We start from the raw sequence: 56890 nt of genomic DNA, 5'->3' as shown, positions 1-56890 counted from the left end.
GACCAGGCTGGCTGGTCGGCCTCGGGGTCTGTCGCGCCAGGCCACCGAGGTTGAGCGGGCTGTGACGGTCGCGTCGGTGATGCGCCCTGTCGTAGGCGGTCGTGCGGGTGAGGCTCGCACGGTTCGCACTTCACGATTGCGGCTGGATCCGGAGCTCGACGGCGGCGACGTGGGGGCGTCCGAAGGGTGAAGGATTCTGGTCGTTGGGACGACCAGAATCCTTCCTTCTTGCGGATCGCCAGGCGGCCCGCGCCCCTTTTGCGCTTTTTGTTGTGAATTATGCCGAGTGCGAGCATGGGGCGGGAGTGTGAACTCCGTCGGGCGCGAACAGCGCTTCCATCGAACGCGAAGGAGATTTCCGCTGCACGTAAACGGGCCCCCGGGGTGAACGTGGAGCCTCCGGCTTCCCCTTCCGGAGGCGCCCCGCATGCCCGAGGGCCCGCGACGTCAAGCTACGACCGATTCGCCATGCAGGTCAATTCGTGTGGCCTCGTGGCGGCTCACGGTGTCCAGTGGGCGGGTCAGGATCCGGCGTCGTCGGAGGTTGGTGGCGTGCCGCCCTCCGGAGATCCTCCGTTGAGTTTCTCGATCTCGGCCATGATGTCGACCTCGGACCCGGGCGTGGTGCCGGCGACGAAAGCGGCGGGGTCGGTGAGGTCGGCGGCGCTCGGCAGCAGGTCCGGGTGGGCCCAGACGGCATCCCGCCCGTCGTGGCCGCGAGCCTCGCCCAGCGCCTCCCAGAGCGCCGCGGCCTCGCGCAGCCGGCGGGGCCGCAGCGAAAGCCCGACCAGGGTGGCGAAGATCTGCTCGCCGGGGCCACCCTCGGCCCGACGCCTGCGGACCATCTCGCGCAGCTTCACCGCGGCGGGCAGGTGCTCCCGCGCGGCGGTGTCCGCGATGTGGTCCACCCAGCCCTCGATGAGCGCGAGGATGAGCTCCAGCCGCGCCAGCGCCGCCTTCTGCTCCGGCGTGTCGGCGTCGGCGAAGACGTCCTCACCGAGTGCCTCGGTGAGCCGTTCGGGGTTCATCAGCGTGGTCGGGTCGATCATCCGCATCACCCGGCCGACGGCTTCGGGGTCGACGGCGATACCGCGCGCGTACTCCTCGACGGCACCGAGCACGTGCGAGCGCAGCCACGGGACGTGCGCGTACAGCCGGTTCGAGGCCGCCTCGCGCAGCGCGAGGTAGATGCGGACCTCCTCGTCCGACACGCCGAGGCCCTGCCCGAAGGCCGCCACGTTCGCCGGCAGCAGCGCCGCCGTGCCCGCCGGGCCGAGTGGCAGGCCGACCTCGGTGGAGCTGACCACCTCGGTGGCCAGCGAGCCGATGGCCTGGCCCACCTGGGCACCGAAGAGCATTCCGCCAACCTGGTTCATCATCTGCATGACCGGCCCGCCGGCACCCATCAGCCGGCCGAGGTCGACGCCGGGCGGCAGGGCGCCCGCGAGCTCGGGTGGCAGGTCGCCGCCGCCGAGCTGGCTCAGGCCGGACGAGATCCCGGTGCGCATGGCCTCGACGACCTTGCTCGCGACCGGGTCGCACAGCGTCTGCCAGACCGGCATGGTTGCCTCGATCCACTTCTCACGCGACCACGCGGCGGCCGTGGTGGCGCCGGAGGGAAGCGTGGTCACCGGGTCGAGCCACACGTCGGCGATGCGCAGAGCGTTCTCCACCTCGCCGACCTCGGCGGGGCGCACAGCCCGGTCGGTGCTGCCCAGGGTCCGCACCGCGACCTGGCGCGCGAGCTCCCAGTTGACCGGACCGCCCTGCCACGAAAGAAGGCGTTCGAGCTCGGCGAAGAACGGGGCGCCGCTGCCGGAGGGGCGGTTCGGGTCACCGCCCGGCGTCGGACCGAAGCCGAAGGGGAGGCCGCCGCTCATCGCGGGGACCCGTGGACGTTCCGTGGGGACATGAACCCACGGTAGTGCGTTTTCCCGCCGCCCGGTGAAACGGAGCCGGTGGGACGTTACCGTCGGGGGGTGGATGTTACCTTCTCGGATCCAGTTCCCGTTGTCGACGGTGCGTCATCCGGCGTCGTGGTTCTCGCCGAGATGCGGGAAAACCCACTGTCTGTGGATGAATGTCTCGCCGCGGTGCGGCTGCCGGAGGTCGGCGGAATCGGGCTGTTCATCGGCACGGTGCGAGATCACGACCATGGCCGCTCGGTGGGCGACCTGGAGTACAGCGCACATCCCACCGCGGCCCGGGAGCTCGCTCGGGTCGCCGCCGAAGTGGGCGCTGACCTCGGAGTTCGGGCGATCGCGGTGCTGCACCGGACGGGTCGCCTCGAGATCGGGGACATCGCCGTCGTCGTCGCGGCGGGCGCCGCGCACCGGGCTGAGGCCCTCAGCGCCTGCCGGCGCCTCATCGACGATGTGAAGGAACAGGTGCCGATCTGGAAGCGGCAGGGATTCGCGGATGGCTCGTCCGAATGGGTGGGCGCCTGCTGAGTGGGCACCTAGGATAGATGTAGGTCATCTACCTTCCCCGTCTCGACGTCGAGGCCGCCATGTGGTTCTTGCTGATCCCACCAGTCGCGGTGCTCCTGGCTCTGGCCTGGTTCACGCTGCGCAGCCGACCTGATCGCACCTCCGAAGCCATGATCACCATCGAGGGCTACCGCCGCAGCCTGGCGGCCCTCGCCCGTCCCATCCCCGCTGCCCGCGAGATCTCCACCACCTCTGGGTCGTCCTCGGTGACCACTCTGCCTGTCACGGTTCCGGTCCCCGCCGCGCGTCCCGCGGATCGTGGCCCGGTCGAGGCTGTCGGGGCCGTCGCCGAGGGTGAAACAGGAGGAACTGCCTGAGCTCGGGCAGGTTGCCGGCTCTGCGCGTCCTGGTTGAGGGGCGGTCACCCCCGTGTTTGCGGGGGTGACCGCCCCTTGCCGTCTCCGCGGGTGTCCCCACCGGCCGGGGTAGGGGCCTGCCTGCGGGTACGGCTGGCCGGGCCGCGGGAACGGTGGTCTCGTGGGCGCGGCCCGGCGGTCGGAGACCGGATTTCGAACCGGTGCCGGCGATCTACGTAGACTGCGGGAATGGGCCGCCGCACGCAGACACTCTTCGTTGCGTCGGTGCTGACGCTGATCCTCGCGGTGGTCGGCCTGTGGTTGCCGGTCCCGTACGTGACCTTCGCGCCGGGGCCGGTGACGGACACGCTCGGCAAGGTCGACGGCGCTCCGCTGATCGAGATCGATGGCCGGGAGACCTACCCGACCTCGGGGAGCCTCGACCTGACGACCGTCGAGGAGACCCCCCGCCTCAACCTGCTGGGAGCGTTGCAGGACTGGGTCTCCTCCGACCGCGCGGTCGTTCCGAGCGAACTGGTGCGCCCGCCGGGTACCAGCCAGGAGGAGATCCGCCAGGAGAACACCCAGGCGATGCTCGACTCCCAGGACCAGGCCACCGCGGCGGCGCTCAGCGAGCTCGGCATCAAGCCGACCGGGCGGGAGGTCGTGGTGAACGACGTGCCGTCCGGCTCGCCGGCCTCCGGCCTGCTGCGTTCCGGAGACGTCATCACCGCTGTCGGTGGAGAGAAGGTCACCGACCAGGAGAGCCTGAAGGCGCTGGTCGGCCGGAGCAAGCCTGGCGACGTCGTCGAGGTGACCTACCGCCGGGACGGCCGGACGGAGACCACGAAGATCACGACGAGGCCCGCCACCGACGACGCCAGGCGCCCGATGATCGGGGTGACGACGAACCTGAAGCTCTCCTACCCGTTCACGGTGCGCATCCGGATCTCCGACATCGGCGGTCCCAGCGCGGGCCTGATGTTCGCCCTCGGCATCGTGGACCTGCTCACGCCGGGCGAGCTGACCGGCGGGAAGACGATCGCGGGTACCGGCACCATCGAGAGCACCGGTGAGGTCGGCGCCATCGGCGGCATCCAGCAGAAGATCCTCGGTGCCGAGCAGGCAGGAGCCTCCGTCTTCCTGGTGCCGAAGGAGAACTGTGTGGACGCGGTCCGGATGAAGCCGGACCTGCGGCTCGTCCAGGTGGCAAGCCTGTCCGACGCGCTCGACGCGCTGAAGACCCTGCAGAAGGACCCCGACTCGACCGCGGTGGCCTCCTGCCCGGCCGAGCGGTAGGCGAGAAGCCGGGCGGACGGGAAACGAGTGGCCGGGCGGCCGAGTGGCCGAGGGCAGGCTGGCGGGCGGGCGCGAGGAGCAGGCAGATGGGCGGGAACGCCGCGCGCACCCGCCCTGCCGCCCCGTCCGGCCGCGCCCCCGCGCGCGTCGTCTACCGGAAGGTGTCCAGCAGCCCGTCGACGAGGTTGTCGGCCAGATCGGGGTCGATGACCAGCTCGTCGTCCCCGCGTACCCGCAGGCAGGAGGCGTGCATCCCCGCCCTGGTGACACCGACCGCGAGGCGGACGTCCTGGCGCTCCGGGTGGTTGGCGGCCCAGTGCTCGATGTCGCGCTCGTCGTAGGGAACTTCGGCCTCCGCGCTCGGCGGCAGCACGACGAGCTCGGTGACGAGGACGCAGCCGAGGACCTCCGGCGGCCAGCCGATGCCAGCCAGGACTTCGTCAAGCCGCCCCTGGGGGAGCGGTTCCTGCTCCACCGGCGTTAGTGAACCTGGTGGAGCGTCGCCGATATGGGGGGCCAGGCCAGGTTCACGCATGAGCAGCTCGGAAGTGTCCGCGAGTGCGTAGACCTGGCTCGGCTGGTCCCACCCCAGCTCGGCGACGTGTCGTTCGACCTCCAGGACGACGGAGGTCAACTCGGTGATGCTCGGAGTGGTCACCGACCCATCCTCTCGGATCTAGCCGAACACGGCTGGCGTAGGTTGCCCTGGTAGGCCGGGCAGCAGTGCCAGGAACGGACGGAGGAGCTCGTGCCAGGAACCAGTCGCAGGCCGCCACTGACACGGATGCGTGTGCTCGTGCCGGTACTGGTCGTCCTGGTCCTGATCATCGTGGCCGGTGTTTCGACCCGCCTCTACACCGACCTTCTGTTCTACCGTTCGGTGGACTTCAGTAACGTCTTCAAGACCGTGGTATTCACGCGAATACTTCTGTTCGGGCTCTTCGGCGCGGTGATGGCCATTGCCGTGGGAACGAACATAGTACTCGCCTACAGGTTGCGTCCGCCGAGTGACCTGTCGGCCGAGCAGCAGAGCCTTGAGCGCTACCGGGTGGCGATCGAGCCGTACATGCTCCCCGTTCTGCTGGCCGTCTCGGCGGTGTTCGGCCTCCTCGCCGGGCTGTCCGCGTCCAGCCGATGGCGAACCTGGCTGCTGTGGATCAACCGCGAGCCGTTCGGCGAGGTCGACGCGCAGTTCCACCGGGACATCAGCTACTACACGTTCACCTATCCGTTCCAGCGTTTCCTGCTCGCGTTCCTCCTCACCGCGGTGCTGCTTTCGCTGCTGGTCGCCGTACTGACGCACTACCTGTTCGGCGGCATTCGGCTGCAGTCCCCCCGGGACCGGGTCGCCCCGGCGGCGAAGGCGCACATCTCGGTGCTGCTCGGGCTGCTCGCCCTGCTCAAGGCGTGGGCCTACTACCTGGACCGTTTCGGCCTCGTGTTCTCGTCCCGCGGTGTGGCCACCGGTGCGTCCTACACCGACGTCCACGCGGTGCTGCCGGCGAAGCTGATCCTGCTGTTCATCTCGCTGGCCTGCGCCGTGCTGTTCATCTACAACATCTTCCAACGGGGCTGGACGCTTCCCCTGCTCGGCGCGGGCATCCTCGTGCTCTCCTCGGTGGTCATCGGCGGGATCTACCCGGCGATCGTGCAGCAGTTCCAGGTCAAGCCGAACGAGGCCTCCCGCGAGGAGCCGTACATCACCCGCAACATCGGCGCGACCAGATCCGCCTACGGCATCCAGGACGTCGAACCGGTCTCCTATCCGGCCAGTACGGACGCCAAGGCGAAGGAGATCGCCGCCGACACCGGAACGGTGCCGAACATCCGGCTGCTGGACCCGAGCAAGATGTCGCCCACGTTCCAGCAGCTCCAGCAGATGCGCAGCTACTACGGCTTCCCGCAGACGCTCGACGTCGACCGTTACACGACGACGGAGAACGGGAAACCCAAGACTCAGGACTACGTCGTCTCGGTCCGGGAGCTGAACCAGGCCGGTCTGAGTGACGACCAGCGCAACTGGATCAACGAGCATCTGACGTACACGCATGGCCGGGGCTTCGTCACGGCGCCGTCCAACACCGCCGACGGCGGGCGCCCCGACTTCAACCAGTCGGACCTGCCGGAGAGGGGCGACCTCGGCGTCAAGGAGAGCCGGATCTACTTCGGCGAGATGTCGCCGGAGTACTCGATCGTCGGCACCCGCCAGGCGGAGATCGACGGCCCGGGCCCGGGGGACACCCAGCTCACGACCAGCTACGACGGCGACGGCGGCGTCTCGATCGGTTCGAGCTTCCGACGTGCGCTGTTCGCGCTCCGCTTCGGGGAGCCGAACATCGTTCTCTCCAGCGACATCACCAGCGACTCGCGCATCCTCTACGAGCGCAACCCGCGGGACCGGGTCAGCAAGGTGGCACCCTGGCTCACCCTCGACGGCGACCCCTACCCGGCGGTCGTCGACGGGCGGGTCACCTGGATCCTCGACGGCTACACGACGTCCGACGCCTACCCCTACTCGGCCCGGGTGACCTTCGGCGACGTGACGGCCGACTCGGTGACGGCGCAGAGCCGCAACCGCACCCAGCAGCCGGAAAACAAGGTGAACTACATCCGGAACTCGGTGAAGGCGACGGTGGACGCCTACAACGGGACGGTCACCCTGTACGCCTGGGACGAGCAGGACCCGGTGCTGCGGACCTGGATGAAGGCCTTCCCCGACACGGTGCGCCCGAAGAGCCAGATCTCCGACTCCCTGAAGGAGCACCTGCGCTACCCGGAGGACCTCTTCAAGGTCCAACGGGACCTGATCGGCAGTTACCACGTGGACAACGCGCGGGACTTCTACTCCCAGGAGGACTTCTGGGAGGTGTCGAAGTCCCCGGACGACACCGGCAAACCGCAGCCGCCGTTCTACGTCTACAGCCAGCTACCCGGCCGGGCCGAGCCGTCGTACAACCTGACCTCGCCGTTGATCTCGGCCCGGTCGTCCAAGCTCGCCGCGTATATGGCGGTGTCGATGGACCCGGACAACTACGGGCAGTTCACGTTGCTGCAACTACCACGGGGCGCCACCATCAACGGGCCGGTGCAGGTGCATGACGCCATCGAGGCCAATGCCGACGTCGCCAGCAAGCTGACCCTCTGGCGCGGCCAGGGCTCGCAGACGATCGAGGGCAACCTTCTGACGCTGCCGGTGGCGAACGGCCTGCTGTACGTGGAGCCCTACTACGTGCAGGCCCGGGGCTCGACCGGCTACCCGACCCTGCAGGGCGTCGCGGCGGCCTTCGGCGACGGCATCGGCTTCGGCTCGACGCTCGCCGACGCGCTGAACGACCTCTTCGGCGCCGGCGCCGGCGACTCCGCTGCGGGCGCGGGCACCTCGGCGGCGCCGCCGACGACCGGGGAGTCCGGAACGGGTTCCGGGGCGGGGGCGGGAACCGGGACGACCACGCCCGGCGGCGGTGATCTGGCGAGCGCCGTCGCCGCCGCCGAAAGCGCCTACCAGGCCGGTGAGGACGCGCTGGCGAAGAGCCCGCCGGACTTCGCCGCCTACGGCAAGGCCCAGCAGGACCTGCAGGCCGCGCTCGACCGGCTGCGGGCACTGACCCCGTCAACCACCGCCCCGCCCACGTCGGCCCCGCCCACGGCGGCACCGTCGGCGGGGGCGACGGGCGGGGCAGCCACGCCGGGAGCGAGCGCCCCGCCAGGCACGGGTGCCGCGTCGTCGCCGCCAGCCGCGGTGTCGCCCTCACCTTCGCCCGGCTAGAGCCGCCGCGGTCCCTTGGTCGCCGTGGCCCCCGTGGCCATGGCGACGTCGGTGGAGCCCGTCGCCGTTGTGGTCACGCCGACGATCCGTCCGGCTGCGGTCCGGGTCGGCGACCGCGGCTGACCGCCCGGGGCCCACGGACACAGGGGGAGCACGGACACAGGGGGAGCACGGAGCGCCGAGTCTCCTCTGCTGCAGGCGGAAAAACTGGTGGGGCCACCGATTTGACATCCGGCCTCAGCGTCCCTGTATAGTAAAGACACACCGACGCGGGGTGGAGCAGCTCGGTAGCTCGCTGGGCTCATAACCCAGAGGTCGCAGGTTCAAATCCTGCCCCCGCTACAAAGCGAAATCTCCCCTCAGAGAGAAAGTTCTCTGAGGGGAGATTTCATTTGTGGGTTGTTTGTCGGTTTTGCCTAACTGGTTCTGTAGGTGATAGAGAACCGATCAGCCCGCCGCTCTGCCGGCACCACAGGTGGTTGTACAGCCCGCCGGCTGCGAGCAGCTCGTCGTGGGTGCCCTGCTCCGCGATCCGCCCGCCGTCCAGGACCACGATCCGGTCCATCGTCAGCAGGGTCGACAGCCGATGGGCGATGGCGATCACCGTCCGGGTGGCCCACAGGTCCTCCAGCGCGTCCTGGACGAGCCGCTCGCTCTCGCTGTCCAGCGCGCTGGTCGCCTCGTCGAGCACGAGGATCGGCGCCGGGTTGAGGAACGCCCGGGCCAGGGCGATGCGCTGTCGCTGCCCGGTGGACAGCCGGATGCCCCGTTCGCCCACCAGGGTCTCGTACCCCTCCCTGGTGGCGACGATGAACTCGTGGGCGTGGGCCCGACGTGCCGCCGCCACCACCTCGTCGGGGCTCGCCGTGGCGGCGGTGCCGTAGATGATGTTCTCCCGGATCGAGCGGTGGAACAGGGTGACGTCCTGCGGCACGTAGGAGATGAGCCGGGCGAGCTGGCGGTCGTCGATCGGTGATCCGTCCAGGAGCAGGGCGCCGGTCGGCAGCGGGTAGTAGCCGAGCAGCAGCTTCAGCAGGGTCGACTTGCCGCTGCCGCTCTGGCCGACCACCCCGATCTTCTCGTTGCGGGCGATATCGAGGGTGATGCCCCGCAGGACCGGCCGGTCGGGGTCGTCCGGGTAGGCGAAGCACAGGTTGTCGAGGCGCAGCACGCGGGTGTACGTGGCGACCGGCGCCGCCGGCCGCTGCGGCTCGTCGTGGTCTTCCCGGTGCTTGTGGTCTTCCAGGTCTTCCTTGTCTTCGCGGCCGGCGCGGCCGGTGGGGCCGGCGTGGCCGACGGGGTCCTCGTGATCCTCGCGGTGCTCGCGGACGATGTCGCGGTCGCCGAAGAGATATCGGTAGGCCTCCTCGACCCGGGCGAACTGCAGGTTCATCTGGGAGACGATCCACACCGTCGCCCAGATGTAGTCGGAGAACGCCATCAGCGCGGCCAGGAAGGTCGCGAACTGGCCGAGGGTCAGCTCGCCGTCGAGGTACAGGTGCAGGTTGAAAAGCACCGTCGCCGGCCAGAGCACATACCGGACCACAACACTCATCGACGCGAAGTAGACGAGGTTCCACCGGTAGGAGGACGCCGCGGCCCGGGCCACCCCGCGCCGTCTGGTGCGCACCCCGTGGTGCTCGGCGCGTTCCCGCCCGAACGACTTCACCGCGACGAAGTTCGCGATGACGTCGATGACGTGGCCCTCGAGGTCGGAGGAGGTGTCGGCGGACGTCCGCTCGCGGGCCGCCACCTGCGCCACCATCGCCCGGCCGAGGAAGATCATCAACAGCAGGCCGCCGGCGAAAACGCAGCCGGTGGGGAGATTGACGGTGAACATGATCGCGACGAGTACCGGGACCCGGACGATCTCCTCGCAGTACTGCCAGTACACCGCGTCCAGGAACTGGCGGTACTCCCGGCCGAGGGTCGTGACGTAGCTGCTGATCTTGCCGGTGAACGTGCCGACGAAGTAGGGATACGGCTGGTTGATCACCTTGGTGAAGACGAGGTCCTCGGACTCGTAGCCGCGGGGGAGAAGCAGCCGAACCCACAGCAGCTCGCCGCCGCGGTAGAGCAGGTCGTGGCCCACGCTGGCGCCGATCAGCACGGCGGCCCAGCCGAACGCCGTCGAGTGGTCGACCGACGTCTCGGTAAGGGCCGCGACAAACCTGCCGACAACGGCCGGTACCACGGCGAGCAGCGCGTTCGACAGAACGAACACGAGCAGAACCGCCGCCGCGCGCCAGCGATAACCGTGGATATGGGCGAAGAACGAATGCAGCCCGGGATGGCGACGACGAGACGCGGTGGGTGATGGTCCGTTCGTCGACGCCGACGGACGGACGGTGCCCGCCGCGCCCGTCGAATCGACCGCGCCGGCGGGCGGGGGTGTGGACGTGACGGCCATTCCGAAACAGTGGCGCGGGTACCGGTTCTCCGCATCTGAATAATTACCGGGACGACATTCCGCGAGGTCCGCGTGCTGGCGCTGATGCCCGGTCAAGATCGACAGTCGGGTCGTGCGGGCGAGGTTCGCGCTCCAGGAACGAACGCGGCTGCCATCTGACGGTGGCCGGTCGCCCCGCTCGGCTCAGCTTGCCCGCGACGACCGGCGCGAGCACCTGGGCGAGGACATCGCCTCGCTCATCCTCAACGCCACGATCGACGGCCGGCCGCTGCCGATCGAGAACGTCGAGAGCCGCGGCAGGTCGCGTCCATCGTGGCCGGCGGGCTTAGCCATCCGCCAATCCGCTACCAGTTCGGCTGACGCTGGACCGCTGGACCGCTGACCGCTCCGCTGGATCGCTGGCCGCGTCCGACAGGCGCGCCGGTCCCGCCCGCGCCTGTCACGGTCGTGGGGGCGTCCGCCAGGGGCTTGCCGGGCGCAGCTGGTCGGCCGCCCACAGCAGTGATCGGGCCAGGGCGCGGGCCTCGTCGGGGTCGAGATAGGCCGCGGCCAGGCTGTCGAGCATCGGGGCGTCGACCCGCAGCAGGACGACGGGTGCCGCGCCTGTGCTGGCGGGAGGCTCAGGCCGGACAGTGATCTCCGCCTGCCCGATCTTCGTGATCAGGATGCCGTCCCGCGGGTCATGGTGGACGAGCGCCATGGTCTCCTCTTCGATCGAGCCGGAAGCAACCAGTTCTCGTGAAGGGTTGGACTCCCGTTGGCTCTTCATGGTTGCTCGCGGGTGGTTCTTGTCGTTTTGTCGACGCCCCGCCGTCAGCGGGCGCCCCAGGAGTAGGTCTGCTTGACCAGGCGCAGGTAGACGAACGTCTCCGTCTCCCTGACCTGCGGCAGCGCCCGGATCTGATCGTTGATCAGGGACAGCAGGTGCTCGTCGTCCTCGGCCACCAGCTCGACCAGGATGTCGAAGGTGCCCGCGGTGAGCACGACGTAGTCGACCTCGGGCAGCTGGGCGAGCGCGTCGGCGACCTCGCGGGTGTCGCCGGAGACCCGGACGCCGACCATGGCCTCGCGGCGGAAGCCGACACGCAGTGGATCGGTTACCGCGACGATCTGCATGACGCCGGCGTCGAGGAGGCGCTGGACGCGTTGGCGCACCGCCGCCTCCGACAGACCGACGCTGGCGGCCATCGAGGCGTAGGAGCGCCGCCCGTCCTGCTGGAGCTGCTCGATGATCGCCTTGTTGATGTCATCCAGCAGCGGCTCGGCTGCCTGGCGCTGACCGGGCGACCGGCGTGGCTGCACGCGACATCCTCCTGGATGGTTCGTCCGACGGACGTCGATTGTGGGGTGGTTACTCGCTGTGTGTCATCGTATTGCGGTCGTGGCACCAATAGGGATGCGGTCTTCACAACCCTTGCTTTCCACCGATTCCATTGTAAACGCCATCCTGGGTCTACGATTTCAGTAGGCGACAGCAGAGGAGGGCGCGGTGATGGTTCCGGACGCGACGACCCTGGCTTCTCGTCCCGACGTTTCCGCCGAGACGATCGCCGGCCTGATGGCGCGCGAGGAGCGTGCGCTGGAGAGCCGTACGCAGGGGTCGCGGGCCCTGCACGCCCGGGCGGCGCGGACGATGACCGGCGGGGTCCCGTCGTCCTACCAGGCCCGCGAGCCCTGGCCGATCTATCTCACCCGCGGCAGTGGCTCGCGGGTGTGGGACGTCGACGGCAACGAGTACTCCGACTTCCACAACGGGTACGGCTCGATGGTGCAGGGCCACGCGCACCCGGCGATCGTGCGGGCCGTGAGTGAACGGATCCCGCTCGGATCACACTTCGCCATGCCGACCGAGGACTCCGTGGTCGTCAGCGAGGAACTGGCCCGCCGCTTCGGCCTGCCGCAGTGGCGTTTCGTCAACTCCGGCTCAGAGGCGACCATGGACGCGATCCGGATCGCCCGCGGGGCGACCGGCCGCGACCCCATCGTGAAGATCTTCGGCTCGTACCACGGGCACCACGACTACGTGATGGTCTCCATCGGTGCGCCGTACGACGACATCGGCCCGCCCGACCGGATGAACTCCCTCAGCTACGGCGCGGGAATCCCCCAGGCCGTCGTCGACCTCACCGTGGCGGTGCCCTTCAACGACGCCGCCGCGATGGAACGACGAATCGAGGCGCTCGAGGCCGAGGGCCGCAAGCCCGCCTGTGTGATCATGGAAGCGGCCATGATGAACCTGGGAGTCGTGCTGCCCGAGCCCGGGTATCTGCAGGCCGTCCGTGAGATCACCCGCAGGCACGGCATCGTGCTCATCTTCGACGAGGTCAAGACCGGCCTGTGCGTCGCCGCCGGCGGCGCGGTCGAGCGGTTCGGCGTGCTCCCGGACATGGTGACCCTCGCCAAGGCGCTCGGCGGCGGGCTGCCGACCGGCGCCATCGGCGCCACCGAGGAGCTGATGGCGGTGGTCGCCTCGGACAAGGTGAAGCAGGTCGGTACCTACAACGGGAACCCCCTGGCGATGGCGGCGGCGCGCGCGAACCTGCTGGAGGTGCTGACCCCCGAGGCGTACACCCACCTGGACCGGCTCAACGACCGGCTGATGGCGGGCTGCCGCGACATCCTGGCCCGGCACGGCCTGGCTGGTTACCCGGTCGGGATCAGCTCCAAGGGCTGCGTCCACTTCACCGACGCCCCGATCCGCGACTACACCTCGTTCATGGCGCACCAGAACGCGGCCCTCCCGGAGCTCGCCTGGCTCTACAACGCGAACCGGGCGGTGCTGATGGCTCCCGGCCGCGAGGAGGAGTGGACGTTGTCCGTGCAGCACACCGACGCGGACGTCGACCGCTACCTGGACAGCCTGGACGTGATGGCGGGGGACCTCGCCCGCCGCTGACAGTGCCGCTGGCTGCGGGCCGCTGACAGTGCCGCTGGCGGCCGCTGTCACTGGCAGCCGCTGTCGGCAGCGCGCCGCGTCGCATGCAGCGGCCCGTTCGGTGTCCCGCGGTCAGTGGCCCCCGGTGAGCGCCGCCAGGACGGAACCGAGCCGGGACGGCCGACCGGTGCGGTTCTCCCTGGCGTCGACCGCGCGGGCCAGCCGGGTGCCGCCGGTGATGCCGAGCCATCGCAGCGGCTCCGGCTCCCAGCGCCGCCGTTCGCCGCGCACCCAGGGCAGGCCGGTCCGCTCCGAGCTGCGCCCCGTGATCAGCTCGGCCAGGGTCTGGCCGGCCAGCGCGCTCGCCGCCACCCCGTCCCCGACGTAGCCGCCGGCGTGTGCCAGCCCCGTCGCGCGGTCCAGGTGGACCGATGGTGTCCAGTCGCGGGGCACGCCCAGCGGCCCGCCCCAGCGGTGTGTGATCCGAGCCGTCGCCGCGGCTGGGAACAACGTGGCGAGGGTCTGCCGCAGCTGGTCGAAGATGGCCGGCTCGACGTCGAAGGACGGGTTGATCCGGGAGCCGAAGTGGTACGGCGTGCCCTCGCCGCCGAGCACGATCCGCCCGTCGGCGGTGCGCTGCGCATAGATGATCATGTGCCGGTCGTCGGTCACCGCCACCCTGCGCTCCCAGCCGATCTCGTCCCATGTCGCGGGGCCCAGCGGCTCGGTCGCCACGACCAGGGAGTAGATCGGCACGACCTCGCGGCGCAGCCCCGGCAACGTGGCGGTGTAGCCCTCGGTGGCGCGCACGATGACGTCGGCGCGCACGACCCCGCCGTCGAGGACCACCCGCCCCGGAACGATGCGGCGGGCTGGGCTGCGTTCGAACACCGTTACCCCGCGGCGCTCGGCGGCGGCCGCGAGCCCGCGCACGAGGCGGCCCGGATGCAGCACCGCGCAGTCAGGGTCGAGCACCCCGCCCTCGGCCCCGGCGACCCGGACGATCCCGGCGACCTCGTTCGCGTCCAGCCACTCGGTGCCCGCGGTGCGGCGCAGGCGGGTCGCCTGGGCCGGCGTCGTGGCCACGCGCAGCGTCCCGGCCTTGACGAAGTCGCAGTCGATGCCCTCCTCGAGGGCGATCGCCCCGATCTCGTCGATGGTCGCCGCCAGCGCGGGACGCATCTGCGCGGCGAGCGCGGCGGTCGGGAACAGCGCCGAGCACCAGCCCCCGTTGCGCCCGGACGCGCCGAAGCCGACGGTCTCCTTCTCGACGACGACCACCCGCAGCGCCGGATGGGTGCGGGCGAGGTGGTAGGCGGTCCAGAGGCCGGTATAGCCAGCACCCACCACGCAGACGTCGGCGGTGAGGGCGCCGCGGGCGCGGGGACCGAGCGGGCGGCCCGACTCGTCCGGGGCACCGGCCCACAGCGACCAGCCGGTCGGGCTCACCAATGCGCGGTCCGCGCCGCTGTCGCCTGGTCGGGCGTCGTCCGATCCGGTCTCGTCCGGCCCGGTCTCGCCTGGTCCGGTCTCGATCGGTCCGGTCTCGATCGGTCGGGTGTCGCTGTCGCTCACGGTGTCCGTGCCTCCGCTGGGACGTGCCGGTCGTCGTGGCTGCCGGTCCAGGCGCGCGACCGCAACCACCGCGGTCCCCGGTCCCCGGGCCCCGCATCCGTCCCGGGACCCGCATCAGGGTCGCATCCCCGCGATGCCGGGGCCGACAGCGGGTTTCTGAGCGACTTCCAAAACGCCCATTAACGAAGGTTTCGATTGTCCAGGAGTCGGCCCGGCACGCTATCCGCGCCGAAAGGTTCGTGGAACCATCGGGTCCGATGGGTAGGGGCCTTGGACCCGAGGAAGCGCGCACTGAACGCCAGCAGAGGGAGAAGGCGGATGGACCGGACGCTGAACAACTTCGTCGGCGGGAAGTCGGTGCCGTCGCGGGATGGCCGGACAATGCCGGTACTGGATCCCTCCACCGGTGAGATCCTCGCCCACGCGCCGATCTCCGCGGAGGCGGACGTCGACACGGCCGTACGCGCCGCGGCGGAGGCCTTCGAGGAATGGCGGTACACCACCCCGGGCGAGCGGTCCCGTGCGTTGCTGCGGCTGGCGGACGCCGTCGAGAGCCGGGCGGACCAGATCGCCGCGATGGAGTGCGCGAACACCGGGAAACCGCTTCAGCTCACCCTGGATGAGGAGATCGCGCCGTCGGCCGACCAGATCCGGTTCTTCGCCGGAGCCGCCCGGCTGCTGGAGGGACGTGCCGCCGGGGAGTACCTGGCGGACCACACCAGTTACGTCCGGCGTGAGCCGGTGGGGGTCTGTGCTCAGGTCACGCCGTGGAACTACCCGTTGATGATGGCGGTCTGGAAGGTCGCGCCCGCACTGGCCGCCGGGAACACGGTCGTGCTCAAACCGGCGGAGACCACGCCGGCCAGCTCGCTGCTACTGGCCGAGATCGCCGCGGAGTTCCTGCCACCGGGTGTGCTCAATGTGGTCTGTGGTGACCGTGACACCGGGCGTGCGATGGTCGCCCATCCCGGTCCCGCGATGGCTTCGGTGACCGGCAGCGTCCGGGCCGGGATGGAGGTCGCCCGGGCGGCGGCGGACTCCCTCAAGCGGGTGCATCTGGAGCTCGGCGGCAAGGCGCCGGTGATCGTCTTCGACGACGTCGACCCGGCGGAGGTGGCACCCGCCATCGCCGGTGCCGCGTACTTCAACGCGGGGCAGGACTGCACGGCGGCCACCCGGGTACTGGCCGGGCCAGGCATAGCCGACGAGTTGGCGAACGCGCTCGCCGAGGCCGCGCGCGTGACCGTCACCGGCCCGCCCCGCCGGCCGGGAGCGCCCGCCGCAGCCGGCTCAGGCGCTGGCTCAGGCGCCGACGCCGATTTCGGGCCCCTCAACAGCGCCGGCCAGCTCGAGCGGGTCAGCGGGTTCGTCGAGCGCAGGCCGGAGCACGCCCGCCTGCTCGCCGGCGGCACGACCGATGACCGGCCCGGGTACTTCTACCCGGCCACCGTCATCGCGGGGCTGCGCCAGGAGGACGAGCTGGTCCAGCAGGAGGTGTTCGGCCCCGTGGTGACAGTCCAGACGTTCTCGTCCGAGGACGAGGCTGTGACCTGGGCGAACGGCGTGGAGTACGGACTTGCGTCCAGCGTCTGGACAACTGACCACTCGCGCGCGATGCGTGTCACCCGGCGGCTCGACTTCGGCTGCGTGTGGGTGAACACGCACATTCCGATCGTCGCGGAGATGCCGCATGGAGGGTTCAAGAAGAGTGGATATGGAAAGGATCTGTCCGTCTACGGGCTCGAGGACTACACCCGTATCAAGCACGTCATGCACAACTTCGCATTCCAGGGCGGGCGGCGGTGACGGTCGGTGGCCGGAAGTCGGGAAGAGCGGCGTGTGGTCACGCGGAGCCCAGGAGCCGGGAAGGATCTACGCAGCCGCTTCGTGACCGTGCACGGATATCGGCGCGCCTATCTGCGGGCGGGCCGGGGCCCGGCACTCCTGCTGATCCACGGTATCGGGGACAACTCGGGAACCTGGCGTGACCTGATCCCGGAGCTGGCACGGAGCCACACGGTGATAGCCCCGGACCTGCTCGGGCACGGCCTTTCGGACAAGCCTCGGGGCGACTACTCGGTCGCGGGCTATGCGTGCGGGATGCGGGACCTGCTCACCGTCCTGGGCATCGAGCGCGTGACCGTCGTCGGCCATTCGCTGGGCGGGGGAGTGGCGATGCAGTTCGCCTACCAGTTCCCGGCCCGCTGCGAACGGCTTGTCCTGGTCTCGGCCGGAGGTGTCGGGCCGGACCTGCACCCGCTCCTGCGGGCCGCGACGGTCCCGGGCTCGGGCCATGTGCTGTCGCTGTTGGCCAGTGCGCCGGTCCGTGGTGTCAGCCCGATGGTCGTGGGCGCGCTGCGGCTGCTGCACACCGATGTGGGCCGGGACGCGGACGATCTGATGCGGGTCTTCGCCTCGTTGCAGGCGTCGACGGCCCGGCAGGCGTTCCTGCGCACCCTGCGTTCCGCCGTGGACGGCAGAGGACAGGCGATCACCATGCTCGACCGGTGCTATCTCGCCGCGGGTATGCCCTCGCTGATCGTGTGGGGTGAGCACGACGGTGTCATCCCGGTGGAACATGCCAGGATCGCGCACGTGGCCATGCCGGGAAGCCGCCTGGAGATCTTTCCAGACGCCGGACATTATCCGCACCACTCGGATCCGGTCCGATTTCAGGCTGTTCTGGAGGATTTTCTGGCCACCACCCGGCCGGCCAGTCACTCGGATCGACAGTGGCGCGCGTTGCTGCGCTCCCACGGCGCGGGTGGCGAGCGCGGTGAGGGCGAGCGCGGTGGGGGCGAGCGCGATGAAGGTAAGCGCGGTGGGGGCGAGCGCGATGAGGGTAAGCGCGCTGAAGACAGGCGTGGTGAGGGCGGGGGCCGTGGTGAGGGCGTCGGCCGCCGCGGTGCGGGCCGGTCGCAGCCGTTGGCACCCCCGCCAGGGGTGCCAACGGCTCCCGCTGGCGGAGGAACCGCTGTCGGCGGCGGATGACCTTCGGCGCCGCCGGGCGCCGTTCGCAGCGGGGTACGGTGCGATGGGCGCTCATGCCGCGACAGCGGGATCTGGGCGCGAGATGCCACGGCGAAGCAACGTGCCGGGTGTACTTGTCCTCATCTGTCTCAGGTGAGCCGTGGACATTACCGGACAACAACTCGCCCGACAAGTACCGGCCGGGCAAGTTAAGTGGACATGTCCAACCGACATCCCGCCACGCCGACCTCGGCCGAAGTAACGCGGCTGCTTCGGTGCCGACGGGTGGCTCCGTCCGGCGACCAGATGATGGTGTGGAGGTGGTGGGGGACACGGGGGTGTCCCCGCGACGGTTGCGCATTACTCTGGCGTGGCCGCTATCGCGAAGTTCATGGAGCGGGAAGGCGCGTTTCTGGCTTATCCTTGGCTGGTAACGCTAATGCCCGTCAAAACCTCGGAGGTCGACCGTTGGCACGCCGTGCGCGACTGAGCTGGCCGCAGGAACATCATCAGGCGAGTGAGGTGGTCGTCCGTCGGGTCGACCCCGGTCGGGGCTGGACCCTCGAACAGGCTCGTGACCTCGTCGAGCAGGGGTACTCCATCGAGAACGTCGCGGAACGGACAGGTTTTCCCGCGAAGATGCTCGACGTCGCCGTCAAAGACTGACTAGTCCTTCATCCCGGCGTTCGTGGAGTCGCGGGCCCGGTGCTGTGGGCGTGCTTCCGGGTGTTCGGAGTCGTCGAGATCCTTCGAGTCGGGCGGGGCCTGTGGTTCCGGTCGCCGACCGTGTCAACAAAGCGTCCGAGCGTGTCTGCTGTCGGCGCCTCATCGCGTACGTCTTGGCCACGTTGTGTGGTCTTCCGCTCTGGCTGACTCTGAGAACTTCACTGAATTGGGGCGGTCAGGTCAATCGTCCTAGTAGTGGTACGGTCACATTCAGCCTGTGAGTCACCCCCAATCGGGTGACTCTTTGTTCTCGTGTGTGTCACTTATTGCGGGCGGGCGGTTCCGGATGATCGGATTCCCGTTAGGTATCCGTGCCCGGTGGCTGTCCGGAACCGGGCAGCCCTCAGGATCGGCCGTCAGCCGTCCGAGGTAAGCGGTCGCCGCGGCCTCGGCGTGGCGGTCACCTCGACCAGCCGGTGCAGATGGTCCGAGTAGAGGCCGTCGAGACCGTAGCCGAGCAACCGCCGCAGCGTCGCCGCGGACTGTGCGTCCCACCCGAATGCAAGGATTCCGGCCGCGTGCAGGTCGGCCACGATGCCGGCCCGGGCCGGCGTCCACTCCCGCGTGCGCAGATTCAGGGTGTCCACGCCGGCGTCCCGCAGGACGCGGGCATACGCGGCGGCGCCGCCGTTCGCGGCCACCTCCGCGGCCGAGGTGGAGTTCACCAACCTGACATCGCCGTCGAGCTGTCGCCACGCCCGTAGGTCGGACAGCGGGCCACACAGCCACAGCCGCCGCAGGGCGGCCTGGCCGCCCTCGGCCCGGACGACGCTGAGAACCGCTTCGGCGGCCGCCGTCGCGGACATCCCCGCGGGGCGGCCCTTCAGGTCCAGGCTGAGCTCGAAGGGCCGGCCGGCGTCCTGGTAGAGCTCGGCGAGGGTGGGCATCCACCTCGGCAGGTCGGCCCGGCGCAGCTCCGCCACCCGCCGCCGCCACGGGAGCCAGGCCGGGCCCAGCGTCGCATCGTGCCGCAGCACCGGGACGCCGTCGGCGGTCAGCCAGACGTCCGACTCCAGGCCGTTCGCACCCGCCGCCAGCGCGCGCCGGAAAGCCGGCAGGGCGTTCTCCCGCTGGCAGAGAGCCGGCGCGCCGCGGTGCGCGAAGCCGATCACCATGGTGGTGCCGGCCACGTGCCGACCACCCGGAGCCGCACCGGGCGGGCCGAGGTCCGGGTGGGTCGCGTCAGGTGCGTCGGGCGCGTCACCGGCGGCTCAGCTGGTGAAGTGCTTCAGGGCGAGGTCATGCAGGTGGCCGTTCGTGGTGAGGATCGTGCCGTGGGACGGCCCGCGCTGCCCACTCAGGTCGGTGAAGCGCCCGCCGGCCTCCTCGACGATGATCTGGAGGGCGGCGAGATCCCACAGCGAGACCTCCGGCTCGCAGGCGAGGTCGACGGCGCCCTCGGCGACCATCATGTGCGACCAGAAGTCGCCGTAGGCCCGGCTGCGCCAGACCTGCTCGGCGAGGCTGAGGAACTCCGGCAGCCGGTCGGCCGTCCGCCACCCCTCGATCGAGGCGAACGAGAGGAACGCGTCGGACAACCGGGTGACGGAGGAGACCCGCAGGGCGCGGGTGTCACCGGTGGCGTTGCGGGTGAAGGCGCCCATGCCCTGGGCGGCCCACCAGCGCCGGCTCATCGCCGGTGCGCTCGCGACACCGACGACCATCTCGCCGTCGACCTCGAGACCGAGCAGCGTGCCCCACACGGGCACCCCGCGGACGAAGTTCTTGGTGCCGTCGACGGGGTCGAGAATCCAGCGCCGGCGCGCGTTCTCACCGACGAGGCCCTCCTCCTCGCCGAGCACGCCGTCGCCGGGCCGCGCGACGGCGAGGCGCTCACGGATCATGGACTCGACGGCGGTGTCCGCGTCGGAGACCGGGGTGTTGTCGGGCTTCGACTCGACGTGGAGGTCCACCGCCTGGAAACGGGAGAGGGTGATCCGGTCGGCGGCGTCGGCGAGGCTCAGGGCGAGCGCGAGGTCGTCGGCCAGCCAGCCGGTGGGGTCGACCGCCCCGGCCGGGTTGGCGCTGACGGGGCTCGGGTTTGACGGAGTCACGAGGGAAGACTACGAGTTTCGACGTCGCGGGATCAGCCCTGCGCCCACCGGGCGTGCGGCCTCGATCCGGCCGTCTCGGGCCGCGGGCACATCGTCAGGGGCCGCTGGCCCGCTGTTATCTGGTGTCGCCGTGCGGGTCGGCGGCTCCGCCGGGTCGGCGGGTGTCCGCCCGTAGAGGGCCTGGGACCACACCAGCGTGAGCGTTCTCACTACGACGGCGGGATCCGCCCGCGGATGGCGGCCGAGCGTTTCGCGCAGATATGTATCGGTCATCGCCATCAGCGCCCGTGGGCTCTGCGGGTGCTGGTCGCCGGGAACCGTGCCGCGGTTGCGTTCCCGGTCGACCCGCTCGGCCACGGCGGCGGCGAATCCGTCCACCGTCGCCTGCTGGTAGCGGGCCGCGAGGTCGGGGTCCGCCGCGGCGGCGTCCGCGATGGCGCTGAGGATGAGCCCGTGCCGCTGGTAGACGTCGACCAGGGTCTGCGCGGAACGCCGGCAGTCCTCGGCCGGGTCGCCGTTGCCGTCGAACCAGGCGGACGACGTCGCCGAGAGCTCGCCCTCTATCTCGTGGAGCAGCCGGCGCAGCAGATCGGGAAGGTCGCGGAAGTAGGCATAGAACGCCGACCGCCCCAGCCCCGTCCGTGCCATCAGCGCGGCCACGGTGATCGGCACGTTGGTCTCGGAGGATCCGATCATCTCCGTCGCGGCCCGCAGGATCTCGCGTTCGGCCTCCACCGGCTGCCGGCGCCGGCGGCGGGCTACGCGGGCGAACTCGCTCGCGCGCGGCACCGTCCCTTGATCAATCACAGCCCGAGACTAGGTGCCCCGTTAGCATGATCACCCGATCGGGATCAGGGTTTGTTGATCACATGGTTGAAGCTAGCCCTGCGCGACCGCGCGCAGTTCTGGGACGCCAGTGGTTGTGCGGCACCGTTGCCTCGGTTGTCCGGGCCGGCAGCCCCGGAACCGGTGCCGGCGCGGGCGTCGGCACCAGCACCAGTGCCGACCCCGGGTCAGCCGGGCGTGACGCGGGTGGCGAGCAGCCGCCGCAGGCTGGCCACCCGTACGGGGTCGACCCGACCGGCCTGGACGGCCGCGTCGAGCCCGCAGTCCGGAGCGGTCAGGTGGTCGCATCCGGGCTCACAGTCGACCGTCGCGGCGGACAGATCGTCGAAGGCCAGCAGGACCCGTTCGGGCTGGACGGCACCCAGCCCGAACGAGCGGATCCCGGGAGTGTCGACCACCGTCCCCCCGGCGGGCAGGGCGAGCGCCACCGCGGCCGAGGAGGTGTGGCGGCCGCGGCCGGTGACCGCGTTGACCACGCCGATGGCCCGGTCGGCGTTCGGGACGAGTCGGTTCACCAGTGTCGACTTCCCGACTCCGCTGTGGCCGAAGAAGACGCTGGTGGCCTCGTGCAGGAGGACGAGCAGCGGGTCCAGGTCACCGCCTGGACGGGTGGTGACCACCGGTAGCCCGAGCGGCTCATAGGACTCCCGCACCGGGCCGGGATCCGCGAGGTCCGTCTTGGTCAGGCACAGCACCGGTGTCAACCCGCCGTCGTACGCGGCCACCAGGCACCGGTCGATCAGACCGGTGCGGGGCGGCGGGTCGGTCAGAGCACAGACGATGACAAGCAGATCCGCGTTCGCGACGATGGGCCGCTCGACGGGGTCGGCGTCGTCCGCGGTCCGGCGCAGCAGGCTGCTCCGTTCCTCGCGGCGCACGATGCGGGCCAGGGAACCGGGCCGCCCTGACAGATCACCGACGAGCTCGACCTGGTCGCCGACGACGACGGAGGTCCGGCGCATCGACCCGCCGCGCACGGCGGCGACCAGCTCGGCGCCCGCCCCGTCCGCCTCGCCTGCACCGGCCCGCCCGCCCGGCCGGCCGGCCTTGCCACGTGACGCCCCCGACGCGCCTGCGCTGCCCGGCCGGCAGGTGTAGCGCCCACGATCGACCGCGACCACGACGGCCCGGGTCGCGTCGGCGTGCTCGGGCCGGATCCGGGTCCGCGGCCGGGAACCCCGGCCGGGTCGGGTGCGGACGTCGTCCTCGTCCAGTTCGCGTGCCACGGTGTCAGCCGGCCAGCATCGAGGTCCACATCCGGGCGAAGTCGGGGACTGTCTTGCCGGTCGTGGCGATGTCGTCGATGGTGACCCCGGGCACCGCGAGGCCGACGACGGCGAAGGTCATCGCCAGCCGGTGGTCGGCGTGCGGGTCGAGGCGCGCACCGCGCAGCGGCACCGGATCGATCCGCAGGCCGTCGTCGGTGACGGCGATCCGTGCGCCGAGCTTGCCCAGCTCGCTGGCCAGCGCGGCGAGCCGGTCCGTCTCCTGCAGGCGCAGGTGGGCGATGCCACGCAGCCGGGACGGGGTATCCGCGAGCACCGCGAGGCCCGTCAGCACCGGCGCGGCCTCCCCGAAGTCGGAGAGGTCGGCGTCGATGCCGGTGATCCGCCCGCCGCCGGTGACCCGCAGCCCTTCCGGGCGCAACTCCGCCTCGGCGCCCATGGCCACCAGCAGCTCGGGCAACAGACGCCCGGGCTGCTCGGTGTGGGCGGGCCAGCCCGGGATGGTGACCTGGCCGCCGGTGGCGACCGCGGCGGCGAGGAAGGCAGTCGCGCTGTTCAGGTCGGGCTCGATGACCCGGTCCAGCGGCGCGGGGCCGCCGGGCTCCACCCGCCAACGCCTGATGGACGCCGCGTCGGCGGTACCCGACGGCCGGTCGCCCGGCCCGGGGACGTCGACGTGCACCGTCACCCCGGCCGCGCGCAGGTCGGCGACCGTCATGTCCAGGTAGGGGCCCGACGGCAGCCGGTGCCCCGCGTGCGTCACGGTCGCGCCGCGCTCGAACCGGGACGCCGCGAGCAGCAGCCCGGACACCAGCTGGCTTGACGTCGACGCGTCCACCGTCACCGCACCACCGGCGATGCCGCCGCCGCCCCGCACCGTGAACGGCATCCGATCACCGTCGATCCGCGCGCCGAGCTCCCGCAACGCGGCCAGCAGCGGGGTCAGCGGGCGCTCCCGCATGCGCGGGTCGCCGTCGAAGTGGACGTCGCCCTTGGCCAGGGTGGCCAGCGCCGGCGTGAAGCGCGCGACGGTGCCGGCGTTGCCGCAGTCGATCGAGGCCAGCCCACCGTTGATCGCCCCGACGGGGCCGGTGACGACGAGGTCGGCGCCGGCCGGACCGGGGTCGGTGGCGGGCGCGTCCGTCACCTGCGCGCCCAGGTTGCGCAGTGCGGCCGCCATCAGCAGCGTGTCCCGCGAGCGGAGCGGACCACGCAGCCGGGAGGCCCCGTCCGCGAGGGCGGCCAGGACCAGCGCGCGGTTGGTGCCGGATTTGGAGCCGGGTACCGCGACGGTTGCGCTGACCGGCCCGGTCGCTACCGGCGCCGGCCACGGGTCGTGTTGCTCGCGCTGCTCGCGGGTGGTGGTGGTCACGGTGCCAGCATGCCGGATTCCGGCCGTCAGTCAGGCCGGCGGGCCGAGGCGATCAGATGAATACCGATCGACTCGCCCTCGCGCTCGGCGGCCAGCTCGACCTCGGTACGGACCAGGGTGGGGAAGCAGGAGACGTCCTCGGCGACGGCCCGGCGGACCGCCTCGGCCGAGAGCACGGTGCGCGGGCGGATCCAGTCGACCTCCAGCCCGGCGCTGGTCAGCAGGGCACGCAGCTCCTCGGGCCAGAAGCAGCGGGTGATGCTGCCGTCCTCGGCCGGAACCAGGACGACATCCGCGCGTGGCACGTCCGAAAGCTCCGCCCACCGGTGCTGCTCGGCGAGCCGGGCAAGGCCCAGCAGCAGCGAGTCGACACAGAGCAGCAGACGGCCACCTGGCCGCAGCATCTGGTAGATCTCCTCGAGGGTCGTCTCCGTCGCCAGGCAGAACGACAGGGCGCGTGCCTCGGCGAGAACGGCGTCGAAGGACCCGGGCCGGAACCAGTCGAGCGAGCGCGCGTCGCCGACGACCCGCTGCAGCCGGCCGGGGCCGGAGCCGGGCGCCGGGTCGCTCGCACCCGGTGCGTCATCAATGGTCAGGCTGCTGACCACCCGCACCACCTCGTGACCCGCGGTGGCCATCTGGCGTGCGAACCTGGCACGCGGGCCGGAGACGTCGAGGACGCGGACCGGCCCGGTGGGCAGCCATTCCCGCAGCTGGGCCGAGGCGACTTCCTCGTAGAAGGCCCAGTAGGGGTCGTCACTGTTGGCCGGGGCCTCACAGACCAGCGTGTTCGTGTTCGCCCGGGACGAGTGAGCGTCGGCGTCGGCGCCAGACAGCATGGACCGTTCCTACCCTTCGAGGGGCAATGATGCGAGGCATGTCACACACGCAAGGTGAAATTCTGACAGATGTTCGGGCCGACCACGCAGTGTCCTTCCATACCGGCTCGGGCAACAGGGAGACCCGCGTGCCGTTCGTGCACGTTCCGGTTCCCCTGTTCGCCGTTTCCCCGCCCGCCGCGAAGGCCCGCCCGGCGCGGGCCGCGACCGGCGGGCCAGTGACCGGCGGGCTGGTGACCGGCAGGCCGGTGACTGACGCCAGCCCGGCGGAGCGCTCGCGGTGATCGGGGAACTCATCTCTGTCGACGGTGGACGCCTGCGGGTAGTTCCCGCTCCGCTGGACGCGGGTCCGGGGTCTGCCCAGGCCGGCGCCCCGTTCGCGGGTGTCACCGCACCTCCCGGAGCGACCGTGGTGCTGCTGCACGGCGCTGGCAGCGGCACCGACACGCCGGTGCTGACCGCGCTCGCCGGCCGCCTGGCGGGGGCCGGAACACGGGTCGCCACGCTGGAGATGCCCTACCGGGTGGCCGGTCGCCGCGCGCCGGACCGCCCGAGCCGGCTGGACGGGGTCCTCACGGCCGCGGTGGCGGCCCTGGGCTCCCCGGCGTTCCTCGGGCTCGCCGGCGCGTCGATGGGGTCCCGGGTGGCGGTCCGCTGTGCCCGCACGGTCGGGGCCCGCGCGGTGCTGGCGCTGGGCTTCCCGCTGCAGCCGCCGGGTGGGCGGCCCTCGCGCGAGCCGGAGCTGGCCGACGCCGGTGTGCCGGTGCTGGTGATCCAGGGTGAACGTGACGCCTTCGGAACCCCGGCGGCCGACCCGTCCCGACAGGTCGAGGTGCGGATCGTGGCTGGCGCCGACCACTCGTTCCGGGTTCGGGTCCGTGACGCGAGGACGGTGGGCGAGGTGGCCGCCGAGGCCGCGGATCTCGGTTCGTCCTGGCTGCTCGGGCAGCTGGCCGGCACTGCCGGCGTCGGGGCCACTGCTGGCTCCGGTGGCTCCGGTGGTGGCGGTGCCGCCGGTGGCACCGCTGCCGAGGTCTGAGACGGCCCCGGAAGGGTCGAAGGCCGTGGCGGCCCGCAGGAGAGCGTGGCGCGCCCCGGATGTGTGCTCACGTCCACCTCTGGTACCCAGGTTCGCGTCGCTGGAACCGGGAATTGGGACCGGCGTTCGCTGGTTTGGCGGAGTGGAAGGGCAAGAGGCAGGCACCGGGCGAGGGGCACCGAGGTGGTGCGGCTCCCACGGTGGCCGCGTCGTGGAGGTTCGATGAGGTCCCACCACATTGTTCCGGCTGCGCCGCCGACGGAATGTCGTGCGACGCGCCCGGGGCACGGAGGTAACGCCGCGGCGCCGCCACGCGCATGGTCCGTGGCAGGGGTATCGTCCGGCGCGGAGAGTTGGGCGGTCCGGGCAGTCGTCGGTGGGCCGGTGACTGGTCCCGGGCACGGTGAAGGAGTGATCCTGGTCGACGAGACCGGCGACGAGACAGCCGAGGCACGCGGCGCTCGCTTTGAGCGGGATGCGCTGCCGTTCCTCGACCAGCTTTACGCGGCCGCGTTGCGGATGACGCGCAACCCCGCGGACGCGGAGGATCTCGTCCAGGAGACCTTCGTCAAGGCGTTCGCGGCGTTTCACCAGTTCCAGGAGGGCACCAACCTCAAGGCCTGGCTGTACCGCATCCTGACGAACACCTTCATCAACACCTACCGGAAGCGTCAGCGCCAGCCGTTGCAGAGTCCGACCGAGCAGGTCGAGGACTGGCAGCTCGCCGAGGCCGAGTCACACACGTCGACCGGCCTCAAAAGCGCCGAGGCGGAGGCGCTGGAGCATCTGCCTGACAGCGACATCACCGAGGCGCTGCAGGCCCTGCCCGAGGATTTCCGGATGGCGGTCTACCTGGCCGATGTCGAAGGGTTCTCCTACAAGGAGATCGCTGAGATCATGGGCACGCCGATCGGAACGGTCATGTCCCGGTTGCACCGTGGGCGGCGTGGTCTGCGGAAGTCGCTGGAGCAGTACGCGCAGGAGCGCGGGCTTGTTCCGGCCGGGTCCGCCGAGAACGAGGGCGGTGGGTCGTGAGCTGTGGAGCAAGCCACAACATTGACTGCCGGAAGGTGCTCGACGCCGTTTTTCTCTACCTGGACGGCGAGTGCAACGGTTCACAGCAGAATCTCATCCGGTCGCATCTCGACGAGTGTTCGCCGTGCCTGCGGGAGTTCGGCGTGGAACACGAGGTGAAAATGCTCGTCGCCCGCAAGTGCGGCGGTGAGCGGGCGCCGGATTCGCTGCGGTTGAGCGTGCTCGCGCGGCTGCGGGCGGCCCGCTCCGATAGCGACGCGGCCGCCGAGTTCCAGCCGGAGTAGGGGGCGGCCGCCGGCGGGTCTGGAGCGGGGTGCCTGCGGCGGCTGCGTGTGCGGCGCCGTCCCGGGTGCGCCCGGGCGTCTCGACACTCCCCGGCGGCCCCGGCGTGGAGCGGGGCGAGCAGGTGCCTGGCCGGGCCGGCCGGCCGGCAGGCCGTCGGCGGCGGGCGTGAGCGCGGAAGCGGTGCTTTTCAGGTGCGGCGCTTATCGGGCTCACAGCTGCTGCGGTTAGGCTTCTGTGTGTGCGTATCCTCGTGACCGGCGCGGCCGGTTTCATCGGTTCCACGGTCGTCGACCGGATGCTTGCCGATGGTCATTCGGTCGTCGGGCTTGACGACCTGTCGTCCGGGCGAATGGAGAATCTCGCGCAGGCGGGGTCAGATGCCCGTTTCTCCTTCGAGAAGGGCGATATCACGGCCACCGGCCTCACCGACTTCGTCGCGCGGGTTCGGCCGGATGTCGTGGCTCATCTCGCCGCGCAGATCGACGTCCGGGTGAGTGTGGCCGATCCGCTGCGCGACGCACGCCTCAATGTGCTGGGCACGATCAACGTGCTGGAGGCGGCCCGACTGGCGGGTGCGTCGAAGGTGATCCACACGTCGTCGGGCGGGTCGATCTACGGCACCCCGGCCGTGCTGCCGGTCAGCGAGGCCGTCGCGCCGTCCCCGGAATCGCCGTACGCGGCCGGCAAGGCCGCGGGCGAGCTCTACCTCAACGTCTACCGCGCGACCTACGGCCTGGCCAGCACCGCGCTGGCGCTGGGCAACGTCTTCGGCCCGCGGCAGGATCCGCACGGCGAGGCCGGTGTGGTCGCGATCTTCGGCACCGCGCTGCTGGAGGGCCGCCCGACCAAGATCTTCGGTGACGGCACGACCAGCCGGGACTACGTCTACGTCGCGGACGTCGCGGACGCCTTCGCCCGATGCGTGCCGGCCGAGGCCGCCAACGGCCTGCGGCTCAACATCGGGACGGCGGTCGAGACCACGGTGCGGGACCTGCACAGCCGTGTCGCGCGCCTGGTGGGTGTGCCGGACGATCCGCAGTTCGCCGCGCCGCGGCCCGGGGAGCTCCAGCACATCGCGCTGGACGTCGCCCTCGCCCAGCAGGCGATCGGCTGGCGCCCGCAGGTCAGCCTGGACGCCGGGCTCGGGCACACCATCGACTGGATCCGGGGCCGGCTCAGCAGCACGGCCACCGCCGCCAGCGTCTAGCCCGGTAGCCCGGTAGCCCGGTTGGCGAGTCGCAGGAGTGAGCGATTTTGGTCGTTGCAACGACCAAAATCCTTACTTCTTGCGGGTCACCAGGCGACTCTGTGCCCCTTTCGTCCCTCTGGCGGCCAACCGCCGGTGCGGCGTGGCGGTGTGGGTGGGATCAGGGATCCAGCCGCCCGGGAGCAGGCCCCAAGGGCCCCAGGGCCCCCAGGGCCCGGGTGGCCCGGTGGGAGACGCGTCAGCGCCCGCCGCCGGCCCACCCGGACCACCTGTCAGGTGTTCGGGCGCTTGCCGTGGTTGGCCTTGTGCTTGGCCCTGGCGCGCCGCTTGCGCTTCTTCTTCGCCATGACGCCCTCCTCTCATTCCTTCGGCCACATACTGCCAGCCCGTCGGCGCACGTCGTCGTGACGGTTCGGTCGACGATCAGGGGGTGTCGACCGGGTGACGGGGGCCGCTCCCGGTGACGCGGTCCGCGGCCGTGTCGGTCCCGGCGGCCTGGGCCTCGGCTCCTGCGGCCTCGACGGCATCGACGGCCGCGCCGTCCCCCGCGGCTCCGGCCGCTCCCGCGCCGGCGGCCTGGGCCGCCGGCGCGGGAGCGGGAGCCACGGTCACGTCGTCGGCCCAGCCGTCCTCGGCGAAGTCGTCACTCTCGGCGAAGTCGTCACTCTCGGCGAAGTCGTCACTCTCGGCGAAGTCGTCACTCTCGGCGAAGTCATCGCTCTCGGTGAAGTCGTCGCCCTCGGGGAATCCGTCATCCTCGGCGAGTTCGCCGACCGGCTCGGTGTGGACGGCGACCGCCGTCGCGACGCGGCCGCCGTCCTGCGCGGGTTCGTCGTCCACGGTGCCCCGGCCGGGCTCCGCTGCCGTGGCGGCCCCGCCGGCCCGCGTACGGCGCTCCGCGGAGTCCGCGTTCGCCGTTCTGCGTGGCCGGTCGAGGCCGGCGACCATCCGCGCCTGAAGGGTCCGCCGTGCCCGCACCGGGCCGACGCCGCCGAACAGGCCCAGCCCTGCGGCCATCAGGACGTCCCCGAAGCTCACCACCGCCGCGGACCCGGGCATGGGCAGCGGCAGGATGTCGCTGAGGAGGCGCAGCGAGGTCTGCGAGTCCGCCACGGTGTGGAAATGCGAGGCCGTGATCTCCTCGATGGGCACCCCCGCCCGGTCCGCCGCCCAGGCCGAGACCGGCATGTCCCCGCCGTTGGCGTTGATCACGGCAGCGTTGAGGATGACGCCGGCACAGAGCAGCCCCAGCCCGGGTAGCCGCCGGTTCGTCAGGGTGAAGACCACCAGGCTGGCCGACGCGAGGATCCATGCGGGGCCGTGCAGTGGGCCGATGAGCCGGCCAACCGCCAGGACGGCCACCGCTGCGACGAACAGCGGGGGCCGGGCGACGTACACGCGGCTGAGGGCGTCCGGGGTTCCGCCCCTCGCGAGACCCACGGCCAACCCGCACAGAAGGGTCAGTAGGAGGAGTACGAGCACATCCGTAAGTGTGGCCGGTGGTGGCCCGGGCGCACACCACCGGCCGCCGGTGTGACCTGTCCGCAGGGACACGACGCGTCCCACACGCCGCTGAGCGGCGCTCGCGTCGGGACGCCCGAGCGGCCCCACGGGTGCCCCCGGGGCGCGCCATGGCCCACTCGTGGCGCGCTGACGGAAGCGCACCGGGTCACCACTACGCTGATACCAGCAGCGCCGCAGCGTGGTCGAGGCGAGGGAAGGGAAGCCTGATGGCTGAGGAAGTCCGTGCCGAGATGGTTGCCAACGTCTGGAAGGTCGTCGTCGGTGTCGGTGACTCCGTCGCGGCCGGTGACGCGCTGGTCATTCTCGACTCCATGAAGATGGAGATCCCGGTGATCAGCGAGGAGGGTGGCACGGTCGCGAGCATCGCCGTCAACGAGGGCGATGTCGTGCAGGACGGGGACCTGATCGCCGTCGTGGAGTCCTGACCCGCGAGTTCTGACTCGCTTCCAGGTGCGGCGCGGCGTCCGGGGAGGGCGCGGGCGGGTGGCTCTGCCCTACGCTGGTGCCCTATGGACGCCTCGTTCTGTGACCGCTGTGGCCAGCTTGCGAGCATCGGGAGCCACGAGGCCTGCGCGCGGGCCCGGGCGCTCGAACCGCCGCGGTACTGCCAGTCCTGCCGGCGCCGCCTGGTCGTCCAGGTGACCCCGCTGGGGTGGAGCGCCCGGTGCGCTGAGCACGGGACGTCCGTGTCGAACTGACGGGCGGGCTGCCCGGGCCGGCGGCGTCACGCCGCGCGCCGGGCGGCCCGGCCCGGGCCCGTGTGCTCGGCGCGCTACAGGGTGGCCTGCAACGACTTGATCGGCATGCGCAGGTCGGCGAGCATCTCCAGGTCGCTGCCGGGGTCCTTGCCCAGTGTGGTCAGGTAGTTCCCGACGATCACCGCGTTGATGCCGCCGAGCATGCCCCGCACGTCGAGATCGCCCAGGGTGATCTCACGTCCCCCCGCGTAGCGCAGGATCGTGCGCGGCAGCGCGAGCCGGAAGGCGGCGATGGTGCGCAGCGCGTCGCGGGCGTCGACCGGCGGCAGGTCTCCGAAGGGAGTGCCCGGCCGCGGGTTCAGGAAGTTCAGCGGCACCTCGTCGGGCTCCAGCATCGCCAGCTGGGCGGCGAGCTCGGCGCGCTGCTCCAGTGACTCGCCCACCCCGATGATCGCCCCGCAGCACAGCTCCATGCCGGCGGCGCGGACGAGCTCACACGTCTCCCACCGCTCCTCCCAGCTGTGGGTCGTCACGACCTGGGGGAAGTACGAGCGCGCCGTTTCCAGGTTGTGGTTGTAGCGGTGCACGCCGAGTTCGGCGAGCTCGTCCACCTGCTCCTGGGTGAGCATGCCGAGCGAGCAGGCCACCTGGATGTCGACCGCTTCGCGGATCGCTGCCACACCTTCGCGGATCTGCGCCATCAGCCGCTCGTCGGGACCGCGGACGGCGGCGACGATGCAGAACTCGGTGGCACCGGTCGCGGCTGTGGCCTTGGCGGCGTCGACGAGCGAGGGGATGTCCAGCCAGGCCGACCGAACCGGCGAGTCGAAGCGCCCGGACTGCGAGCAGAAGTGGCAGTCCTCGGGGCAGCCGCCGGTCTTGAGGCTGATGATGCCCTCGACCTCGACCTCGGGGCCGCACCAGCGCAGCCGGACCTCGTGGGCCAGCGCGAGCAGGTCGTTGAGGGATTCGTCGGGCAGCCGGAGGACCGCCAGCACGTCCTGCTCGTCGAGCCCTCGGCCCGCCTCGAGGACCTGTTCGCGTGCGCGGGCGAGCAGGCCGTCGTCGGGAGCATCGACGGCCGGGGACGTTTCCACTGGCGTGGTCACAGGTGCGGTCACAGGGATCCCCATCGCAAGGTCGGGTGTGGCTGCCGGTGGGTGTGGAGGCGGAGGCTTCGGCATGGGCCGTGGTGTCCGTGCCGCCACCATTGTTCAGTCATCCGTGCTGATCGTGCCGGTGTTGTGACGTGTGTCTGCGGTGCCGTCATGCGGTGCCGGCGTGCGGCTGTCATGCGGTGCCGGCGTGCGGCTGTCATGCGGTGCCGTCATGCGGCGTGCCGGGCCCGGAACGCGGCGGCGTCGAAAGCGCCGCCGAGTGCTGGTTCGAGCGAGGCCCGCGCCACGTCCAGGAACCGCTGCGGGTCGAGCAGGCCCGCGCCGGCCGGGACGGCTCCGGCGAGCGGGCGCGCCGCCAGCAGCTCCAGGTCGGTGATGTTGCTGCGGGCGGCCAGGTCGGGCGTCGCCGGCCAGGAGCCGATCACGACACCGGCCAGGTCGAGGCCGCGGTGCGCCATGGCCTCCAGGGTGAGCGCGGTCGCGTTGAGGCTGCCCAGCCCGGCGGTGGTCACCACGAGCACGGGCGCCTTCAGCATGCGGGCGAGGTCGGCGACGGTGGCGCCGGCCTCGTCGTAGCGGACCAGCAGGCCGCCGGCGCCCTCGACGAGGACGAGGCGGCGGTCGGCCCGCAGCGTGTGGACGGTGTCGGCCACCGTGGCGAGGTCGAGGGTGGGCCGGCCGGCCCGGCGCGCGGCGCTGACCGGCGCCAGCGGGTCGCCGTAGCGCACGAGCTCGTGGACGTCCCCGACCCCGGACAGGTCCCGGACCAGATCCACATCGCCGAGCTCGTCGGCGCGGACGCCGGTCTGCGCCGGTTTGACGACGGCCACTGTGGTTCCGCGGTCCGCGGCGAGTGCCGCCAGCGCGGCCGTCACCACGGTCTTGCCCACCTCGGTCCCGGTTCCTGTGACGATTATCACGCTCATCGTTCGGGGAAGCGTGCGATCGATCCGGTGATCACCCCGACCGCCCGGGCCACATCGGCGTCGGTGAGATCGGCCCGGGCGGCGACCCGCAGCCGGCTCGTGCCGGCGGGGACCGTCGGCGGGCGGAAGCATCCGACGGCGACGCCGGCCTCGCGGCAGGCCGCGGCGACGCCGACCGCCCGTTCGGGGTCGCCGAGCACCACGGAGACCACAGCTCCGGCCGGTTCCGGAGCCCCCGTCGCCGCCGCGATCTCGTGTGCGCGCCGCCGGACCTGCTCCGGAAGCTGCGGCCGCTCGGTGAGCAGGCGCAGCGCGGCGAGTGCCGAGCCCGCGCAGGCCGGTGCCAGGCCGGTGTCGAAGATGAAGGTCCGGGCGGTGTCGATGAGGTGGTCGCGCAGCGCGGCCGGGCCGAGGACGGCGCCACCCTGGCTGCCCAACGACTTGGAAAGGGTGACGGTGGCGATCACGTCGGGCTGGCCGGCGAGCCCGGCGGCGGCCAGGGCGCCCCGGCCGCCGTCGCCCACCACGCCGAGCCCGTGCGCCTCGTCGACGAGCAGCACGGCGCCGTGCCGTCTGACAACTCCGTGCAGGGCGGCCAGCGGAGCCAGGTCGCCGTCGGCGGAGAAGACCGAGTCGCTGAGGACGAACGCGCGCCGCCAGGTGCCGGTCGTGAGCGCCTTGTCGACCGCATCCACGTCCGCGTGCGGGGTGACCACGACGTCGGCGCGGGACAGCCGGCAGGCGTCCACCAGCGAGGCATGGTTGTGCTCGTCCGAGACCACCAGGTCGCCGGGGCCGGTCAGCGCGGTGATCATCGCGAGGTTGGCGGCGTACCCGGAGGAGAAGACCAGCGCCGAGGCGAAGCCGAGATGCTCGGCCAGCGCGGCCTCGAGATCGCCGTGCAGCGTCGTGGTGCCGCTCACCAGGCGGCTGCCGGTGGACCCGGCGCCGAACGCGCGCAACGCTGCGATCCCACCCTCGATCACGGCGGGATGGCGAGCGAGCCCGAGGTAGTCGTTGCCGGCCAGGTCGAGCAGGAGGTCGCCGTCCGTCCAGGGCTGCAGGGATCCCTGTGCCGGCAGCGCCGCGTTCCCCGGTGCGTCGCCTGGCGTGTCGCCCGGTCGCGGGCGCGGCGCTCGGGGGCGCAGGACCCGGTGCAGCCCGGCCTCGGATCGCTGCCGTGCCGCCGCCGCCAACCAGCCGAGTGGATCGGCGTCGGGGGGTCCGTCGGGCTGCTTGCCTGGTGACGTGGTGCTGGTGCGTTCGGGCATCACGTCGGCGAGCGTACGCATTCCGACCCAGCCGCCCGGCACGCCACCGCGGGCGTCTGGCAGTCTGCGTCCCGTGGGAACCCTGGCCGACGCCCTGCGAGCGGGCACCGATCTCAGCGACGACGACATCGACCACCTCCACGCGCTCGTCGCGGACTGGGCGCTGCTGGCCGACCTGTCCTTCGCGGACCTGCTACTGCTCGTGCCCGCTCGGTCCGGTTCGGTACGCGCGGGTCACGCCGGTGGCATGGAGTTCCAGGTCGTGGCCCAGGTGCGTCCGACGACCGGGCCGACGGCGTACCACAACGACGAGGTGGGCAGCGTCGTCATCAACCGCTGGGTGGTGCAGAACGCCTGGCGTGAGCACCGCATCGCCCGGGAGGGCGAGCCGGAGTGGGACGGTGGCGTCCCGGTTCGGACCGAGGCGATTCCGGTCCGGCACGGCAACCGGGTGATCGCGGTCCTGGCGCGTGACACCAACCTCGCGACGACGCGCACGCCGAGCGCGCTGGAGTCCGCGTACCTGCAGGCGGCGAACAACCTGGCACTGATGATCGCCGAAGGGGCGTTCCCGTTCCTGGGCGGCTCCGCGGAGCTGCCCGAGCCTCCGCGGGTCGGCGACGGGATGATGCGCCTGGACGGTGCCGGCAAGGTCATCTTCGCCAGCCCGAACGCGTTGTCGGCCTACCGGCGTCTCGGCTACACCGGGAACGTCACCGGCGAGGACCTGCGCACCGTGCACCGGGCACTGAACCTGCCGGCGACCACACCCGCGGTGTGGCACGCGATCAGCCGGCGCCGGCCGGTCGAGGTCGAGCTGGAGGTGGGCAGCACGGTGGTGCTGCTCCGGGCGATCCCGCTGTACCCGGGCGCGATCCGGGAGGTTCTGGTCCTCGTCCGGGACGTCTCGGAGCTGCGGCGCCGCGAGGCCCAGCTGCTGAGCAAGGACGCGACGATCCGCGAGATCCATCATCGGGTCAAGAACAACCTGCAGACGGTGGCCGCGCTGCTGCGCCTGCAGATGCGGCGCACCAAGGCGGACGAGGCCAGGGACGCGCTGCGGGAGTCCGTGCGCCGGGTCACCTCGATCGCGGTCGTGCACGAGACGCTCTCCCAGACCCTTGGCGAGTCGGTGCCCTTCGACGAGATCGCGGACCAGATCACCTCGGTGACGGTGGATCTCGCCTCGACCGGGACACGTGCGACGACGCGGCGGACCGGGTCGTTCGGACGGCTGCCCGGCGAACTCGCCACGCCGTTGGCACTTGTGCTTTCGGAGCTTCTGCAGAATGCTGTCGAACATGCGTTCGACGGATCCTCGGGGGCGATCGAGCTCCGGGTGCGGCGTGAGGGTGACCGCCTCGACATCGTCATCGCCGACGACGGCGCGGGTCTGCCGGATGACTTCCAGCTCGAGCACTCGCCCCGGCTCGGGCTGCAGATCGTGCGGCAGCTGGTGCTCGGCGAGATGCGGGGGACCATCCGGCTGCAGGCCGGTCCGGAGCGGGGGACCGAGGCGCTGCTTTCGATTCCACTTTCTTGAAGTCGTGTGTTTGGGGCTTGCGTGGCGGGGTAGACCCTCCTGCGTGACCTCCGTCCACGGCCGACGCGCGCTGGTCGAGTCGTCTCCGTCGGCGGGGTCGTCGGGTGGGAAAGTGGCCCGAAAAGATTTTTCGGCCGCTCCGTCCGTGTCCGTGCAGGCGACTGCGGCGGACCAGCGGACAGAGCGGCCGATGGTGTTACTCTTCGCGGCTCCCGCGCTGAGCGCGCGCGGTCACCACACCTCGGTAGCGGACGCGGGCGACCTCTCCCACCGGGGGCGAGATCCAGCTCATCCGTGTACGTCGAGGCTGCCAGAGATCATTGTTTGGTTGTGGTCGGCCTGCACGAAGCAGGCGCGTTCCGTGCTGACGCCGACTGGCGCGGTATCGCCCAGGCCAGGGCGCTACCGAGCTCAGGCGGTGCGAACTCGCAGGCGTTCCTGGCGCTTGAGCGCCCGGCGTTCATCCTCGCTGAGACCGCCCCAGACTCCGGAGTCCTGCCCGGTGTCAAGAGCCCAGTTGAGACAGTCACTTGTGACTGCGCATCGCCTGCAGACTGCCTTCGCTTCTTCGACCTGGCGTTCTGCCGGACCGGTCGTACCGATCGGGAAGAAGAGCTCGGGATCCTCGTCACGGCAAAGCGCGCGGTGGCGCCAGTCCATGCGTACTACTCCCTCTCTCGTCTCGGACCACACTGCACATCAGACGCTCGGTGAGCCGCCTTGGTTGCGTCGCGTCCCAGAAGAAAATTTCGGATGTCTGGTTGGGGCGTGACGATCGGGGCTTGTGCGAGTGCATGCGCGTGGTCCCAGGTGCACGTGCATCTACCTCGGACATTCGCCACCCTCCCACCGGAACGGGCAGGTGCGCAAGAACCTGCATGCGTCTTCACACCGGGTCTGGCCGGTACCTGTCCACCAGGGACACGGGCGGACCACGGCTGAGCCGACCCTTCACCCAGGATTGGCCGTGGGGAGAGAATCCCTTGTCCCGTAGCTCTTTTTGGCCTACCGGATCATGTCTGACCGTTGTGGGGTGACTCGGCGCCGCGCGTCGCTGCCAGGCTAGCTGATCTTGTGAATGCAGGCCATGACGCTTGGTCATTCTGTGCTAGGCTGTCGCTTTGGTGTTGATTCTCGCTGTGCATAGGCCGCCCGTGCAAGGCGTCTGCGCCCCGAACCACATCCATGCCTGGGAACGATGCCGGCGCCCACTGAGATCGAGGTCACCGGCGCCCTGAGGCGGGCCGTGGCAGCCCGGCGTGCCGCCGGCTACCGATCGCGGGTGCCTCCGTGCAGGATGGAGCGATGGAGGTTCTGGGGCATCGTGGCAGCCGGTCGCCCGGCCCGGAGAACACGGTCGAGGCCGTGGATGCCGCGTTACGAGCCGGCGCGGACGGAGTCGAGCTGGACGTCCGCCGCAGCGCCGACGGCGACCTGGTGTGCGTGCACGACGCTCGGCTGCCGCGTGTGGGCGGCCTCGGTGGGCGTGCGGTCATTCGCCGGTCGACGCGGGAGCTGGCCGGCCACGGCATCCCCGCGCTCACGGAGATGATCGACGCCTGGGGCGGCCGCGGGCGGCTCATTCTGGAGATCAAGAACCAGCCGGGCCAGCCGGACTTCGACGCGCCGCGGGAGCGGACGGCCCAGGCGCTGATCGAGCTCCTGCGCGCCAGGGGCGACGGCCACGCCGATGCCACGGCGGCGGGGATCACGGTGTCGTCCTTCGACTGGTTCGCGATCGAGGCGGTCCGGGACGCCGGGATCGGTGTCGGGACCGCGTTTCTGACAATGCCGCGCATGTCGGTCAGCGGCGGGATCGCCTACGTCCGCGCGGCCGGCCACGCAGAGCTGCACGCGCACCTGTCCGCCGTGCGCCGTGCGCCGGACGCCGTGGCGCGGGCGCGTCGTGCCGGCATCCGGCTGGTCACCTGGACCGTCACCGACCCGGGGGCCGCGCTGGAGCTTCAGGACGCCGGAGTCGACGGCATCATCTGCGACGACCCGACCGCCATCCGCCGTGCGCTCGGGCGAGGAGAACCGACCGGCGGTCGGCCTGATGGCAACGGAGCCGTTGGCAACGGCGCCGTTGGCAACGGAGCCGACGACGGTGGGCCCCACCGCAGTGGGCCCGACGGCGGTGGGGCCGACGGGGGGAAGGACGCGCGCTGAGCGCGCGTCAGGCGATCACCCGCAGCGCGCTCGCCTCGTTGGCGAGCTCCACGGACTCGAAGAGCCCGAGTACCTCGCCGTCCATCTGCACCGTGACCGGGCGGTCGGCGTCCAGCGTGATGGACGACGCGTCATGGAGCCGGACGACGTTGCGCCCGTGCGGATCGGGACTGTCGCCGAGCATCTGCAGGCCGGTGCGCACCACGCTGGTCATCCGGGCCCGCCGCAGGCCCACCAGGTCCAGGCCGGTGTCGAAGGACGCCTGGGGGCACGCGGCTACCGGCTGGTTGTTCAGGTAGGTCCAGGGCCGGGTGTTGCACACGATCGCCAGCGACACCTCGGCGGGAGCGGCGTCGTCCGCCGTGCCCTCCGCCGCCGCGCCGCCCTCGGTCGGTGTGGCGCCCTCGGCCGGGGTGGCTGCCGTCGTGACCTTGATGGTCGGACCGGAGCGCCCGGTCCGCTTCATCATCTCGGCGAGTGCGCAGCGCAGGAACAGCCCGGGCGTGCTGCGGCGCCCCTTCTGGCGACGGCGTTCGACCGCGGCCACCACATCGGCGTCCAGGCCCATGCCCAGGCAGAAGGCGAAGTAGCGCTGCTGGTCGCCGTAGTGGGCCAGCCCGACGCTGACGTCGCGGGAACGGCCTTCGCGCAGCGCGGCGAGCAGCTCGCCGGTCGCCTCGACGGGGGACGGAGAGTACCCGAGGGCGCGCGCGAACACGTTGGTGCTGCCGCCGGGCACCACGGCGAGTGCGGGGCCGTCGCTCGCCGGGCCGCTGCTGACCAGGCCGTTGACGACCTCGTTGACGGTTCCGTCGCCACCGAGCACGATCACCACGTCGACGCCCAGCTCGCGGGCGTGGACACCGAGCTCGACGCCGTGGCCGCGCCCCTTGGTGACGACCGTCTCCAGGGCGACGTCCGCGGTCAGAGCGGTGGCGAGCACGTCTCGGACCCGCTCGGTGGTCGTGGTCGCGACCGGATTGACGACCAGCAGCCCGTGCATACGAATACGGTAGCCTGCGCAAACATTCGGGGCAGTGGGGAGGGAAAACTCTCACACCGTGCGTCCGACGGCCGTGACGCAGCGCCCGGGTGTGGCGCTGTCCGGCACGTAATCTTGGCGGATGGGTACCAACCGTGGCGCCGTGGGGGAGTCCGGCCGTGGGCCGGAGCCGGCGGCGGAGCCGCGCGCGAGGCCGCGGCCCGTGCTCGTCGCAGGGGCGTTGCTGGGCATCGAGACGGCGGTTCTGGCCGGCCTGGGCGTGCTGCTGGTGGTTCGTGGCTTCGGGTCCGACATCGACGATGTCGGGCGGGCGGAGACCGGCGGGCTGCTGGCGCTGGTGGGCGCGGCCTGCCTGGGTCTCGTCACGTGGGGAGTGTTCCGAGGCCGGGAGGGGTTCAGGACCCCGGCTCTCGTGACCCAGATCCTGTGTCTTCCTGTTGCCTGGGGGCTGCTCCAGGGCGGCCTGTACGGCTACGGCGTGCCGCTGGTGGCGGTGCCGATCACCATCGTCATCGCCCTGGGGCTTGGCGGCGGGTACTTCCGGTCGGGCGATGACGCCGATCAGCCGGCCGCTCATCAGCCCGATGGTGGCCAGCGGGCGCCCAGGCGGACGTCGACCTGAGCCGACCCGGGCCCGGGGGTCGGCCGGCGCCCGAGGATCAGCCGTCTTCCAGCAGCCCGCGGCGCAGCTGGGCCAGGGTGCGGGCAAGCAGCCGGGACACGTGCATCTGCGAGATCCCGAGCTCGTTCGCGATCTGCGACTGCGTCATGTTGCCGAAGAAGCGGAGCAGCAGGATGCGCTTCTCGCGCGGCGGCAGCTTCTCCAGGAGTGGCTTGAGGGACTCGCGGTACTCCACGCCCTCCAGGGACTCGTCCTGCACCCCGAGGGTGTCGGCGACAGCCGGGGCCTCGTCGTCGCCGGAGTCCGGGGCGTCGAGCGAGACCGCGGAGTAGGCGTTCGCGGACTCCAGGCCCTCGAGCACCTCCTCCTCGGTCATCTCCAGATGGCGGGCGATCTCGCTGACGGTCGGCGACCGTCCGAGCGACTGGGACAGCTCGGAGGTCGCCTTCGTCAGCGAGAGCTTCAGCTCCTGGAGCCGGCGCGGAACCCGGATGGCCCAGCCCTTGTCCCGGAAGTGCCGCTTGATCTCACCGACGATCGTCGGTGTCGCGTAGGTCGAGAACTCGACGCCACGCTCCGGATCGAACCGGTCCACCGACTTGATGAGGCCGATCGTCGCGACCTGCACCAGGTCGTCGAGCGGCTCGCCGCGGTTTCGGAACCGACGAGCGAGGTATTCGACCAGCGGAAGGTGCATGCGGACGAGCTGGTCGCGCAGCGCCGCCCGCTCGGGGTCGCCCTCGGGCAGGGAGACCAGGCGGGCGAACAGGAGGCGGGCCCGGACCCGGTCCGGCGAGGTGCTGCCGGACCGCTCGGAGCTGTCGGCTCCATCCGGATCCGTGTCCGAGTCCGTGCCCGAACCCGGTTCGGCATCCGACCGGGCTGAACCCGGCTCGTCCGACCCGCCCGGGCCGGCTGGCCCGGCCGCGTCGACGGCATCGTCCGGATTGGCCTGCTCGCCCAGGGCCGAGGCCGTCGATGCGGCCGAGGCGGGTTGCCCGCCTGCCGCGGACCCGCGCTCGGAGCGCGGGCCGACGGTTGGCTCGGCGTGGCCGAGGCCGCCGTGGTCGGTTCCGGCCCCGGACAGCGCGGTCACGCCGGCGACGTCGTCGGCGCTGCGCTGGCTGATCGCGGTGACGGGGTCGCCCGCGCCCGCGGAGTCGAGGCCGCCCGCGTGGCCCGCGGGCGCTGATCGAGGTGTGGTGGGTGTTCTGCCGGCTGAAGTCACAACGTGCCTACCGTGTCGCCGAGGGCCGCTGCGGAGGCCGCGCCTGAGCCGCGTACGTGCCCGGCCGGGGGCTCACCCAGGTCGGCCCGGACGCCGCGACGCTTCTGAAGGGCAATGCTGACCCGGGAACCCGGGCCCGTCGAGCTGGAGACGTCACCGGCCAGCGCGGTCAGGACCGTCCAGGCGAACGTCTCCCGGGACGGCGGCTCGCCGTCCAGGCTTTCGACTGTGACCAGGACCTTCATAACGCCAGGTTCCAGGGCGAATCTGCATTCCAGCGACGAACCGGGAACAGCGGAGACGAGCAGCAGTGCGCAGGCCTCGTCCACCGCGATACGAAGATCCTCGATGTCGTCGAGAGTGAAGTCCAAGCGGGCCGCGAGGGACGCCGTGGCCGTCCGCAGGACGGTCAGATAGGCGCTCGCGGCGGGCAGGGTGAGCTGGACGACGTCGTGCGGGCCGCCCTCGTGGGTGGCTTCGCCCGAGATGCCGCCGGAGTTCTCCGCGCCGCCGGTAGAAGGCGTCGGATTCACGTTCCTACCCCCAAGAGCCCGGGTCGTGCGAGGAAGGTCCTCGTCGATGATGTATGTCGTCGTGCCGGGCGCCGTCGCCGCGACCAGTCATGTCATCCGGGGCGCCGTGTCCGTTTCCGGACGACACTCCGGTGCTGACCCATGCCCCGTTCCGCGGGGCGGTACTCCGATGATGGTCCTGCTGATGGTTCTGCCCGGGAGGAACGTCTGGCGCGGCCTCCCGTGGTTCACCACCGTACCCAGCCTCCCTGGGGTGTCGCAGGTCGGGTGATCAGAACGCGCCGCCCGGGGTCCGACTGGTCGCGGATGGCCGATTCATACTCGGTCAACTGGGAATTCATCGCGCGGCTCGGCCGGATGCCGGCCGGCTGACAGGTCAGCGTGGATGGCGGCCAGCCGGGGCGATACGGGTGCGAGCCCGGGATGAGACCGGCTCGGCCGGCGAAAGGGCACGTCAGCCGATATCGGGGGACTGGCGCGGGCCGGCCAGCGCGTTGATCGCGGTGGCATCCAGGCGCCAGGTGGTCCACTCGGAGGTGGGTGCCGCCCCCACCGACCGGTAGAAGGCGTGCGCGGGGGTGTTCCAGTCCAGCACAGCCCATTCGAGGCGCTGGTACCCGTGTTGGACGCAGAGCTGGGCCAGTTCCGCGAGCAGGGCCCGGCCGTGCCCATGGCGGCGATGCTCGGGCCGTATGAACAGGTCGATCAGGTACATGCCGGCCTTGCCGGTCCAGGTCGAGAAGGTCGGGTGCCACAGCGCGCACCCGACGACCGTGCCGGCGTCGAGGGCGACCAGGCAGTACGCCGCGGGCGGGTCGCCGAACAACGCGGTGGCGAGATCTTCGTCGGTCATCGACACGGCGTCCGGTTCCCGCTCATAGGCGGCGAGGCCATGGACGAGGGCCAGAACGGCGGCGACGTCCGCGCGCTGCGCTGCTCTGATCATGTCGGCTCCGAAGGTGGCGTCAGGTGGCGTCAGGTGGCGGCGGCCGGTGGCAGGCACGGCGCCGGGCGGGTGGGCGAGGTCCGCGGAAGGGCCCTGACGTGGGACGTCCCCACCAGGTGGCGCTGTGCGCCTCCGGCGGGGACGTCCGTCGTGCTGGTCGGGTGACCGTCAGGCGGCGGCCTTCGTCTCCCAGAAGATCGTCGAGATCTCGTCGATCAGGTCCAGGAGCTGCTGGCCCTGGGCCGGGTCGACCGAGCCCTTCGCGCCGGCGGCACCGGCGGCCTTCGTGGCCTTCCAGAACAGTTCGTGCAGCTGCGGGTACTTCTCGATGTGGTTCGGCTTGAAGTAGTCGGTCCAGAGCACCCAGAGGTGGTGCTTGACGAGCTCCGCGCGCTCCTCCTTGATGGCCAGCGCGCGGGCCCGGAACTCGGGGTCGGTGTTGCCCTGGTACTTCTCCTGGATGGCCTTGACCGACTGGGCCTCGACCTTCGCCTGCGCGGGGTCGTAGACGCCGCAGGGCAGGTCGCAGTGGGCGTTGACGCTGATGGCGGGCTTGAGCAGGCTCATTCCGCTTCCTCTCCTTACGCCTCGGGTCTCAGGTCGCCCCAGGGCGGCCGTGTCCTGCGTACGGCGGGACAGGCCGGCCCGGGTGGGTGCGATCGCGGGATCCGGGCCGCGGATGTGCAGCTCGCGGGCCCGGTTTTCCGCCTTCTGGCAACCTACCCCTGTGAGGCCGAGCATTTCTCCGCGGGCGGTGTCCGTTCGCGGCGAGTCCATGCGTCCGACACTGCGCGATGGCGATGCGTGCCTCGTGTTGTGGGGAGCGCCACCCAGGCCGGGAGACGTGGTGGTCGCCCGGCTGCCGGAACGAGGACTCGGAATCAAACGGGCCGAGTTCGCGGACCCGGACGGTTCCTGGTGGCTGCGTTCGGACAACGTGGGGGTCGGAACCGACAGCGCGACGTTCGGCATGGTCGCGGCCACCGACATCCTGGGCCGGGTGGTCGCCCGGTACTGGCCGCGGCCACGTCCGCTGCGTCGACGCCGCGTGCGGCCCGCGCCCTGAAACGGCCCCTGTCCTCGTACGGCCCCTGTCCTCGTACGGCCCCTGTCCTCGTACGGCCCCTGTCCTCGTACGGCCCCTGTCTTCGTACGGCCACAGTCGTACGTCGCGCGGCCACGCCGGAGCGCGGCCTCGGCCGTTGCGCGGGGCTGCCGGTGGTGGGGCAGGTCGGAGCCGTCGGGGCTGTTCCGGGGCCGCGGAGGTGGCCTGCCGGCCGGGCGTGCGGCTGGTTCAGCCGCGGCCGATGCCGCTGCCGAGCGGGCGCAGCGATTCGTAGAAGGCCCTGCAGTCGGCGTAGTCGGGAAGGATCCCGGCGGCGGCGGCCTGCGACAGGCTCGGCGCCGCGACGTCCTTCTCGGACAGCAGCGGCGTGATGTCAGGTGGCCAGGGGAGGTCGAGGTCGGGGTCGAGCGGGTTGATCCCGTACTCACGGGCCGGCGTGTAGGGGGCCGAGCACAGATAGGTGATCACCGCGTTGTCGGTGAGGGCCATGAAGGCATGCCCCAGGCCTTCCGCGATGTACAGCCCGCGGCGGTCGACGTCGTCGAGGATGACGGCCGCGTGCGCGCCGAAGGTCGGCGAGCCGAGCCGTATGTCGACCACACAGTCCAGAACGCGACCACTCACGCAGGTCACGTATTTTGCCTGGCTGGGTGGCACCTGGGCATAGTGCACTCCGCGCAGAGTTCCCGCGCGGCTGACGCTCGCGTTCGCCTGGGCGAGTTCGAGACGGTGCCCGGCCACTGATTCCAGCGTGTCGGTGCGGAACCATTCGAGGAATGTCCCGCGAGGGTCGGAGTGCTTGCGCGGGGTGAACAACCAGGTATCGGCTATCGGCAGCTCGGTGACCTCCACGAGAACATACGCTACTAGGTTTAGCTCGCTGATTCCTCGTGAGGCTCGTCCGGGAATGCGTGCTCTGGGTGAACGAGATGACACCTTTGGTTATCATCTCGACCGCGGGTTGTCGGGGATCTCCCGAAATATGTCGCCGTGCCGTACGGGGGGTTACGGTGTTGACACTGGACCTGTTCCTGGATCCCCTTTGTGTCGCCTCCCGCACTCCACCAATCCACGGACGAACAACATTTGTGCGAGCGTGAATCGTCTCACGATTCATCTGTGCTGCGTGTGTCGCGAACCCGTGATCATTGGGCTGATCTCGACGGGAAACAAGCAGGAAACGCACCGGAATCAGCCCCGCCGATGCGCCCGGGCTTTCGGCCCGATTGGGAAACCCGGCTGACATGGGTGGCGGGAGGTCTGGCGACGGGAAGGCGTGCGGCCGCGGCGCGGTCTCCTCCGGCGACCCGGTCGGTTGCCGGCCGGTGTGGTGGCCTCCGGAATCTGGTGTGGTGGCCTCCGGGACCTGGCGGAGTGGCCTCCAGAACCCGGTGCTGGCGCAGCCACGACCGGTTCCGGGCATCGCCGCTGGTTCCTGGCGTCGCGTCCGGTCCCGGACATCGCGATTGGTTCTGGGCATGAGGTGATTCGTGACCTGCGCCGTGATGTCCGTCTCACGGTTCCATCGTGATCAGACGACGTGTTCCCCGGCCCGCCGGACGATGCTCGCGGCGGCGCCGAGAAGGCCGGCGGCAGCGCCGCCACCGCGCCGGGTGTGCCGGACCGGTGGCGGTTGTGACGCTCGTGACCGGCCCGAATCGAGTCGGATGGGCGACAGGTACCGTCGCCGGGCGGCCTGTCGCCGCGGCGCGCGACGGTGTCGCGTGCCGCCCGAGACGCCTACAAGCACAGTCATGTCACGAGCACGCTACGTCGGTGGCCTCGGTTCCCGTCTGTCGGTTTCGCGCAGGAGACATCCGCGGCCGGTCAGTGGCGAACCAGACAGCCGGGCTCGGGGCGCTGCACGTGCCATATTGGAAGCTGCGCCGGGCCACCCCCGCCGCAGACATGTGGCACAACCAGCCGCCTCACACGCCGAGGCGACAGCGCAAGGCCCGCCGCCCCGCGAACGCGTGATCTTCGCCGGGGTCCCGGGAACGTCCTAGCCACGTCCGGGCAGTGACACCGTTCGCCGGACGGTACCGCCGTGGCTTGTCCGAGGAGCCCCTTTCGTGACCGCAACGACCGACAACACGACCCTCGACCAGTCCATCGCCGCCCCGGTCCAGGGCGCGGCCTCGCCGCAGTCGCCGGCAGTGTCGCCGGGCTTCGACGGGCCGAGCCCGCGCCCCTCCGACGACGATCCCGCCTTCGCGCTGCACCGGGGCGGAAAGATCGGGATCGGCCTGACCGCGCCGCTGAACAACCGTGAAGACCTCTCCCTCGCCTACACGCCGGGCGTGGCCAGGGTGTGCATGGCGATCGCCGAGGCGCCGGCACTGGCTGACGATTACACCTGGCGTGCCAACACGGTCGCCGTTGTGACCGACGGAACCGCGGTGCTCGGCCTCGGCGACATCGGGCCCGCCGCGGCGCTGCCGGTCATGGAGGGCAAGGCCGCGCTGTTCAAGCACTTCGGCGGCGTGGACGCGGTGCCGATCTGCCTCGACTGCACCGACGTCGAGGAGATCGTCGCCACCGTCGCGAGGCTCGCGCCGGGCTTCGGCGGTGTCAACCTGGAGGACATCTCGGCGCCGCGCTGCTTCGAGATCGAGGCGCTGCTCCAGGAGCGTGTCGACATCCCCGTCTTCCATGACGACCAGCACGGCACCGCGATCGTGGCGCTCGCCGCGCTGGAGAACGCCGCGCGGCTCACCGGCCGGAACCTCTCGGACCTGCGGGCCGTGGTGTCGGGGGCGGGCGCCGCCGGGATCGCCGTGACCCGCATCCTGCTCGCGGCGGGGATCGGTGACATCGCCGTCGGCGACAGCCGCGGCATGATCTACGCCGGCCGCGATGGCCTGACGCCGATCAAGGCCGCGCTCGCCGCGGACACGAACAAGGCCGGCAAGCAGGGCTCGATCAACGAGGCCCTCGCCGGCGCGGACGTCTACCTCGGCCTCTCCGCCGGCAAGGTGCCCGAGGAGGTCGTGGCGACCATGGCGCCGGAGGCGATCATCTTCGCGATGGCGAACCCCGACCCCGAGATCGACCCCGAGGTCGCGCACAAGTACGCCCGCATCGTCGCGACCGGTCGCAGCGACTACCCCAACCAGATCAACAACGTCCTGGCGTTCCCCGGTGTGTTCCGCGGTGCGCTGGATGTCCGCGCGAGCCGGGTCACCGAGGGCATGAAGCTGGCGGCCGCCCGGGCGCTCGCCGACGTGATCGCTGACGAGCTCAGCGAGGACCACATCATCCCGAGCGTCTTCGACGCGCGGGTCGCCCCCGCCGTCTCGGCGGCGGTGGCCGAAGCGGCCCGTGCCGACGGAGTCGCGCGCCGCTGACCAGGCGAACCTGAGGATGGCCGCCGAGGGTTTCCCACCCTCGGCGGCCATCGTCGTCTCCGGCCAACTCCCAGGCCCCTGCCCCAGGGCGCCTGCTCGCAGGCTCCTGCCGGGGCCGCTGGCCGGCCCACAGGGCCCAGCCGAGAGGGCCCCCGGGAGCCTGTCTGGAACGGTCAGACCCGGCCGCAGCCCAGACAGGGCCGGTTCTCGTTCACCTCGGCCAGTGGACGCAGCGCGCCGCAGCCCTTGTAGGAGCAGCACACAAAATCCGCCGACGGGACGATGATGATCGGGTCGCCGTCGGTCGCGAGTGTCATCGGCGGCTCGGGGGCCGGCACCGGCCGATGCCGACGCCAGCCGAATCGGCGACCGCCCCCGTCACGGCCGACCGCAGCCGGCGTTCCTCCCTGTGTTGCCACGGGACTGAGTTCAACACATCCGCGGGGTCGGCGCGACGGCCGGGGCCTTTGGATCGTGCGGTCATGGGCCGCCGGGTTGCGCGGAGGCTCGTCGGGTGCGGGTTGAAGCCACCCGAACCCGGACGAACTCCGAGGCACCGAGAGGGCACGGAGCGTCCGAGCGCCAGGCGTCACCGGCGCAATAGGGTCGGGCTCGTGCTTGCCGCTGCCGCAGTCGCGATCAACCCGGACGACCCGCTCTCAGGCCTGCGCGTCGGTGATCAGCCCGCGCCGGTGGTCCCGGAGGGCTGGACCACGGTCTCGGTGCGGGCCGCCGCGCTCAACCATCACGATCTTTTCAGCCTGCGCGGTGTCGGCCTGCCCGCCGAGCGGCTGCCGATGATCCTGGGCTGCGATGCCGCCGGGGTCAGCGCCGACGGTGCGGAGGTCATCGTCCACGCGGTCATCGGCGACCCGGCCCGGGGCGGTGGCGACGAGACCCTGGACCCGTCCCGGACGCTGCTTTCCGAGCTGCATCCGGGAACACTGGCCGAGCAGGTGGCCGTCCCACGGGCGAATCTCGTCCCGAAACCGGCGTCGCTGTCGTGGGAGGAGGCGGCCTGCCTGCCGACCGCCTGGCTGACCGCCTACCGCATGGTGGTCAGCCGCTCGGGCCTGCCCGCGAGCGGCGGTGGCACGATCCTGGTCCAGGGGGCCGGCGGCGGGGTGGCGACGGCGGCCCTGATGATCGGTAAGGCGGTCGGGCATACCGTCTTCGTCACCTCGCGGGACGAGGCGAAGCGTCGCCGTGCGCTCGATCTCGGCGCCGACCTCGCGGTCGCGACGGGGGAGCGCCTGCCGGCCCGCGTCGACGCGGTGATCGAGACGGTCGGTGCCGCCACCTGGTCGCATTCGGTGCGTTCGCTGCGCCCGGGCGGCCGGATCGTCTGCTCCGGGGCGACCAGCGGGCCGAACCCGCCGGCGGAGCTGAACCGGATCTTCTTTCTCCAGCTCTCGGTTGTCGGCTCGACGATGGGTACCCGCGGCGAGCTGGCCGACCTGGTGAGCCTCCTGGACCGAACCGGCACCCGCCCGCTGGTCGACGATGTCCGCCCGCTCGCGGACGCGCGAGCCTCGTTCGAACGTCTCGCCCAGGGTGAGGTGTTCGGCAAGCTCGTCCTCACCGTCTAGTCCGGGTTCTCCGGGGCGCGGTGCGGCGGGCGCCGCGCGGGTGCGGCGCTAGAGGTCGGGGTCGTCGTCGGGCCGGGCGAGCCAGGTCGCGAGCTGTTCGACGGCGTCCTCGAACTGTGGGTGCAGGTCGACGAAGGTGCGCAGCGCGTCCGCGAGCCATTCGAAGGACACCGACTCCTCGCCGCGCCGGTTGGCGAGCTCCTCGATGCCACGGTCGGTGAAGTACATGCCTGGACGGTATCGGGTCGTACGAGTCGCGCAGGCGTGCAAGGTCGCGAAACGAGATCCGGCGGTGGGCCGGGCCCGTGGCAGTCAGGGCCCGGCCCACCGCCGGCTTGGGTCGCTGTCGTCGCGTGTCCTGCTATGCGTCGCTGTGCGTACGCTTGCTGCTATGTAGCCGCCCGGTCGCCTGCCGCGGACCGGCTCAGGTGCTGCGGCCGCAGCAGGCTGGCGGGTCGGAGCCGCGCCGATCGTGCACTGCGGCCGCCTGGCGCCAGGCGGCCGCAGTGGCACGGTCAGGCGTCAGTCGCTGAAGGCCGCCTCGACGAGAGCTGCCTGCTCCCGCTCGTGCACCCGGGACGAGCCGGAGGCCGGGGCGGCCGAGGCCCGCCGCGAGACCCGCCGCAGCCGCAGGCCCTCGGGCAGCGACTCGGGCAGGTTCAGCGCCATGTGCGGGTAGGCACCCTGGTTCGCCGGCTCCTCCTGGACCCAGACGAGGTCGGTCAGGTTCGGGTACCGGCTCAGCAGCGCGGCGAGCTCCGGCCCGGGGGTCGGGTAGAGCTGCTCGACGCGCAGCAGGGCGAAGCGCTGGGCGTCGTTGCGCTTCTCCTTGGCGGCGGCGAGGTCGTAGTAGACCTTGCCGGCCGACAGCAGCACCCGCCGCACGCTGGCCGGGTCGCTGACCGAGGCGTCGTCGATGATCGGCTGCCAGGCGCCGCCGGTGAGCTCCTCGACGGTGCAGGCGGCGGCCTTCAGCCGCAGCATCGACTTCGGCGTGAAGACGATCAGCGGCCGGCGCACCGGTGACAGCGCCTGCCGGCGCAGCAGGTGGAAGTAGCTGGCCGGGCTGGACGGTGCGGAGACGGTCATGTTGCCGTCGGCGCACAGCGAGAGGAACCGCTCGATACGGGCCGAGGAGTGGTCCGGCCCCTGGCCCTCGTACCCGTGCGGCAGCAGCAGGGTCAGCGAGGAACGCTGGCCCCACTTCGCCTCACCGGCCGAGATGAACTCGTCGATGATCGACTGTGCGCCGTTGGCGAAGTCGCCGAACTGCGCCTCCCACAGCACCAGGGTGTCGTCCCGGGCCACCGAGTAGCCGTACTCGAAGCCCATCGCGGCGAACTCGGAGAGCAGCGAGTCGTAGGTGTAGAAGGTGCCGACCCGGGAGCCGTCGTCGTTGCGCAGGGTGCGCAGCGGTGTGTGGTCCTCCGCGGTGTAGCGGTCGACCAGCACGGAGTGCCGCTGCCCGAAGGTGCCGCGGCGGCTGTCCTGGCCGGTGAGCCGCACCGAGGTGCCGCCCAGCAGCAGGCTGCCGAACGCGATCATCTCGGCGAGCGCCCAGTCGATGGCCCCGGTCTCGACCATCTGCGGGCGGCGTTCGATCTGCGGCCGCAGGCGCGGGTGCATGACGAAGCCGTCCGGCAGGTTGACCTGGGTGTCGACGACCTTCTTGACGATCTCCAGCGGCACCGCGGTGGTGACCGCGGCGGCTGCGGCGGCCTCGGCCGGGGTGGTGACGATCCGCGGCTGCGGCGTGGGCCGGGTCGTGGTCTCCCTGGTCTCGGCGAACGCCTTCTCCAGCTCGGCCCGGTAGCTCTTCATCGCCAGCTCGGCCTCGTCGCGGGTGATGTCCCCACGGCCGATCAGGGCCTCGGTGTAGACCTTGCGCACCGACCGCTTGGAGGCGATCGTGTCGTACATCAGCGGCTGGGTGAAGGACGGCTCGTCCATCTCGTTGTGACCCCGCCGGCGGTAGCAGACCAGGTCGATGACGACGTCCTTGTTGAACTCCTGCCGGTAGGCGAACGCCAGCGCCGCCACCCGGACGCACGCCTCCGGGTCGTCCCCGTTGACGTGGAAGATCGGCGCCTGCACCATGCGCGCCACGTCGGTCGCGTAGACCGAGGAGCGGCTGGACGTCGGTGACGTGGTGAAGCCGACCTGGTTGTTGATGACCACGTGCACGGTGCCACCGGTGCGGTAGCCGCGCAGCTGGGAGAGGTTCAGCGTCTCGGCGACCACACCCTGGCCGGCGAACGCGGCGTCACCGTGGATCAGCACCGGCAGCACGGTGAAGCCCTCGAAGCCCTTGTCCAGGACGTCCTGCTTCGCGCGGGCGACACCTTCGAGGACGCCGTCGACGGCCTCGAGGTGCGACGGGTTGGCGACCACCGAGACGGGGACGGTGCGCCCCTCCTGGTCGGTGTAGACGCCGTCGGCACCCAGGTGGTACTTGACGTCACCCGAGCCGTGCGCGGTCTGCGGGTCGACGTAGCCCTCGAACTCGTCGAAGATCTGCCGGTACGACTTGCCGACGATGTTCGCGAGCACGTTGAGCCGCCCGCGGTGCGCCATGCCGATGACGACCTCGTCGAGTGTGGCCTCCGCCGCCCGGCCGAGGATCTCGTCCAGCAGCGGGATCGTCGACTCGGCGCCCTCCAGCGAGAACCGGCGCTGGCCGACGTACTTGGTCTGCAGGAACGACTCGAAGGCCTCGGCGGCACCGAGGCGCTCCAGCACGTACAGCTGCTCGGCCGGGTCGGGCCGCTCCGCGGAGCGCTCGACGCGGGCCTGGATCCAGGTGCGCTCCTCCGGCTCCTGGATGTGCATGTACTCGATGCCGACCCGGCGGCAGTAGGAGTCACGCAGGACGCCGAGGATGTCCCGCAGCCGCATCGTGCGCTGCCCGGCGAAGCCACCCACCGCGAACTCGCGGTCGAGGTCCCACAGGGTCAGGCCGTGGCCGATGATGTCCAGGTCGGGATGGCTGCGGATGGCGAACTCGAGCGGGTTCGTGTCGGCCATCAGGTGACCACGCACCCGGTAGGCGTGGATGAGCTCCATCACCCGGGCGCCGTGGTCGAGGTCGCCCTCGTGGTGGGCGGAGATGTCGGGCAGCCAGCGGATCGGCACGTAGGGGACACGCAGCGACGCGAAGATCTCGTCGTAGAACCCGTCGGCGCCCAGCAGCAGCTCGTGGATGCGCCGCAGGTACTCGCCGGACTGCGCGCCCTGGATGATCCGGTGGTCGTAGGTGCTGGTCAGCGTCATGATCTTGGAGATCGCGAGCTTCGTCAGGGTCTGCTCGGAGGCGCCCTGGAACTCGGCCGGGTACTCCATGGCACCGACGCCGATGATCGTGCCCTGGCCCTCCATGAGGCGCGGGACGGAGTGCACCGTCCCGATGCCGCCGGGGTTGGTCAGGCTGATCGTGACGCCGGTGAAGTCGTCCATGGTCAGCTTGTTGGTGCGGGCCCGGCGGACGAGGTCCTCATACGCCAGCCAGAACTGGCTGAAGTCGAGGGTCTCGGCCTTCTTCACCGCGGCGACGACGAGCTGGCGCCCCTTGGGCGTGACCAGGTCGATCGCGAGGCCGAGGTTGATGTGCTCCGGCTGAACGAGCGTCGGCTTGCCGTCGATCTCGGCATAGGACGCGTTCATCGCCGGGTGGTCGATCAGGGCCTTCACCATGGCGTAGCCGATCACATGGGTGAAGGAGATCTTCCCGCCGCTGGACCGGGCCAGGTGCCGGTTGATGACGATGCGGTTGTCGGCCAGCAGCTTCGCCGGCACCGCACGCACGGACGTCGCGGTCGGGACGTGTAGCGAGGTCTCCATGTTGGAGACCACCCGGGCGGACGCGCCGCGCAACGGGGTGCGCTCCCCGGCCGCGACCGGGGTCGCGGGCTTGGCCGGCGCGGAAGCCGGCTTCGCGCTCGCGGCGGCGGGCGCCGCGGCCGGGGCCGCCGGCGCGGGAGCCGCCGGGACCGCTGGCGCCGGGGCCGTGACCGGTGCCACGCTCGCGGTGGCAGCCGGAGCGGAGGGGGTCGAAGGCGTCGGCGTTGACGCGGGACTGGGGGCGGTGGCACCGCTCGCCTGCGCGTTCCCGGCAGCCGGGTTCGCGGGGCGGTAGTCGGAGAGGAACTCGCGCCATTCGGGGGAGACGCTCTCCGGGTCCTCGAGATACTGCTGGTAGATCTCGAAGACCAGCCACTCGTTAGGGCCGAAGTCAGGTTCTGACGCGGGTACCGTCGGTGCTGTCACGGAGCCAATCGCCTCTATCCACGGTGTACATCTCAGCCTGTTCGCAGGCCCTTCGCTACCGTCTGCTCAGGTTACCCGCTGTGGACGGACACCCCGAAGCTGCCCTCCCCGGCGTCGCGTCACATTCGTCCCGTTGTGTCAGGGCTGATCGCCTCCTGTCGGCGCCACGATCCACTGGCCCGGGCCGATAGCGATCTCGACTGTGCCGCTGGCAAAGGCGGGTTTTCCGCGCGGTTCCCCGCCGGCCGCCGGCTCTGCGCGCGAGGTCACATGAAGACCCAAATGGTGGTTTCGTACCTGGTGCCGGCTCAGCCTTACCGGCCGCCCGGTACCGCTTCGCGTTGTTGCTCTGGGTAGTCGGTGCTCTGGGTGGCCGGAGCTGCCACCGGCCGGCCAGGGCGCCAGCATGTCAGGGACGCCGTCGGAAGTCAGGGAAGCAGGAGGCCGAGTGCCCGATCAGCAGGAGCCGTCCGGCGAGCGGGTCCGGCTCGGAGTGGATGTCGGCGGCACCTTCACCGACCTGGTGGCGGTGGATCCGGACGGTGGCGTGCGGTTCGCCAAGGTTCCCTCCGTTCCCACCGACCCGTCCGACGCGGTGCTGGCCGCGGTGGCCGCGGCCGGCCTGGCCCCGGCACAGGTCGGCACCTTCGCCCACGGCACCACGGTGGCCACCAACACGCTGCTGGAACGCGCCGGGGCCCGCACCGCGCTGGTGACCACCCGGGGCTTCCGGGACGTGATCGAGATCGGCCGGCAGAACAGGCCGTCCCTCTACGACCTGACCAGGGACCGCCCGCCCAGCCTCGTCCCGCGCGAGCTGCGCTTCACCGTCGCCGAGAGGTGCGGGCCGCACGGCGTGATCGAGCCGCTGCGCGACGACGACGTCGCCCGGGTCGTCGAGGAGGTGGCGGCCATCCCCGACCTCGCGGCCGTCGCCGTCTGCCTGCTGTTCTCCTTCGCCTTCCCGGCCCATGAACAGGCCGTCGCCACGGCGCTGCGGCAGCGGCTGCCGGGCATCACGGTGGTCGCCTCCAGCGAGGTGCTGCCGGTGTTCCGCGAATACGAGCGCTTCACCACCGCTGTCGCCGACGCCTATCTGACCCCCGGACTCTCCACCTATCTGCGGCGCCTGGAACACCGCTGCGCGCGGCAGTCGCTCACCGTCCCCATGATCATGCAGTCGTCGGGCGGTGTCACCGAGCTCGCCGAGGCGGCCGGGCACGCCGCCCGCTGTGTGCTGTCCGGCCCGGCCGGGGGCGTCGTCGGCGCCGCCTACGTCGCCGGCCTGTCCGGGGTCCGTGACCTGCTCACCTTTGACATGGGCGGGACGTCCACCGATGTCGCGCCCGTGCTCGGCGGGCGGGCGCTCACCACGTCCGAGTCGGTGCTCGCCGGGGTGCCGATCATGCTGCCCACGGTGGACGTCCACTCGGTCAGCGCGGGCGGCGGCTCGATCGCCTGGGCGGACGCCGGTGGCGCCCTGCGGGTCGGCCCGCGTTCGGCGGGAGCCGACCCCGGCCCGGCCTGCTACGGGCGCGGCGGCACCCTGCCTACGGTCACCGACGCCGACCTCTACCTGGGCTACCTCGCCGACGGTGCCGGGCTCGGCGGCGAGGTCACGCTCTCCCGGGCGGCGGCCGAGGCGGTGCTGAGCGGGCTCGGCGCCGAGCTGGGCCTCACCCCGGCACAGACCGCCGCCGGGGTGGTCGCCGTCGCCGACGCGGAGATGACCCGGGCGCTGCGGGTCGTCTCCGTCGAACGCGGCATCGACCCGCGTCAGCTGGTGCTGGTGGCCTTCGGCGGGGCCGGTGGGACGCACGCCTGCGCGCTGGCCGAGGAACTCGGCATGTCCCGGGTGCTGGTCCCACTGGCCGCCGGGGTGCTGTCGGCGCTGGGGCTGGCGATCGGGGACGTCCGGCGTGACCACGCCCGCCCGCTGATCGGCCGGCTCGGCGAGGTCGATCTCGCCCGCGCCTTCACCGACCTGGCCGCGACCGCGGCTGCGGAGGCCGACCTGGCCGCGGACGCCGGCCCGGCCGCGGCTGCAGATGCTGGACCGGCCGCGGACGCCGAGCCGGGGCAGGCCTCGGCCGGATCGCCGGCTGTCCTCCAACGGCGCGTCGACTGCCGGTACGCGGGCCAGTCCCACGAACTGACCATCGACGTCGCCGAGCCCGGGGACGCAGCCGGAGTCGAGCCCGGGGACGCCTCGGTCGACGCCGCCTCGATGGCCCAGGCCGTGCGTGCAGCCTTCGAAGCCGAGCATCTGCGCAGGTACGGGCACATCGCCCCGGAGCGCGAGATCGAGACGGTCGCGGTGCGCCTGGTGGTCACCGTGCGCGGCCCGAAGCCCGTCCCCGTCGCCCCACCCGTCGACCCGACCGCTCGACGCGGACGCCGGCAGGCCTGGCTGGACGGTGCCTGGCGGGACGTCGAGGTGGTCCCGCGGGCCGCTCTGGGCGCCGGCGACGTCGTCGCGGGCCCGGCGGTGGTGGAGTTCGCCGAGGCCACCTGCCTGCTCCGCCCCGGCTGGACGGGCACCGTCGACGACATCGGGACCCTCGTCCTCACCCGTCAGTTGTAACGGACGGGAACAGGCGGGCGCAGTGCCGCGTTAGGATGAGCAGTGCCGGTCCGTATCATGGCCCCCGGACCCATATTGAGTCGCTACGTGCGACATCACGCCGTGAGGCGACCTGGCGGGCCGGCACCCACAATCCTGGTTTCGCCTGTTCGCCCGCTTTTGCGGGCTCCCTGATGGCTTGTGGGATGTTGGCCGGTGGGGCCGAGCCCCCCCGGGCCCCCCACGGCTGGCGAGGTTGGGGTGGTTTGGGTGTTCGCCCGCTTTTGCGGGCTTCCTGGTGGCTTGTGGGATGTTGGCCGGTGGGGCCGAGCCCCCCCGGGCCCCCCACGGCTGGCGAGGTTGGGGTGGTTTGGGTGTTCGCCCTGCGTTCACGGGGTTCTCTGGGGCGCCGATATTGATCTGGCGGTCTGCGCCTACCCGCTGTTTGGTGACCCACCAGGGATCCGGTGTCGCCACACAGCGTCAGTGTCATTCCGTCAATCGGCGCAAATGTGGCACAGGGTCGCTCGGTGATCAGCAAGAAGTGAGGGTTTCGGTTGCTGTGGCGGCCAGGATTCTCAGTTCTTGCTTTGTGGCAGGTTGGCGGCAGCGGAAGCCCGAGGCTCGGTCAGCGGGGCTTTGGGGGTTTTGATGACTTTGGCAGTCGTGCGTGCCGGCACCACGGATCCTGTGACGGCCGGACATCTACGCTTGTCAGGTGCGACGCCGGCCGATCATTGCTCTGCTCGGGGTGGACGGGTCGGGTAAGACGACCCAGGCCAGAAGGCTCGCGGCCTGGTTGAACGGGCAGGGTGTGCCGGCCCGCTACTTCGAGAACGCGGGCGGTCGCCCGATCTGGGATGCGTTGGCGAGGCTGCTCGGCCGCACTGACGGGCACGCGCTGTTCGGCCGCCGCGCGTACGTCGTGATCGAGGCCTCCATGCGCTGGGTGGCGGTCAGCCGGGCGCTCGCGCTGTCCTGGCTCACCGGCCGTGTAGCGGTGATGGACCGCTACGCCTACTGCCAGTATGCGATCATGCGTGCCCGCGGCGATCGTGGCGAACGCCGGGTGCGTGCCGCGTTTCGCCGGTTCCCCGCGCCTGACCTGGTGTGCTATCTGTCCGTCCCGGCCGGGCTTGCGCAGCGGCGGGTGGAGCAGCGCGGGCGCGACCATGAGGAGCTCGACTACCTCGTCGCCTTCGACGAGGCGTACCGCTCCCTGCCGGAGGCCTCGTCGTTCGCCGTCGTCTCGGCCGAGGGGGCATGCGAGGAGGTCCAGACGGCCTTGCGGGCGACCGTCCTACCGGTGCTCTCCCGGTTCCGGGCGGACTGAGTCCCCGGAGGACGCCGCGGCCTTCAGATCAGGCGAAGTGGTCCCAGCCGGGCTGGTGGTGCTGGTCCCGGCCGTTGACGAGGACGCCGTGGTCGCGCGTGCCGGCGTCGGCCGGCCGCTCGTTCAGGACACGTCCGATCACGGTGCAGCCCGCCGGAAGCTCCGTGCCGGGGGCGACGCAGGCGACGAGTGCGTGATCGTCCCCGCCGGTCAGCACCCAGCCGAGTGGATCCGCGTCCAGTGCCGCGGCGGCAGCGCTTATCCGAGCGGGTACCCGTATGAGGGCGGTGTCGAGGTCGATCCACACCGATGAGGCCGCCGCGATGTGACCGAGATCGGCGAGCAGGCCGTCGGAAATGTCGCACATGGCGTGCGCGCCGGCCGCGGCCAGCTGCGGGCCGAGTGGATAGGGCGGCTGCGGCCGCCGGTGGGCGGCGACCAGCTCGGCGTATTCGGGATCGTCCAGGCGCACGGCGGGCGCCGCCGCGGTGCCGCCGGCAGCAGCGGTAGCGCCGGTGGCGGTAGCAGCGGCGCCGGTCGCGGTGGCACTGACGGCACCGGTGGTGGCAGTGGCGGCACTGACGGCACCTGTGGTGGCAGTGGTGGCAGCGGTGGCAGTGGTGGCAGCGGTGGCAGTGGTGGCGCGGAGCAGCGCGAGGCCGGCCTGGGCCCAGCCGAGCCGGCCGGCCAGGACGACGAGATCCCCGTGGCGTGCGGTGTCCCGGCGTACCGGTGCGCGGCCGGCCAGATCGCCGAGCGCGGTGATCCCGAGCACGATGGTGTCGGACGAACTGATGTCGCCGCCGGCGACCGAGGCCCCGACCAGCTCGCATTCGTCG

The 56890-nt window shown here is 71.3% G+C and carries 51 protein-coding genes and 1 tRNA gene (1 of these 52 running past the window's edge); 24 read left to right on the top strand and 28 right to left on the bottom strand.

The features are described 5' to 3' along the window. Nucleotides 1-521: 521 nt before the first annotated feature. Complete coding sequence (locus tag AWX74_RS26690) at nucleotides 522-1880, bottom strand: zinc-dependent metalloprotease (RefSeq protein WP_091282617.1); 1359 nt, start codon at nucleotides 1878-1880, stop codon at nucleotides 522-524. A 99-nt stretch (nucleotides 1881-1979) separates the two neighbouring features. On the opposite strand from AWX74_RS26690, the gene AWX74_RS26685 reads away from it, so the two are divergent. From AWX74_RS26685 to AWX74_RS26675, 3 genes are all read left to right on the top strand, one after another. After that, a complete protein-coding gene (locus AWX74_RS26685) occupies nucleotides 1980-2450 on the top strand; it encodes a molybdenum cofactor biosynthesis protein MoaE (protein ID WP_054565148.1) in 471 nt (156 codons plus the stop codon). A 59-nt stretch (nucleotides 2451-2509) separates the two neighbouring features. After that, nucleotides 2510-2806 (top strand): hypothetical protein, encoded by a 297-nt coding sequence (locus AWX74_RS26680; protein WP_091282615.1) that lies wholly within the window; start codon nucleotides 2510-2512, stop codon nucleotides 2804-2806. 228 nt (nucleotides 2807-3034) lie between these two features. Then, complete coding sequence (locus AWX74_RS26675; protein ID WP_091282611.1) at nucleotides 3035-4084, top strand: YlbL family protein; 1050 nt, start codon at nucleotides 3035-3037, stop codon at nucleotides 4082-4084. Nucleotides 4085-4235: 151 nt separating this feature from the next. On the opposite strand, the gene AWX74_RS26670 is transcribed toward AWX74_RS26675, so the two are convergent. After that, nucleotides 4236-4742 carry a PPA1309 family protein gene (locus AWX74_RS26670; RefSeq protein WP_054565145.1) on the bottom strand — a complete coding sequence of 169 codons (507 nt, stop codon included), beginning with the start codon at nucleotides 4740-4742 and terminating at the stop codon, nucleotides 4236-4238. 90 nt (nucleotides 4743-4832) lie between these two features. Here AWX74_RS26670 and AWX74_RS26665 point away from each other — a divergent pair, with 90 nt between their 5' ends. Continuing rightward, complete coding sequence (locus tag AWX74_RS26665) at nucleotides 4833-7850, top strand: UPF0182 family membrane protein (protein ID WP_091282608.1); 3018 nt, start codon at nucleotides 4833-4835, stop codon at nucleotides 7848-7850. Between the two features lie 268 nt (nucleotides 7851-8118). Beyond that, nucleotides 8119-8192: transfer RNA gene (locus tag AWX74_RS26660), tRNA-Met, on the top strand. Nucleotides 8193-8238: 46 nt separating this feature from the next. On the opposite strand, the gene AWX74_RS26655 is transcribed toward AWX74_RS26660, so the two are convergent. The 3 genes from AWX74_RS26655 to AWX74_RS26640 all read right to left on the bottom strand — a co-directional run bounded on the left by AWX74_RS26655 (nucleotide 8239) and on the right by AWX74_RS26640 (nucleotide 11562). Further along, nucleotides 8239-10260, bottom strand: a complete 2022-nt coding sequence (locus AWX74_RS26655) for an ABC transporter ATP-binding protein (protein WP_091282605.1) — start codon at nucleotides 10258-10260, stop codon at nucleotides 8239-8241. Nucleotides 10261-10699: 439 nt separating this feature from the next. Then, nucleotides 10700-10960, bottom strand: coding sequence for a hypothetical protein (locus AWX74_RS26645; protein ID WP_054565142.1), 261 nt, complete (start codon nucleotides 10958-10960; stop codon nucleotides 10700-10702). Nucleotides 10961-11073: 113 nt separating this feature from the next. Continuing rightward, nucleotides 11074-11562 (bottom strand): Lrp/AsnC family transcriptional regulator, encoded by a 489-nt coding sequence (locus AWX74_RS26640; RefSeq protein WP_006544921.1) that lies wholly within the window; start codon nucleotides 11560-11562, stop codon nucleotides 11074-11076. Between the two features lie 190 nt (nucleotides 11563-11752). Between AWX74_RS26640 and AWX74_RS26635 the strand changes: the two genes are divergently transcribed. Continuing rightward, complete coding sequence (locus AWX74_RS26635) at nucleotides 11753-13156, top strand: aspartate aminotransferase family protein (protein ID WP_091282599.1); 1404 nt, start codon at nucleotides 11753-11755, stop codon at nucleotides 13154-13156. A gap of 111 nt (nucleotides 13157-13267) precedes the next feature. Here the strand turns inward: AWX74_RS26635 and AWX74_RS26630 are convergent, their stop codons facing one another. Beyond that, a complete protein-coding gene (locus AWX74_RS26630) occupies nucleotides 13268-14710 on the bottom strand; it encodes an NAD(P)/FAD-dependent oxidoreductase (protein ID WP_091282681.1) in 1443 nt (480 codons plus the stop codon). A 318-nt stretch (nucleotides 14711-15028) separates the two neighbouring features. On the opposite strand from AWX74_RS26630, the gene AWX74_RS26625 reads away from it, so the two are divergent. From AWX74_RS26625 to AWX74_RS39580, 3 genes are all read left to right on the top strand, one after another. Continuing rightward, a complete protein-coding gene (locus AWX74_RS26625) occupies nucleotides 15029-16516 on the top strand; it encodes a gamma-aminobutyraldehyde dehydrogenase (RefSeq protein ID WP_091282597.1) in 1488 nt (495 codons plus the stop codon). A 33-nt stretch (nucleotides 16517-16549) separates the two neighbouring features. Further along, complete coding sequence (locus tag AWX74_RS26620) at nucleotides 16550-17701, top strand: alpha/beta fold hydrolase (protein WP_091282594.1); 1152 nt, start codon at nucleotides 16550-16552, stop codon at nucleotides 17699-17701. 447 nt (nucleotides 17702-18148) lie between these two features. Then, the gene (locus tag AWX74_RS39580; RefSeq protein ID WP_006544926.1) at nucleotides 18149-18346 is read left to right on the top strand and encodes a hypothetical protein; all 198 of its coding nucleotides are present in this window, start codon (nucleotides 18149-18151) and stop codon (nucleotides 18344-18346) included. A gap of 416 nt (nucleotides 18347-18762) precedes the next feature. Here AWX74_RS39580 and AWX74_RS26610 read toward each other — a convergent pair whose 3' ends face one another. The 6 genes from AWX74_RS26610 to AWX74_RS26585 all read right to left on the bottom strand — a co-directional run bounded on the left by AWX74_RS26610 (nucleotide 18763) and on the right by AWX74_RS26585 (nucleotide 24743). Further along, nucleotides 18763-19521 carry a glycerophosphodiester phosphodiesterase gene (locus tag AWX74_RS26610; RefSeq protein ID WP_091282678.1) on the bottom strand — a complete coding sequence of 253 codons (759 nt, stop codon included), beginning with the start codon at nucleotides 19519-19521 and terminating at the stop codon, nucleotides 18763-18765. 96 nt (nucleotides 19522-19617) lie between these two features. Beyond that, entirely contained in the window at nucleotides 19618-20460 is an 843-nt protein-coding gene (hisN, locus tag AWX74_RS26605) for a histidinol-phosphatase (protein ID WP_091282591.1), read from the bottom strand. A gap of 9 nt (nucleotides 20461-20469) precedes the next feature. Further along, nucleotides 20470-21249 (bottom strand): TetR family transcriptional regulator, encoded by a 780-nt coding sequence (locus AWX74_RS26600; RefSeq protein ID WP_091282589.1) that lies wholly within the window; start codon nucleotides 21247-21249, stop codon nucleotides 20470-20472. Nucleotides 21250-21473: 224 nt separating this feature from the next. Continuing rightward, nucleotides 21474-22532 (bottom strand): ribosome small subunit-dependent GTPase A, encoded by a 1059-nt coding sequence (gene rsgA, locus AWX74_RS26595; RefSeq protein WP_091282584.1) that lies wholly within the window; start codon nucleotides 22530-22532, stop codon nucleotides 21474-21476. A gap of 4 nt (nucleotides 22533-22536) precedes the next feature. Further along, complete coding sequence (gene aroA / locus AWX74_RS26590) at nucleotides 22537-23904, bottom strand: 3-phosphoshikimate 1-carboxyvinyltransferase (protein ID WP_091282580.1); 1368 nt, start codon at nucleotides 23902-23904, stop codon at nucleotides 22537-22539. Between the two features lie 26 nt (nucleotides 23905-23930). Next, nucleotides 23931-24743, bottom strand: coding sequence for a methyltransferase domain-containing protein (locus AWX74_RS26585; RefSeq protein WP_091282577.1), 813 nt, complete (start codon nucleotides 24741-24743; stop codon nucleotides 23931-23933). Nucleotides 24744-24871: 128 nt separating this feature from the next. On the opposite strand from AWX74_RS26585, the gene AWX74_RS40210 reads away from it, so the two are divergent. From AWX74_RS40210 to AWX74_RS26560, 5 genes are all read left to right on the top strand, one after another. Further along, entirely contained in the window at nucleotides 24872-25027 is a 156-nt protein-coding gene (locus AWX74_RS40210; protein ID WP_165615793.1) for a hypothetical protein, read from the top strand. Beyond that, entirely contained in the window at nucleotides 25024-25782 is a 759-nt protein-coding gene (locus tag AWX74_RS26575) for an alpha/beta hydrolase family protein (protein ID WP_242666431.1), read from the top strand. The genes AWX74_RS40210 and AWX74_RS26575 overlap by 4 nt, the downstream gene beginning before the upstream one ends. A gap of 222 nt (nucleotides 25783-26004) precedes the next feature. Continuing rightward, nucleotides 26005-26817, top strand: a complete 813-nt coding sequence (locus tag AWX74_RS26570) for a sigma-70 family RNA polymerase sigma factor (protein ID WP_226931250.1) — start codon at nucleotides 26005-26007, stop codon at nucleotides 26815-26817. Continuing rightward, complete coding sequence (rsrA, locus tag AWX74_RS26565; protein WP_091282571.1) at nucleotides 26814-27101, top strand: mycothiol system anti-sigma-R factor; 288 nt, start codon at nucleotides 26814-26816, stop codon at nucleotides 27099-27101. Before AWX74_RS26570 ends, rsrA begins: the two co-directional genes overlap by 4 nt. Nucleotides 27102-27340: 239 nt before the next feature. Beyond that, nucleotides 27341-28309 (top strand): NAD-dependent epimerase/dehydratase family protein, encoded by a 969-nt coding sequence (locus AWX74_RS26560; RefSeq protein WP_091282567.1) that lies wholly within the window; start codon nucleotides 27341-27343, stop codon nucleotides 28307-28309. Between the two features lie 272 nt (nucleotides 28310-28581). Here the strand turns inward: AWX74_RS26560 and AWX74_RS42640 are convergent, their stop codons facing one another. Together AWX74_RS42640 and AWX74_RS26555 are read right to left on the bottom strand one after the other, a co-directional pair. Then, nucleotides 28582-28656 (bottom strand): 50S ribosomal protein bL37, encoded by a 75-nt coding sequence (locus AWX74_RS42640; RefSeq protein WP_369809780.1) that lies wholly within the window; start codon nucleotides 28654-28656, stop codon nucleotides 28582-28584. A gap of 76 nt (nucleotides 28657-28732) precedes the next feature. Continuing rightward, the gene (locus tag AWX74_RS26555; RefSeq protein ID WP_242666430.1) at nucleotides 28733-29749 is read right to left on the bottom strand and encodes a DUF5317 domain-containing protein; all 1017 of its coding nucleotides are present in this window, start codon (nucleotides 29747-29749) and stop codon (nucleotides 28733-28735) included. A gap of 290 nt (nucleotides 29750-30039) precedes the next feature. Between AWX74_RS26555 and AWX74_RS26550 the strand changes: the two genes are divergently transcribed. Together AWX74_RS26550 and bsaP are read left to right on the top strand one after the other, a co-directional pair. Then, nucleotides 30040-30258, top strand: a complete 219-nt coding sequence (locus AWX74_RS26550; protein ID WP_006539775.1) for a biotin/lipoyl-binding carrier protein — start codon at nucleotides 30040-30042, stop codon at nucleotides 30256-30258. 84 nt (nucleotides 30259-30342) lie between these two features. Further along, complete coding sequence (gene bsaP / locus AWX74_RS42635; protein ID WP_035951111.1) at nucleotides 30343-30531, top strand: biotin synthase auxiliary protein BsaP; 189 nt, start codon at nucleotides 30343-30345, stop codon at nucleotides 30529-30531. Nucleotides 30532-30605: 74 nt separating this feature from the next. Here the strand turns inward: bsaP and bioB are convergent, their stop codons facing one another. The 3 genes from bioB to AWX74_RS26530 form a co-directional block, all read right to left on the bottom strand. Next, nucleotides 30606-31664: a biotin synthase BioB gene (gene bioB, locus AWX74_RS26540; RefSeq protein WP_091282560.1), complete on the bottom strand. Its 1059-nt coding sequence runs from the start codon at nucleotides 31662-31664 to the stop codon at nucleotides 30606-30608. A 194-nt stretch (nucleotides 31665-31858) separates the two neighbouring features. Then, on the bottom strand, nucleotides 31859-32575 hold the full coding sequence (gene bioD / locus AWX74_RS26535; RefSeq protein ID WP_091282556.1) for a dethiobiotin synthase: 717 nt from the start codon (nucleotides 32573-32575) through the stop codon (nucleotides 31859-31861). Continuing rightward, a complete protein-coding gene (locus AWX74_RS26530) occupies nucleotides 32572-33867 on the bottom strand; it encodes an 8-amino-7-oxononanoate synthase (RefSeq protein WP_091282674.1) in 1296 nt (431 codons plus the stop codon). Before AWX74_RS26530 ends, bioD begins: the two co-directional genes overlap by 4 nt. Nucleotides 33868-33919: 52 nt before the next feature. Here AWX74_RS26530 and AWX74_RS26525 point away from each other — a divergent pair, with 52 nt between their 5' ends. After that, a complete protein-coding gene (locus tag AWX74_RS26525) occupies nucleotides 33920-35389 on the top strand; it encodes a sensor histidine kinase (protein ID WP_006539779.1) in 1470 nt (489 codons plus the stop codon). A gap of 411 nt (nucleotides 35390-35800) precedes the next feature. Here AWX74_RS26525 and AWX74_RS26520 read toward each other — a convergent pair whose 3' ends face one another. After that, nucleotides 35801-36049: a WhiB family transcriptional regulator gene (locus AWX74_RS26520; protein ID WP_006539780.1), complete on the bottom strand. Its 249-nt coding sequence runs from the start codon at nucleotides 36047-36049 to the stop codon at nucleotides 35801-35803. A 645-nt stretch (nucleotides 36050-36694) separates the two neighbouring features. On the opposite strand from AWX74_RS26520, the gene AWX74_RS26515 reads away from it, so the two are divergent. Next, complete coding sequence (locus AWX74_RS26515) at nucleotides 36695-37558, top strand: glycerophosphodiester phosphodiesterase (RefSeq protein WP_207550420.1); 864 nt, start codon at nucleotides 36695-36697, stop codon at nucleotides 37556-37558. Between the two features lie 7 nt (nucleotides 37559-37565). On the opposite strand, the gene AWX74_RS26510 is transcribed toward AWX74_RS26515, so the two are convergent. Further along, nucleotides 37566-38561: a diacylglycerol/lipid kinase family protein gene (locus AWX74_RS26510; RefSeq protein ID WP_091282552.1), complete on the bottom strand. Its 996-nt coding sequence runs from the start codon at nucleotides 38559-38561 to the stop codon at nucleotides 37566-37568. A 121-nt stretch (nucleotides 38562-38682) separates the two neighbouring features. On the opposite strand from AWX74_RS26510, the gene AWX74_RS26505 reads away from it, so the two are divergent. After that, nucleotides 38683-39183: a hypothetical protein gene (locus tag AWX74_RS26505; RefSeq protein WP_226931251.1), complete on the top strand. Its 501-nt coding sequence runs from the start codon at nucleotides 38683-38685 to the stop codon at nucleotides 39181-39183. A 37-nt stretch (nucleotides 39184-39220) separates the two neighbouring features. Here AWX74_RS26505 and AWX74_RS26500 read toward each other — a convergent pair whose 3' ends face one another. The 4 genes from AWX74_RS26500 to sodN form a co-directional block, all read right to left on the bottom strand. Next, the gene (locus tag AWX74_RS26500; protein ID WP_091282550.1) at nucleotides 39221-40411 is read right to left on the bottom strand and encodes an RNA polymerase sigma factor SigF; all 1191 of its coding nucleotides are present in this window, start codon (nucleotides 40409-40411) and stop codon (nucleotides 39221-39223) included. Then, a complete protein-coding gene (locus AWX74_RS26495; RefSeq protein WP_091282548.1) occupies nucleotides 40408-40944 on the bottom strand; it encodes an ATP-binding protein in 537 nt (178 codons plus the stop codon). Before AWX74_RS26495 ends, AWX74_RS26500 begins: the two co-directional genes overlap by 4 nt. Before the next feature lie 454 nt (nucleotides 40945-41398). Next, on the bottom strand, nucleotides 41399-41890 hold the full coding sequence (locus tag AWX74_RS26485; RefSeq protein ID WP_091282671.1) for a GNAT family N-acetyltransferase: 492 nt from the start codon (nucleotides 41888-41890) through the stop codon (nucleotides 41399-41401). Between the two features lie 168 nt (nucleotides 41891-42058). After that, nucleotides 42059-42457 carry a superoxide dismutase, Ni gene (gene sodN, locus AWX74_RS26480; protein WP_054565120.1) on the bottom strand — a complete coding sequence of 133 codons (399 nt, stop codon included), beginning with the start codon at nucleotides 42455-42457 and terminating at the stop codon, nucleotides 42059-42061. Here sodN and AWX74_RS26475 point away from each other — a divergent pair. After that, nucleotides 42435-42956: a S24/S26 family peptidase gene (locus AWX74_RS26475; protein ID WP_341271979.1), complete on the top strand. Its 522-nt coding sequence runs from the start codon at nucleotides 42435-42437 to the stop codon at nucleotides 42954-42956. The two genes, sodN and AWX74_RS26475, sit on opposite strands and share 23 nt — an antisense overlap. Before the next feature lie 228 nt (nucleotides 42957-43184). Here AWX74_RS26475 and AWX74_RS26470 read toward each other — a convergent pair whose 3' ends face one another. Then, nucleotides 43185-43808, bottom strand: a complete 624-nt coding sequence (locus AWX74_RS26470) for a dTDP-4-dehydrorhamnose 3,5-epimerase family protein (RefSeq protein ID WP_091282540.1) — start codon at nucleotides 43806-43808, stop codon at nucleotides 43185-43187. Nucleotides 43809-45028: 1220 nt separating this feature from the next. On the opposite strand from AWX74_RS26470, the gene AWX74_RS26465 reads away from it, so the two are divergent. Then, complete coding sequence (locus tag AWX74_RS26465; RefSeq protein ID WP_091282536.1) at nucleotides 45029-46303, top strand: NAD(P)-dependent malic enzyme; 1275 nt, start codon at nucleotides 45029-45031, stop codon at nucleotides 46301-46303. 173 nt (nucleotides 46304-46476) lie between these two features. Here AWX74_RS26465 and AWX74_RS40875 read toward each other — a convergent pair whose 3' ends face one another. Then, nucleotides 46477-46620: a hypothetical protein gene (locus AWX74_RS40875; RefSeq protein WP_193209816.1), complete on the bottom strand. Its 144-nt coding sequence runs from the start codon at nucleotides 46618-46620 to the stop codon at nucleotides 46477-46479. A gap of 297 nt (nucleotides 46621-46917) precedes the next feature. On the opposite strand from AWX74_RS40875, the gene AWX74_RS26455 reads away from it, so the two are divergent. Beyond that, entirely contained in the window at nucleotides 46918-47892 is a 975-nt protein-coding gene (locus tag AWX74_RS26455) for a zinc-binding dehydrogenase (protein ID WP_091282532.1), read from the top strand. A 48-nt stretch (nucleotides 47893-47940) separates the two neighbouring features. Here the strand turns inward: AWX74_RS26455 and AWX74_RS26450 are convergent, their stop codons facing one another. After that, entirely contained in the window at nucleotides 47941-48120 is a 180-nt protein-coding gene (locus tag AWX74_RS26450) for a DUF6104 family protein (protein ID WP_054565114.1), read from the bottom strand. Nucleotides 48121-48414: 294 nt separating this feature from the next. After that, complete coding sequence (locus tag AWX74_RS26445; protein ID WP_091282528.1) at nucleotides 48415-52155, bottom strand: multifunctional oxoglutarate decarboxylase/oxoglutarate dehydrogenase thiamine pyrophosphate-binding subunit/dihydrolipoyllysine-residue succinyltransferase subunit; 3741 nt, start codon at nucleotides 52153-52155, stop codon at nucleotides 48415-48417. A gap of 406 nt (nucleotides 52156-52561) precedes the next feature. Here AWX74_RS26445 and AWX74_RS26440 point away from each other — a divergent pair, with 406 nt between their 5' ends. Next, nucleotides 52562-54739: a hydantoinase/oxoprolinase family protein gene (locus tag AWX74_RS26440; protein WP_226931253.1), complete on the top strand. Its 2178-nt coding sequence runs from the start codon at nucleotides 52562-52564 to the stop codon at nucleotides 54737-54739. A gap of 697 nt (nucleotides 54740-55436) precedes the next feature. Beyond that, nucleotides 55437-56051: a dTMP kinase gene (locus AWX74_RS26435; RefSeq protein WP_091282521.1), complete on the top strand. Its 615-nt coding sequence runs from the start codon at nucleotides 55437-55439 to the stop codon at nucleotides 56049-56051. 28 nt (nucleotides 56052-56079) lie between these two features. On the opposite strand, the gene AWX74_RS26430 is transcribed toward AWX74_RS26435, so the two are convergent. Then, nucleotides 56080-56890, bottom strand: the 3' portion of a protein-coding gene (locus AWX74_RS26430; protein WP_091282518.1) for a thiamine-phosphate kinase. Its footprint extends 449 nt past the window's final position; the window shows 811 of its 1260 coding nt (coding positions 450-1260); its start codon lies beyond the right edge, outside the window; it ends in the stop codon at nucleotides 56080-56082.

Origin of the sequence: Parafrankia irregularis, assembly GCF_001536285.1 — a bacterium.
Taxonomy (GTDB): domain Bacteria; phylum Actinomycetota; class Actinomycetes; order Frankiales; family Frankiaceae; genus Parafrankia; species Parafrankia irregularis.
Note: the sequence above shows the minus strand (reverse complement) of the source record. Positions and strands in the feature narration are given on the sequence as shown.

Bases quoted from the DNA above. Each gene is read 5' to 3' on its own strand.
- AWX74_RS26690 (WP_091282617.1), bottom strand. From the start codon at position 1,880: ATGAGCGGCGGCCTCCCCTTCGGCTTCGGTCCGACGCCGGGCGGTGAC.
- AWX74_RS26680 (WP_091282615.1), top strand. From the start codon at position 2,510: ATGTGGTTCTTGCTGATCCCACCAGTCGCGGTGCTCCTGGCTCTGGCC.
- AWX74_RS26675 (WP_091282611.1), top strand. From the start codon at position 3,035: ATGGGCCGCCGCACGCAGACACTCTTCGTTGCGTCGGTGCTGACGCTG.
- AWX74_RS26655 (WP_091282605.1), bottom strand. From the start codon at position 10,260: ATGGCCGTCACGTCCACACCCCCGCCCGCCGGCGCGGTCGATTCGACG.
- AWX74_RS26645 (WP_054565142.1), bottom strand. From the start codon at position 10,960: ATGGCGCTCGTCCACCATGACCCGCGGGACGGCATCCTGATCACGAAG.
- AWX74_RS26635 (WP_091282599.1), top strand. From the start codon at position 11,753: ATGGTTCCGGACGCGACGACCCTGGCTTCTCGTCCCGACGTTTCCGCC.
- AWX74_RS26625 (WP_091282597.1), top strand. From the start codon at position 15,029: ATGGACCGGACGCTGAACAACTTCGTCGGCGGGAAGTCGGTGCCGTCG.
- AWX74_RS26610 (WP_091282678.1), bottom strand. From the start codon at position 19,521: ATGGTGATCGGCTTCGCGCACCGCGGCGCGCCGGCTCTCTGCCAGCGG.
- AWX74_RS26585 (WP_091282577.1), bottom strand. From the start codon at position 24,743: ATGCTGTCTGGCGCCGACGCCGACGCTCACTCGTCCCGGGCGAACACG.
- AWX74_RS26570 (WP_226931250.1), top strand. From the start codon at position 26,005: ATGAGGTCCCACCACATTGTTCCGGCTGCGCCGCCGACGGAATGTCGT.
- AWX74_RS26550 (WP_006539775.1), top strand. From the start codon at position 30,040: ATGGCTGAGGAAGTCCGTGCCGAGATGGTTGCCAACGTCTGGAAGGTC.
- bsaP (WP_035951111.1), top strand. From the start codon at position 30,343: ATGGACGCCTCGTTCTGTGACCGCTGTGGCCAGCTTGCGAGCATCGGG.
- bioB (WP_091282560.1), bottom strand. From the start codon at position 31,664: ATGGGGATCCCTGTGACCGCACCTGTGACCACGCCAGTGGAAACGTCC.
- bioD (WP_091282556.1), bottom strand. From the start codon at position 32,575: ATGAGCGTGATAATCGTCACAGGAACCGGGACCGAGGTGGGCAAGACC.
- AWX74_RS26530 (WP_091282674.1), bottom strand. From the start codon at position 33,867: ATGCGTACGCTCGCCGACGTGATGCCCGAACGCACCAGCACCACGTCA.
- AWX74_RS26520 (WP_006539780.1), bottom strand. From the start codon at position 36,049: ATGGACTGGCGCCACCGCGCGCTTTGCCGTGACGAGGATCCCGAGCTC.
- AWX74_RS26515 (WP_207550420.1), top strand. From the start codon at position 36,695: ATGGAGGTTCTGGGGCATCGTGGCAGCCGGTCGCCCGGCCCGGAGAAC.
- AWX74_RS26510 (WP_091282552.1), bottom strand. From the start codon at position 38,561: ATGCACGGGCTGCTGGTCGTCAATCCGGTCGCGACCACGACCACCGAG.
- AWX74_RS26505 (WP_226931251.1), top strand. From the start codon at position 38,683: ATGGGTACCAACCGTGGCGCCGTGGGGGAGTCCGGCCGTGGGCCGGAG.
- AWX74_RS26485 (WP_091282671.1), bottom strand. From the start codon at position 41,890: ATGATCAGAGCAGCGCAGCGCGCGGACGTCGCCGCCGTTCTGGCCCTC.
- AWX74_RS26475 (WP_341271979.1), top strand. From the start codon at position 42,435: ATGGCGGGCTTGAGCAGGCTCATTCCGCTTCCTCTCCTTACGCCTCGG.
- sodN (WP_054565120.1), bottom strand. From the start codon at position 42,457: ATGAGCCTGCTCAAGCCCGCCATCAGCGTCAACGCCCACTGCGACCTG.
- AWX74_RS40875 (WP_193209816.1), bottom strand. From the start codon at position 46,620: ATGACACTCGCGACCGACGGCGACCCGATCATCATCGTCCCGTCGGCG.
- AWX74_RS26450 (WP_054565114.1), bottom strand. From the start codon at position 48,120: ATGTACTTCACCGACCGTGGCATCGAGGAGCTCGCCAACCGGCGCGGC.
- AWX74_RS26440 (WP_226931253.1), top strand. From the start codon at position 52,562: ATGTCAGGGACGCCGTCGGAAGTCAGGGAAGCAGGAGGCCGAGTGCCC.